This is a genomic window from Janthinobacterium sp. GW458P (assembly GCF_002127585.1).
Taxonomy (GTDB): domain Bacteria; phylum Pseudomonadota; class Gammaproteobacteria; order Burkholderiales; family Burkholderiaceae_D; genus Janthinobacterium.
The window spans coordinates 1-47155 of the sequence record NZ_NEGZ01000048.1 but is presented as its reverse complement, the minus strand read 5'-3'; the positions used below and the strand labels follow the sequence as shown (position 1 = coordinate 47155).

Annotated in this window: 46 protein-coding genes, 1 tRNA gene and 1 pseudogene; 20 read left to right on the top strand and 28 right to left on the bottom strand. The window is 64.0% G+C overall.

The genetic code is table 11. From position 1 onward, the window contains the following. The first annotated feature begins 498 nt into the window (after nt 1–498). A complete protein-coding gene (locus CBW50_RS21660; RefSeq protein ID WP_086147466.1) occupies nt 499–795 on the top strand; it encodes a DUF493 family protein in 297 nt (98 codons plus the stop codon). Here the strand turns inward: CBW50_RS21660 and CBW50_RS21655 are convergent. Beyond that, nucleotides 788–1993, bottom strand: a complete 1206-nt coding sequence (locus CBW50_RS21655) for a multidrug effflux MFS transporter (RefSeq protein WP_086147465.1) — start codon at nt 1991–1993, stop codon at nt 788–790. The two genes, CBW50_RS21660 and CBW50_RS21655, sit on opposite strands and share 8 nt — an antisense overlap. Nucleotides 1994–2067: 74 nt before the next feature. Here CBW50_RS21655 and CBW50_RS30355 point away from each other — a divergent pair. From CBW50_RS30355 to ung, 7 genes and pseudogenes are all read left to right on the top strand, one after another. Continuing rightward, nucleotides 2068–2376, top strand: a pseudogene (locus tag CBW50_RS30355) (GntR family transcriptional regulator); the annotation flags it as partial. A 220-nt stretch (nt 2377–2596) separates the two neighbouring features. Further along, nucleotides 2597–3745 (top strand): PLP-dependent aminotransferase family protein, encoded by a 1149-nt coding sequence (locus CBW50_RS21645; RefSeq protein ID WP_253251971.1) that lies wholly within the window; start codon nt 2597–2599, stop codon nt 3743–3745. Nucleotides 3746–3820: 75 nt separating this feature from the next. Beyond that, a complete protein-coding gene (gene lipB, locus CBW50_RS21640; RefSeq protein ID WP_076564619.1) occupies nt 3821–4525 on the top strand; it encodes a lipoyl(octanoyl) transferase LipB in 705 nt (234 codons plus the stop codon). A gap of 37 nt (nt 4526–4562) precedes the next feature. Continuing rightward, nucleotides 4563–5570, top strand: a complete 1008-nt coding sequence (gene lipA, locus CBW50_RS21635) for a lipoyl synthase (protein WP_086147462.1) — start codon at nt 4563–4565, stop codon at nt 5568–5570. A 123-nt stretch (nt 5571–5693) separates the two neighbouring features. Continuing rightward, nucleotides 5694–5963 carry a type II toxin-antitoxin system Phd/YefM family antitoxin gene (locus CBW50_RS21630; RefSeq protein ID WP_070223351.1) on the top strand — a complete coding sequence of 90 codons (270 nt, stop codon included), beginning with the start codon at nt 5694–5696 and terminating at the stop codon, nt 5961–5963. Further along, nucleotides 5944–6249, top strand: coding sequence for a Txe/YoeB family addiction module toxin (locus CBW50_RS21625; RefSeq protein ID WP_086147461.1), 306 nt, complete (start codon nt 5944–5946; stop codon nt 6247–6249). The genes CBW50_RS21630 and CBW50_RS21625 overlap by 20 nt, the downstream gene beginning before the upstream one ends. Nucleotides 6250–6339: 90 nt before the next feature. Then, on the top strand, nt 6340–7008 hold the full coding sequence (ung, locus tag CBW50_RS21620) for a uracil-DNA glycosylase (protein ID WP_086147460.1): 669 nt from the start codon (nt 6340–6342) through the stop codon (nt 7006–7008). A gap of 180 nt (nt 7009–7188) precedes the next feature. Here ung and CBW50_RS21615 read toward each other — a convergent pair whose 3' ends face one another. From CBW50_RS21615 to CBW50_RS21600, 4 genes are all read right to left on the bottom strand, one after another. Next, nucleotides 7189–9345, bottom strand: coding sequence for a TonB-dependent receptor (locus tag CBW50_RS21615; RefSeq protein WP_086147459.1), 2157 nt, complete (start codon nt 9343–9345; stop codon nt 7189–7191). Between the two features lie 92 nt (nt 9346–9437). Further along, the gene (locus tag CBW50_RS21610) at nt 9438–9776 is read right to left on the bottom strand and encodes a hypothetical protein (protein ID WP_086147458.1); all 339 of its coding nucleotides are present in this window, start codon (nt 9774–9776) and stop codon (nt 9438–9440) included. 67 nt (nt 9777–9843) lie between these two features. Further along, on the bottom strand, nt 9844–10665 hold the full coding sequence (locus CBW50_RS21605) for a helix-turn-helix transcriptional regulator (RefSeq protein WP_216356391.1): 822 nt from the start codon (nt 10663–10665) through the stop codon (nt 9844–9846). Beyond that, entirely contained in the window at nt 10655–11200 is a 546-nt protein-coding gene (locus CBW50_RS21600) for a YbhB/YbcL family Raf kinase inhibitor-like protein (protein ID WP_086147456.1), read from the bottom strand. Before CBW50_RS21600 ends, CBW50_RS21605 begins: the two co-directional genes overlap by 11 nt. A gap of 216 nt (nt 11201–11416) precedes the next feature. On the opposite strand from CBW50_RS21600, the gene CBW50_RS21595 reads away from it, so the two are divergent. Both CBW50_RS21595 and CBW50_RS21590 read left to right on the top strand, forming a co-directional pair. Beyond that, nucleotides 11417–12574 carry a PepSY domain-containing protein gene (locus CBW50_RS21595; RefSeq protein ID WP_086147470.1) on the top strand — a complete coding sequence of 386 codons (1158 nt, stop codon included), beginning with the start codon at nt 11417–11419 and terminating at the stop codon, nt 12572–12574. A gap of 103 nt (nt 12575–12677) precedes the next feature. Beyond that, complete coding sequence (locus CBW50_RS21590) at nt 12678–13100, top strand: PaaI family thioesterase (RefSeq protein WP_086147455.1); 423 nt, start codon at nt 12678–12680, stop codon at nt 13098–13100. Between the two features lie 2 nt (nt 13101–13102). Here CBW50_RS21590 and CBW50_RS21585 read toward each other — a convergent pair whose 3' ends face one another. The 7 genes from CBW50_RS21585 to CBW50_RS21555 form a co-directional block, all read right to left on the bottom strand. Next, the gene (locus CBW50_RS21585) at nt 13103–13798 is read right to left on the bottom strand and encodes an anti-sigma factor (protein WP_086147469.1); all 696 of its coding nucleotides are present in this window, start codon (nt 13796–13798) and stop codon (nt 13103–13105) included. Beyond that, on the bottom strand, nt 13795–14385 hold the full coding sequence (locus CBW50_RS21580; protein WP_086147454.1) for a sigma-70 family RNA polymerase sigma factor: 591 nt from the start codon (nt 14383–14385) through the stop codon (nt 13795–13797). The genes CBW50_RS21585 and CBW50_RS21580 overlap by 4 nt, the downstream gene beginning before the upstream one ends. A 217-nt stretch (nt 14386–14602) precedes the next feature. Continuing rightward, nucleotides 14603–15124, bottom strand: coding sequence for a peroxiredoxin (locus tag CBW50_RS21575; RefSeq protein WP_086147468.1), 522 nt, complete (start codon nt 15122–15124; stop codon nt 14603–14605). A 94-nt stretch (nt 15125–15218) separates the two neighbouring features. Beyond that, complete coding sequence (locus CBW50_RS21570) at nt 15219–15905, bottom strand: BON domain-containing protein (RefSeq protein ID WP_086147453.1); 687 nt, start codon at nt 15903–15905, stop codon at nt 15219–15221. Continuing rightward, entirely contained in the window at nt 15898–16494 is a 597-nt protein-coding gene (locus CBW50_RS21565; protein ID WP_034752465.1) for a phosphoheptose isomerase, read from the bottom strand. Before CBW50_RS21565 ends, CBW50_RS21570 begins: the two co-directional genes overlap by 8 nt. Before the next feature lie 57 nt (nt 16495–16551). Then, complete coding sequence (locus tag CBW50_RS21560) at nt 16552–16905, bottom strand: YraN family protein (protein WP_086147452.1); 354 nt, start codon at nt 16903–16905, stop codon at nt 16552–16554. Between the two features lie 11 nt (nt 16906–16916). Beyond that, nucleotides 16917–18089, bottom strand: coding sequence for a penicillin-binding protein activator (locus CBW50_RS21555; protein WP_253251970.1), 1173 nt, complete (start codon nt 18087–18089; stop codon nt 16917–16919). Between the two features lie 195 nt (nt 18090–18284). Between CBW50_RS21555 and rsmI the strand changes: the two genes are divergently transcribed. After that, on the top strand, nt 18285–19193 hold the full coding sequence (rsmI, locus tag CBW50_RS21550) for a 16S rRNA (cytidine(1402)-2'-O)-methyltransferase (RefSeq protein ID WP_086147451.1): 909 nt from the start codon (nt 18285–18287) through the stop codon (nt 19191–19193). Nucleotides 19194–19254: 61 nt separating this feature from the next. Here rsmI and CBW50_RS21545 read toward each other — a convergent pair whose 3' ends face one another. Beyond that, the gene (locus CBW50_RS21545; RefSeq protein ID WP_086147450.1) at nt 19255–19839 is read right to left on the bottom strand and encodes a hypothetical protein; all 585 of its coding nucleotides are present in this window, start codon (nt 19837–19839) and stop codon (nt 19255–19257) included. Between the two features lie 204 nt (nt 19840–20043). Between CBW50_RS21545 and CBW50_RS21540 the strand changes: the two genes are divergently transcribed. After that, nucleotides 20044–20120, top strand: a tRNA-Pro gene (locus CBW50_RS21540). A gap of 102 nt (nt 20121–20222) precedes the next feature. Here the strand turns inward: CBW50_RS21540 and CBW50_RS21535 are convergent. From CBW50_RS21535 to CBW50_RS21480, 12 genes are all read right to left on the bottom strand, one after another. Next, complete coding sequence (locus CBW50_RS21535; protein ID WP_086147449.1) at nt 20223–21143, bottom strand: hydroxymethylglutaryl-CoA lyase; 921 nt, start codon at nt 21141–21143, stop codon at nt 20223–20225. 1 nt (nt 21144) lies between these two features. Next, nucleotides 21145–22077, bottom strand: coding sequence for a glyoxylate/hydroxypyruvate reductase A (locus CBW50_RS21530; protein ID WP_086147448.1), 933 nt, complete (start codon nt 22075–22077; stop codon nt 21145–21147). Nucleotides 22078–22098: 21 nt separating this feature from the next. After that, nucleotides 22099–24126 (bottom strand): acetyl/propionyl/methylcrotonyl-CoA carboxylase subunit alpha, encoded by a 2028-nt coding sequence (locus CBW50_RS21525; protein ID WP_086147447.1) that lies wholly within the window; start codon nt 24124–24126, stop codon nt 22099–22101. A gap of 94 nt (nt 24127–24220) precedes the next feature. After that, a complete protein-coding gene (bioB, locus tag CBW50_RS21520) occupies nt 24221–25267 on the bottom strand; it encodes a biotin synthase BioB (protein WP_086147446.1) in 1047 nt (348 codons plus the stop codon). 31 nt (nt 25268–25298) lie between these two features. Beyond that, nucleotides 25299–26090, bottom strand: coding sequence for a dethiobiotin synthase (bioD, locus tag CBW50_RS21515; protein WP_086147445.1), 792 nt, complete (start codon nt 26088–26090; stop codon nt 25299–25301). Further along, nucleotides 26080–27276: an 8-amino-7-oxononanoate synthase gene (gene bioF / locus CBW50_RS21510; protein ID WP_086147444.1), complete on the bottom strand. Its 1197-nt coding sequence runs from the start codon at nt 27274–27276 to the stop codon at nt 26080–26082. The genes bioD and bioF overlap by 11 nt, the downstream gene beginning before the upstream one ends. Before the next feature lies 1 nt (nt 27277). Continuing rightward, nucleotides 27278–28618 (bottom strand): adenosylmethionine--8-amino-7-oxononanoate transaminase, encoded by a 1341-nt coding sequence (bioA, locus tag CBW50_RS21505; RefSeq protein WP_086147443.1) that lies wholly within the window; start codon nt 28616–28618, stop codon nt 27278–27280. A gap of 31 nt (nt 28619–28649) precedes the next feature. Next, nucleotides 28650–29438 carry an enoyl-CoA hydratase/isomerase family protein gene (locus CBW50_RS21500; protein ID WP_086147442.1) on the bottom strand — a complete coding sequence of 263 codons (789 nt, stop codon included), beginning with the start codon at nt 29436–29438 and terminating at the stop codon, nt 28650–28652. 21 nt (nt 29439–29459) lie between these two features. Beyond that, a complete protein-coding gene (locus tag CBW50_RS21495) occupies nt 29460–31082 on the bottom strand; it encodes a carboxyl transferase domain-containing protein (protein WP_086147441.1) in 1623 nt (540 codons plus the stop codon). 40 nt (nt 31083–31122) lie between these two features. Beyond that, nucleotides 31123–31572 (bottom strand): YchJ family metal-binding protein, encoded by a 450-nt coding sequence (locus CBW50_RS21490; RefSeq protein ID WP_086147440.1) that lies wholly within the window; start codon nt 31570–31572, stop codon nt 31123–31125. Between the two features lie 83 nt (nt 31573–31655). Continuing rightward, nucleotides 31656–32942: a D-amino acid dehydrogenase gene (locus CBW50_RS21485; protein WP_086147439.1), complete on the bottom strand. Its 1287-nt coding sequence runs from the start codon at nt 32940–32942 to the stop codon at nt 31656–31658. An 89-nt stretch (nt 32943–33031) separates the two neighbouring features. Beyond that, a complete protein-coding gene (locus CBW50_RS21480; RefSeq protein ID WP_253251968.1) occupies nt 33032–34357 on the bottom strand; it encodes a serine hydrolase in 1326 nt (441 codons plus the stop codon). Nucleotides 34358–34596: 239 nt separating this feature from the next. Between CBW50_RS21480 and CBW50_RS21475 the strand changes: the two genes are divergently transcribed. Further along, nucleotides 34597–35337 carry a GntR family transcriptional regulator gene (locus tag CBW50_RS21475; RefSeq protein ID WP_086147437.1) on the top strand — a complete coding sequence of 247 codons (741 nt, stop codon included), beginning with the start codon at nt 34597–34599 and terminating at the stop codon, nt 35335–35337. Nucleotides 35338–35351: 14 nt separating this feature from the next. Here CBW50_RS21475 and CBW50_RS21470 read toward each other — a convergent pair whose 3' ends face one another. Both CBW50_RS21470 and CBW50_RS21465 read right to left on the bottom strand, forming a co-directional pair. Continuing rightward, a complete protein-coding gene (locus CBW50_RS21470; RefSeq protein WP_086147436.1) occupies nt 35352–36485 on the bottom strand; it encodes a nuclear transport factor 2 family protein in 1134 nt (377 codons plus the stop codon). Nucleotides 36486–36627: 142 nt separating this feature from the next. Continuing rightward, the gene (locus CBW50_RS21465) at nt 36628–37686 is read right to left on the bottom strand and encodes a helix-turn-helix transcriptional regulator (RefSeq protein ID WP_172404848.1); all 1059 of its coding nucleotides are present in this window, start codon (nt 37684–37686) and stop codon (nt 36628–36630) included. 187 nt (nt 37687–37873) lie between these two features. Here CBW50_RS21465 and CBW50_RS21460 point away from each other — a divergent pair, with 187 nt between their 5' ends. The 7 genes from CBW50_RS21460 to CBW50_RS21430 all read left to right on the top strand — a co-directional run bounded on the left by CBW50_RS21460 (nt 37874) and on the right by CBW50_RS21430 (nt 45323). Next, on the top strand, nt 37874–38755 hold the full coding sequence (locus CBW50_RS21460; protein ID WP_086147434.1) for an N-acetylmuramic acid 6-phosphate etherase: 882 nt from the start codon (nt 37874–37876) through the stop codon (nt 38753–38755). A gap of 45 nt (nt 38756–38800) precedes the next feature. Beyond that, a complete protein-coding gene (locus CBW50_RS21455) occupies nt 38801–40099 on the top strand; it encodes an MFS transporter (protein ID WP_086147433.1) in 1299 nt (432 codons plus the stop codon). Nucleotides 40100–40189: 90 nt separating this feature from the next. Continuing rightward, on the top strand, nt 40190–41851 hold the full coding sequence (locus CBW50_RS21450) for a family 10 glycosylhydrolase (RefSeq protein WP_086147432.1): 1662 nt from the start codon (nt 40190–40192) through the stop codon (nt 41849–41851). Nucleotides 41852–41944: 93 nt separating this feature from the next. Beyond that, nucleotides 41945–42892 carry a BadF/BadG/BcrA/BcrD ATPase family protein gene (locus tag CBW50_RS21445; RefSeq protein ID WP_226936158.1) on the top strand — a complete coding sequence of 316 codons (948 nt, stop codon included), beginning with the start codon at nt 41945–41947 and terminating at the stop codon, nt 42890–42892. Between the two features lie 30 nt (nt 42893–42922). Then, nucleotides 42923–43723, top strand: coding sequence for an N-acetylmuramoyl-L-alanine amidase (locus CBW50_RS21440; RefSeq protein WP_086147430.1), 801 nt, complete (start codon nt 42923–42925; stop codon nt 43721–43723). Nucleotides 43724–43806: 83 nt separating this feature from the next. After that, on the top strand, nt 43807–44709 hold the full coding sequence (locus CBW50_RS21435; protein WP_086147429.1) for a LysR substrate-binding domain-containing protein: 903 nt from the start codon (nt 43807–43809) through the stop codon (nt 44707–44709). Next, complete coding sequence (locus CBW50_RS21430) at nt 44709–45323, top strand: M15 family metallopeptidase (protein ID WP_086147428.1); 615 nt, start codon at nt 44709–44711, stop codon at nt 45321–45323. Before CBW50_RS21435 ends, CBW50_RS21430 begins: the two co-directional genes overlap by 1 nt. On the opposite strand, the gene CBW50_RS21425 is transcribed toward CBW50_RS21430, so the two are convergent. Next, the gene (locus tag CBW50_RS21425) at nt 45324–46703 is read right to left on the bottom strand and encodes a sodium-dependent transporter (RefSeq protein WP_086147427.1); all 1380 of its coding nucleotides are present in this window, start codon (nt 46701–46703) and stop codon (nt 45324–45326) included. It lies immediately after the preceding gene. Nucleotides 46704–47155: the final 452 nt, after the last annotated feature.

The window sequence follows — 47155 nt, the reverse complement described above, 5'->3', positions numbered from 1 at the left end:
CGCCCGTGGCCGCTCCGCGCCCTGCGCCGCCGCCAATGCCGGCCGCTGCCGCGCGTCCGCCCCAGGAGGCGCGCAGTGCCGAGCGACCCAATCCGCCCCGTGAACGCGGCAATGAGCGGGGCAACGAGCGCGGCGGTCCGGGCCGCAACGGCCGGATGCAGGAAGTGGAGCGCTGACGGCCACGCCGTCTGTCGCGCCGTATCGACGTTCAAGCCGCGAAATGTGCAGTTCGTCACATGCCGGAGGTAAAGCCGCCGTATTGTGCTTACAGTACGACCACTGCTTATCCTCCAAGTGACAGCATCGACTTTTCCGGCTATTTTGTCCAAACGAAATAGTTTTTCGCCAGCTTACCCAGCTGGCTTTTTTTTTTCCGCCACGCCGGCGCCATGGCGGCGGGCGCAGCCGCCCGCAAAGTTGGCTACAATACGTCTTTATGCAGCCGCCGCGCGATGTATGCTGCGCCGCCTGTTCTGACCGGCATTGATTGGATAGACTATGCACACCACCCCACCCACCGAAGTGACGATTCCTCCCAGCGAATCGCTGATCGAATACCCGAGCGACTTTCCCATCAAGATCATGGGTCCGACGCATGTCGACTTCGCGCCGACCATGCTGGAGCTGGTCATCAGCCACGATCCGACCTTCCACGCGGGCCGCATGGAAGAGCGCCCATCGGGCAAGGGCAATTACACGGGCCTGACCGTTACCGTGCGCGCCATCAGCCGCGAGCAGCTCGACGCCCTGTACATGGCGCTGTCGGGCCACCCGATGGTCAAGATCGTCATGTAAGGCTGGCTGCCGCCACGCTGGCGCGGCTCTTCGTGAGCAGCCAGACGGCGGCAAAGGCGCCGCTGGCCGCCGCCGTCACCCACAGCAGCGGTTTTTCGCTGCCATCGGTGATGGCGGCGATGACGGCGCCGCAGACGGCCGTGATCGCCATCTGCACGAAGAAGAACAGGCCCGAGGCGCTGCCCGCCCGGGCGCCGTACGGCTGCAGCACGGCCAGCTGGCAGGCGGGAATCGCCATGCCCACCGACACCATCACCAGCAGCATGGGCGCCACCAGCGACGCCACGTGCTGTGGCGCCAAAGTACCGGCCAGCAACAGGCTGGCCGCCCCCGCCACATTGAGCAGCACCGCCACGCCCAGCATGTGATCGGCGCCCAGGCGCGGTCCCAGCGCGCGAAACAGGCTCGACCCCGCGATATAGCCGCTCACCGTCAGCCCGAACACCAGTGCATACGCGCCGGGCGACAGGTGCATGCCCCTTTGCAGCAGCACGGACGATTCCGCGATGAAGGGGAAATACGTGCAATACACGCAGCCGATGGCCAGCGCATAGCGCAGGAAATACGCGTCGCCCAGCAGGCGGCGGTATAGCGCCAGGGTATTGCCTGGCGGCGCGGCGTCGGCTGGCTTCGTTTCCGGCACGTAGACGATGATCAGCCACAGCGACAGCGCGCCCAGCAGGCACAGCGCGCCGAACGCGGCGCGCCAGCCGAAGGCCGCGTCGAGCACGCTGCCGGCCAGCGGCGCCAGGATGGGCGACAAGCCCATCACCATCGAAATCCGTCCCAGCATGCGCGCCTGCGTGGCGGGATCGAAGCGGTCGCGCACCATGACCCGGCCGATGATGGTGCCGCTGCAGCCGCCGAACGCCTGCAGCACGCGCGCGGCGATCAGCACGTGCACGTCGGAAGTCACGCTGCAGGCGATGCTGGCGAGCACAAAAATGCCCGTGCCGGCCAGCAGCACGGGGCGGCGTCCCCAGCGGTCGGCCAGCGGCCCGCAAGCGAGCATCGAGGCGGCCGAGCCGGCCATGAACAGGCTCAGGGTCAGCTGTAACTGGGCATCGCTGGCATGCAGGGCGTCGGCCATGGCCGGCAGCGAGGGTAAATAGATATCGATGCTGATGCGCGACAGGCAGACCAGCAGCAGCACGATGCCGCCCCAGGCCCACAGCGGCAGAGATGTATTTTTGATCATTTTTCCAGACGTAAGATTGCACGTTGCGCCACGCTGACGCAGCGGTACGCCGAGAGTAGAATGTTTGTGGTGTAATGCGAAGTGCCGGTCAGCACTCATTTCATTGGACCACTTGGACGATCATCACCATGCCGCGAGGAAAATCACCGCACACCCTGGACTTGCCCCGCCCCACCAGCTGGCTCGGCAAGGCCGGTGTCAACAAGCAGGACGGCGCCTATGAAGCGCTGCGTTCGGCCATCCTGGCGAAGATGCTGCCGGCCGGCAGCCGGCTGCCATCGAGCCGCACCCTGGCCGAACGGTGGGAATTGTCGCGCGGCACCATCGAAACCGTGTTCGACCGCCTGCATGCGGAAGCGTACGTGACGCGCGTGCCCGGTTCCGGCACCCGCGTGTGCGCCGTCGTGCCGGAGCGCTTCCTGATGGCCGGCTATGGCGAGCAGAGCCCCGCCGTGCCGGCCGCCGTGCCCGCGCCCGCCCCGGACACGGGCGTGCGCGACGGCTTGCNCGGCCGTGGCGCGCGGCCCCGGTTCGGGCCCCCGCGTGTGCCCCGGCGTGCGGGGGCGCTTCCTGTGGGCCGGCTAGGGCGGGCGGGGCCCCGCCGTGCCGGCCGCCGTGCCCGCGCCCGCCCCGGACACGGGCGTGCGCGACGGCTTGCCCTTCGTGGCCCGGCGCGCCGACGCCAGCCTGTTTCCCATGGCCGCCTGGTCCAAGTGCGCCACGCGGGCGCTGGCCGCCGCCACGCCGGAGCAGCTGTGCAGCGCCGATCCGGCTGGCCTGCCCCAGCTGCGCCAGCAGATCGCCGATTTCCTCGCCAGGTACCGCGGCATCCGCTGCGATCCGCACGACATCGTTGTCACCACCGGCATCCGCCACGCGATCGACTTGCTGGCGCGCAACGTCGTGCACGATGGTGACAAGGTGTGCCTGGAAGAACCCGGCTACCCGGCCGCCCGCGCCCTGTTCGCCCTCGCCGGCGCCGTGCCCGTGGACATCGCCGTCGACGCCGAAGGCATCGATGACGCCGCCCTGCGCCTGCATCCCGACGCGCGCCTGGCCTACGTGACGCCGGCGCACCAGTCGCCGCTGGGCGTGACCATGTCCGTCACGCGCCGCCTGGCCCTGCTGGAGTGGGCGAATGACAGCGGCGCCTGGGTGCTGGAAGACGATTACGACAGCGAATTCAATTACCACAGCGCCCCGCTGGCGGCCCTGAAGGCGCTGGATCAATATCAGCGCGTGATTTATTGTGGTAGTTTTAACAAGACCCTGTTTGCCGGCCTGCGCGTGGGCTTCATGGTGCTGCCGCCCGCCTTGCGCCCGCAGCTGCTGCGCACCCTGCAATTGACGGGCTGTTCCGTGGGGATCACGGAACAGCTGGCGCTGGCCGCCTGGATGGCGGACGGCGCCTTCGTGCGGCATCTGCGCCAGGCGCGGCTGGCCTACAAGGAGCGGCGCGACCTGCTGCTGGCCTGCCTGGAACAGACGGCGCCAGGGCGCTACACTATTTCCGGCCAGCAAGCGGGTTTTCATTGCGTGCTGTGGTTGCCGCCGGATGCCGACGAGCGGGCGTTTTGCGCGCGCGCCGCGCAGGACGGGCTGGCGCTGCAGCCCCTGAGCGACTTTTGCCACAGCGCCAGACTGGCGCCGGCCGTGCTGCTCGGCTACACGGCCCTGAGCCAGGCCCAGGTGCGCCACGCTGCGCAAAAATTGGGCAGCTTGCTGCTGTTGCCGGCGCCCGCGGCTCAATGAAACGGCCGCCTGGCTTATAATCACGGCTTCGCCGCAGCGTCCGCAGGGCGCCGGCAGCTGACTACAGAATCTGTCATGACCACCACCCGCACCGAAACGGCGCTGATCCGCGAGCTGGGCCGCGTCGATTACGAGCCGACCTTTGCCGCCATGCGCGCGTTTACCGACGCGCGCACGACGGACACGCGCGACGAACTGTGGATCGTCGAGCATCCGCCCGTGTTCACCCTGGGGCTGGCGGCCGACCGCGGCCATCTGCTGGCCGGCGCCGAGAATGTGCCCGTGGTGCAGACGGACCGGGGCGGCGAAGTCACCTTCCACGGCCCCGGCCAGGTGGTGATTTATCTGCTGATGGACTTGCGCCGCAACAAGCCGGGCGGCAAGCTGTATGCGCGCCAGTTCGTGCATAAAATCGAGCAAGCCATCATCAACGTGCTGGCGGCGTATAATCTCGCTGGCGAGCGCATCGATGGCGCGCCTGGCATCTATATCGCCGGCGGACCAAGCAAGGGTGCGAAGATCGCCGCGCTGGGATTGAAAGTGCGCGGCAACGGCTGCACCTACCATGGCGTGTCGCTCAACGTGGCGATGGACCTGGCGCCGTTTTCCTGGATTAACCCTTGCGGCTATTCCGGCCTGAAGACGGTGGACATGCGCAGCATGGGCGTGGTGGCGCCGCTGGCCGAGGTGCAGCGGGCCCTGGCCCAGGAACTGACCGTATTACTCGATGTAAGCGAAGTAAACAGCGCCGCAGGCGCGCCTCAGGCAGCGGATGCCTGAGCAAACAAACCAACATGCCCGTCAAGGGCTTGCAGCCATGACTTCTGAGACCATTTCCAGCACCGCCCCCGCCGCTCCCGCCTACAACCCGAGCGAAAAGCAAAAAGGCGCCAGCAAGACGTCGCGCATCCCGATCAAGATCATTCCGATCGAGCAAGTCGAGCGCCTGAAAAAGCCGGACTGGATCCGCGTCAAGGCCGCTTCGGCTTCGACCCGTTTCTATGAAATCAAGGATGTGTTGCGCGAAAATAAACTCGTGACCGTGTGCGAGGAAGCCAGCTGCCCGAACATCGGCGAGTGTTTCGGCAAGGGCACGGCCACCTTCATGATCATGGGCGACAAGTGCACGCGCCGCTGCCCGTTCTGCGACGTCGGCCATGGCCGCCCTGACCCGCTGGACAAGGACGAGCCTGCCAACCTGTCGAAAACCATCGCCAAGCTGCGCCTGAACTACGTCGTCATCACCTCCGTCGACCGCGATGACTTGCGCGACGGCGGCGCCGGCCATTTCGTCGAGTGCATCCAGCAAACGCGCGCCCTGTCGCCGAACACCCGCATCGAAGTGCTGGTGCCCGACTTCCGTGGCCGCCTGGAAAAAGCGTTGAATTTGTTCAAGGACGGCTTGCCTGACGTCATGAACCACAACCTGGAAACGGCGCCGCGCCTGTACAAGGAAGCCCGTCCCGGCTCCGATTACATGCACTCGCTGAAACTGCTGAAGGATTTCAAGGCCATGTACCCGGACGTGAAGACCAAGTCCGGCATCATGGTGGGCCTGGGCGAGACGGACGAGGAAATCCTGCAAGTCATGCGCGACATGCGCGAGCACGACATCGACATGCTGACCATCGGCCAGTACCTGGCGCCATCGAACAGCCACCTGCCCGTGCGCCGCTACGTGCACCCTGACGTGTTTAAAATGTTCGAGGAAGAAGCCTATAAAATGGGCTTCACCCACGCCGCCGTGGGCGCCATGGTGCGCAGCTCGTACCACGCGGATGAACAGGCGCACAGCGCCGGCGTGGAATCGGCGCTGAATTTCTAAGCACCTTGCGCCAGATCAAAGCCGCCCGCGATCGCGCTGGCGGCTTTTTTTTGCCTGATTGAAGTGATGTACAACATCCTGTACAATTATTGGCATGTACTTTCAATGGGACGGTGGCACGGCATGAATATCCTGACTTTCAGCGAGGCGCGCGCGGGCCTGAAAAGCGTGATGGACGACGTCTGCAACGACCATACGCCCACCGTAATCACGCGCGTGAATGGCGAACACGTGGTGATGCTGTCCTTGTCGGACTACAACAGCATCGAGGAAACCCTGTATTTGCTGGGCACGGCCAAGAATGCCAGCCGGCTGATGGCGTCCGTGGCGCAGATCAAGGCGGGCAAGGCGCAGCCACGAGCATTGGCGCGGCATGAAAAACCGGAAGACTGAAAACAAGCAGCAGGCGCGCGCCGCCGTGCTGGCCTGGACCGATCATGCCTGGGAAGATTATTTGTTCTGGCAAGAGAGCGACCTGAAAATCCTGCAAAAAATCAATGACTTGCTCGATGAATGCCTGGCCGATCCATTCAAGGGCACGGGTAAGCCGGAACCGCTGAAAGGCGATCTGACGGGTTTTTGGTCACGCCGCATCGACCGCCAGCACCGGCTCGTGTATTTGCCCGACGCGGGCTGCATCTACGTGGCGGCCTGCCGTTATCACTATGACGACAAATAGGCATTGCCCGGCCGTACCGTAACGCGGTAGCGGACGTGACGCGGCTATACTGATCAATGATGTTTTAAAAACATGCTTGACGGGGGAGCCATGGACGTACGCATCGACGCATCGTGGAAGGCGCGGCTGGAGGGGGAGTTTGCCCAGCCCTACTGGGAACGCCTGGCCGCTTTCGTGAAGGAAGAGTACGCGGAGGGGCCGTGTTTTCCTCCGGGTAAATACATCTTCCGCGCCTTCGACCTGACGCCGTTCGGGCAAGTCAAAGTCGTGATCCTGGGGCAAGACCCGTATCACACGCCGGGCGCCGCCATGGGGCTGTGCTTTTCGATTCCCGACGGCACGCCGCCGCAGCCCAGCCTGCAGAATATCTTCAAGGAATTACACAGCGACGTGGGCGTGGCGCGCACGCGCACGGATTTGTCCGATTGGGCCGAGCAAGGCGTGTTCTTGCTCAACAGCGTGCTGACGGTGCGCGCGGGCGCGGCCGGTTCGCACGCGGCCAAGGGATGGGAAAAGCTGACGGACAGCGCCATCGGCCATCTGTCCGCCGAGCGCGAACACCTCGTGTTCATCCTGTGGGGCGGCTACGCGCAAGCCAAGCGCAGCCTGATCGACCCCGGCAAGCACCTGGTGCTGGCGGCGCCGCATCCATCTCCCTTGTCGGCCAGTAAAGGTTTCTTTGGCAGCAAGCCGTTCAGCTTGACGAATGCTTATCTGCAGGCGCATGGCCAGGCGCCTGTCGCCTGGGGTGATGGCTGATTCCTGACGGCAACCGACAGCGGCAGGCGTTGCTCCCTGCCGCTGTCTTCGCGCGACTTACAACACCTGGACAGAACCTTAGCGAGCGGATGTGCGGCGTGGCCGAGAAGCGCAGCTGTGCTTTAGCACAGTGAGCATCGGAGGCCGCGCCCCACGCCGCGCAGTAGGTACTGTCAGGTGTTAAAAACTGGTGGACAGGCCTGCGTAGATGCTGCGGCGGGCACCGTGTTGTGGCGCGCCCACGCCCACGCCGGAACCGTCGCGCAGCAAATACGACTTGTCGAACAGGTTGATCAGGGCCAGCCGTCCCTCGACCTTGCCCACCGGCGTGTTCTTCCACGTGTGCGTGAGCGCCGTGTTGACGGTGAAGTAACTCGGCAGATGGCCGGAATTCGGTGCGCCGCCGTCCGGCGTCATGCGCAGGCCGCTGCCGTAGAGGAAGTCAGCGCTCACTTGCGAATCGCCGAAGTGATAGTGGCCGCCGCCCGACAGCGTGTATTTCTGGTCATGATCGAGGTAGACATAGTGGCTGCTGATGTAGTTCAACTCATCGGCGCCAAACAGGGCTTGCCCCGAATTGATGTTGCGGCCTTGCGCCTTTTGCGTGCTGGCGTTGAGGAACAGGCCCCAGTTTTTCTCGCTGTAGATGGCGGACAGCTCCAGACCCCTGGCATAGCCATCCGCATAGTTGAACGGCGTCAAAATCAATGCCTGTCCGAACTGGCCTTCGTCGAGCAGGTTGTTGATTTTTTTATAATATACATCGGCCGTCACGGTCAGTTTCGCATTCACCTGGTGGCTGATGCCCACGTCATAGTAGTGCGTGCGCTCGGCCTTGACGTTGTCGGACTGGCCGATTTCCGGTGCATTCGTCGTGTTCGCGTACAGGTCGATGCTGCCCTGCGCGGCCAGCTCCTGCGGCGGCGGCGTGAAGTAGCGCGAGTAGCCCGCGTGCAGGGCCGTGCCCGGCGCGATCTGGTAGGCCAGATTCACGCGCGGGCTCCATTGCTGCTCGTTCGTGTAGGCCGAGACCTTGTCGAAGCGGGCGCCGTAGTTCAGGGTCAATGGCTTGCTGATATGCCATTCGTCCTGCAGGTAGACACTGGCCAGGGTGCCCGTCTTGCCGCTGTTGTCCAGAATGCTGACCGGCGTGGTGGAGGTTTGCGCCCCGTCAATGGCGGGGAAGACGGCCACCGTGTTGTCGCTCGTCGTCTTCTGGCGCGTGTAGGCCAGGCCGGCGCGCACGGTGTGGTCCTGGTGCAACTTGTAGCTGATGTCGAACTGGGCACCGGAAGCGCTGTTGGCGCGGCGCGCATCCGAGGCCACGCCGTTGTAGATCAGGTCGCCGATGGAATCGGGCGTGAAGTGCAGTTCCGAGTACTGGTGGAAGGCCGACACCTGGTAATTGACGTCGCCCAGGCTTTTTTGCAGCGACAGCACGAGAAAGCGGTTCACTTCGCGCTGGTTTTCATTCAGCTGCGACGACGGCAAGGTGGACGTGCCCGCCTGCGCGTCGCTGTGGCCGGCCAGCGAGAAGCCCGGCGCCTGGTCCGGGTTGTTCGGGATCTGGAAGCGGCCGTTATAGGTGCCGAACATGGCGCCCAGGCGCGTGTTGTCATCGAGAAAATACGACAGGCTGCCGAACGATTTGTTCTGGCGCGTCTTGTCGTGCAGGGCGCTGCGCGTGTCCTGCGGGTTTTCCACGCCCAGGGCATTGCCCAGGTAGCTGCCGGACAGGTAGTAATTGAACTTGCCCACGCTGCCGAAAAATTCGGCACTCGGCTCCACGTGGTCGTGGCTGCCGACCATGATGCCGATGCGCCCGCCGGGCGTCATGCCGCCTTCCTTCGTTTCAATATCGACGATGCCGGCCGTGCGCAGGCCGAACTGGGCCGGCAAGGCGCCCGTCATGAAATCCGTCTTGTCGATCAAGCGCGTGTCGATGGACTGGCCGAAGCCGCTGATGCTTTCGGGCAATTGCACGCCATTGATGCGGTATTGCACGTTGGCATGGTCGTCGCGCACGTGCAAAGCACCTGATCCCTTTGAATCCTGCGACACGCCCGGCAGGCGCAGCAGCACTTCATTGAACGGCGTGTTGTCGCCCTGGCCCAGCATGTCGACCATATGGCTGTCGATGCTGTAGATGGTGGTGCCGACCTTCGGCGACAGTTCGATGCGCGCGCTTTTCAGATGGGCGGACGTGACTTCCACCTTTTGCATTTCCGGCGGGGCGGCATCGCTAGTGGCGTCGGCAGGCTCGGCCGCATGGGCGGAAACGGTAAACAGGCTGGCAAGGGCGAGCGACAGCGCGCTCAGGCGTGGAGTGTGTTGCATGGTAAACCTCGAAAATAGTCAACGCCAGGCGGCCCGGCGCGCATCAAAGCGCGGCAAAGGGCAGCCTGAAAAGGATGAAAACGGCGTGGGAACTACAGCGAGGCGGCAGGCGGGCCGCGCACGGGCGGCAGGACGAGGATGGCGACGGGCGCCAGGGTAGCGGGCGCGAGGGCCAGCAGGCGGTACGGCAGTAACTGGGCGGGCGGCTCGCTGATGGCCGGCGGCACGGCGATGTCGGCCACCTTGTCGATGACCGTGGCGCACAGCGCGCACTCTTCCGCGTCGAGCGTCGTCTTGTGCAGGTGCGAGGCGGCCGTCGACAGCAGGAACACGAGGGCCAGCGCACTGAACAGCGCCACGCACAGCTGCCACGGCGTGCGCGCGAGGGCGGACGCCGGGGAAGGCTTGCGGGATGGCTGGCGGGTAGACATGGGGGCATAGTAGCAAGAAAATCGCTCTGCTGTCAGCGCTTGCTGCGTGATTTGCCCCAGCGCGAACCTACAAGGTGGCGCGCAGGTCGCGCGGCGACAGGCCGTAATGCTGGCGGAAACGGGCCGCGAAGCGCGAGGGCGAGGCGTAGCCGCAGGCGGCGGCGATGTCGCCGATGGGTAAAATACCAGCTTGCAATTCCTGCAAGGCCAGTCCCAGCCGCACGTCTTCCAGGATGGCGCGGAAATGGCGCTGTTCCAGGGCCAGCTGGCGGCGCAGGGTGGAGGCGCCCAGGTGCAGCTGGCTGGCGACCTTGGCCACGCTCCAGTCGGCGCCCGGGTCCAGCAGCAGCACTTGCTGCACGCGCGCGGCCAGCGGGTCGCGGCGGTCCAGCAACAGCGGGCCGCAATGGCCGCCCAGTGCCAGGGCCAGCAGCAAGCCTTCCGCCTGGTGCGCCAGCAGCGCGGGCGGTGTGCTGCCCGCCAGGCTGGCCGTCAGCTGGTCCCAGGCCAGCGCCGCGTGGGCATCGAGCGGCACGCACAGGCTGGCCGTGGCCGCCTGGCGCAGCTGGTTGTCGACGAGACCGCCATGGCGCGCGCGGAAGCGGGCGATCAGGGCCGGCGAAAAACTCAGCACCTCGGCCCGGTAGCCCTGCGCGCCGGGCAGGTTGGCCACGCCCAGTTCCTGGCCCGCCGGCATCAGCACCACGTCGCGCGTGCCGGCGCGGGTCTGGCGCGCGCCCCATTCCAGCAATTTCGTTCCCTGCCGCACGCGGCACAGGGCGCTCTGGAAGACGGGCACGCGGCGCAGCGTTTGCGCGCGGCGCGCCTCGATGGTGCCGTGGGCGATGCGCAGCTCGCTCAGGGCCACCGCCTCCATGTCATCTGCCATACAGTCCCGTCAGCTGCGCCTTGCCCAGCGCGTTGGCGTTGAGCATGTAGCCGAGCATGGCGCCGCTAGTCTGTTGATCCAATGGCAATTTTTCCGTTTTCAGCGCCCAGACGGTGAGCTGGTAGCGGTGCGGCTGGTCGCCCGGTGGCGGGCACGCGCCGCCGTAGGCGCTGTCGCCGTAATCGTTGCGTCCCTGTACGGCGCCCGCCGGCAGGGTGCTGGCCGTGGCGCCGCCCGGCAAGGAGGTGGTGCTGGCGGGCACATTGAACACGCTCCAGTGCCACCAGCCGCTGCCCGTGGGCGCGTCCGGGTCGTACAGGGTGATCGCGTAGCTTTTCGTGCCGGCCGGGGCATTGCTCCACGACAATTGCGGTGACAGGTTGCCGCCCGTGCAGCCGAAGCCCCGGAATACTTGCGCGGAAGCCAGGCGCTGGCCGGGGGCGATGTCGGTGCTGGCGACCGGGAAATCGGCCGCATGGGCGCCCAGGTGAAGAGCGAGGCCCAAGGTGGCGGCGAGGAGGCGGGAGGCGGTCATAGTTTTCCTTTCGATAAGTATAGGGGAAAGTGTATGCCGCGCAACATAACCGCGCGATGCCGATGCGCTCGCTGATGGTGCCGAAACGCTCGTTTTTATGCGAATCCGCCGTTGCCATGAGCGTGTTGTTCGATTCCTTCCTTTCTTGCTGCGCGTGATTTTCCCCGCGGGGCTTTCATGCTATCGTTCCGCAGCCAAAAATTTCCCAAAGATTCCATGTCCCGACGCCCGCTCAAGTGGTTGCTCAGCAAACTGCACCTGTACGTGGGGCTGTGGTTCGGCGCCCTGTTCGTCCTGCTGGGCTTGACGGGTTCCGCCATCGCCTGGATGCCGGAACTCGACGCGTATCTGAATCCGACCTTGTTGCAGGCGAGCACGCCCGCGCCGGGCCAGGTGTTCCAGGTGACGCCGCGCACGCTGCAGGCGGTGGTGGATGGACTCGCGGCCGACCCCGCCTACGGCAAGCCGAGCCAGCTCAATCCGCCCGCCGACGCGCGCGACGTGTACGTGGCTTCGTACCGCCAGGCCGGCAAGCCGTCCCCGTTCAGCCAGGCCGTCGTGCGCCAGGTGATGGTCGACCCCTACACCTTGCAGGTGAAAGGCGAGCGCGACTGGGGCCGCTTCGGCCTCACGCGCCCATTGCTGATGTCGGGCATGTTTCATTTGCACCGCTATGTATTGTCCGGCGACGCGGGCAAGACCATCACGGGGATCTCGGGCGTGGCCCTGCTGCTGATGGCCGTCAGCGGCATCTGCCTGTGGTGGCCGCGCCTGCAGTGGACGGCGATCCGGCGTGCCTTGACGGTGTCGCATGGCGGCTCCTGGCCCCGGTTTAACTACACGTTGCACAAGGCGGCGGGCTTCTTTGCCGCGCCCGTGCTGGCCGTGCTCGCCTTTTCCGGCATCTATTTCAATTTGCCGCAATTGATCGTGCCCGTGGTGGGGCTGGTGTCGGCGGCGCCGGACACGGCAAAACTCAAGAATGTGCAGCAGGAGGGCGCCGTGCTTGACGCGGGCCAGGCCATGGCCGCCGCGCAGCAGCTGTATCCGCAGGCGCGCGTGTCGCGCATCGTGCTGCCGGCGAAACAGGACCAGCCCTATGAGATCCGCGTGCGCCAGCCCGGCGAGATCGCCGACGGCGACGGCGCCACGCGCATCACCCTGGACGCGCGCAGCGGCTTGCCCCTGCGCATACGCGATCCCTTGCAGGCGCCGGCCGGCGATGTCTTCCTGGGCTGGCAATTCCCCCTGCATACGGGCCAGGCGTTTGGCGTGGCCGGGCGCGCCTTCATTACGGTATTTGGCCTGATGCCCTTGCTGTTCCTGCTGACAGGCACCCTGGTGTGGTGGAAACGGCGGCGCGGCCGGAAATAAGCGGCGGCCAAACCGTTGCCGGAAAAATTGCTATCATCATAGTATTTTCCGGCAGCCTTGCCGCTGTCCGGCATCACCACGACAACAAGGAAAAGCAGAGACCATGAGCAATCCCGAGATCACCGTAGCAATGTTGAATGAACGCGGCACGGGCCGCCTGCCCGGCCACCTGGGCATCGTCATCACGGCCGTGGGCGACGGCCAGCTGACGGCGGAATTGCCCGTGCTGCCGCACTTGCTGGCGCCGAATGGCTATTTGCACGCGGGCAGCGTGGTGACCCTGGCCGACACGGCATCCGGCTATGGCTGCATCGCCAACCTGCCCGAGGGCGCGATCAATTTCACCACCATCGAGCTCAAATCGAACCACCTGGGCACGGCCCGCGAAGGCACGCTGACCTGCACGGCCAAGGTCGAGCACAAGGGCCGCAACACGCAGGTGTGGGATGCCGTGGTGAAAAGCAAGGAAACGGGCAAGACCATCGCCCTGTTCCGCTGCACGCAGATGATCCTGTATCCTAAATAAGCTTACATTTTCACCCAGTTACCTTTATACAAGACTGGTCCCGTCGGTCCGTCCGGATTCGGCGAACCGCCTTTCGGCTCCAGGGTAACGGCCAGCAAGGCCACGTCGCTGCCGATGGCGCGCTGCGACAACGCCAGTTTCACGTTGCCCTTGTCGGCCAGTAAACCCAGGGAGCGCGGGTTGCCGCTCTTCGGCACGGCCCACAGTTCCAGGTCGCGGTCGGCGGGCACGGGCGCGTTGGCCACCATGCGCACCTCGAGCGCGCCGTGGCGGCTGTCGGCCGTCAGTAGCAATGCCGTTTGCGCCTTCTCGTCCGTCAGGCTGGCCACATAGCTGATCTGCGGCGCCTCCATCACGCGCGTGGCCAAGACGATCACCAGCAAGGCGGCGATGGCGCTCGACGCCATGCCCAGGCCGCGCCAGAACGACAGCGCATCGCGGAACAGGAACCAGCGGCCCTGCGGCTTCAGGTGCAGGCGCTGCTCGATCTGCCGCCACACGCGCCCGGGCGGCGCCACGGGTGTGGCAAATTCCGCCATCGGTTCCAGGCGCTGGCGCCATTGCGCCGTGATATGGCGCAAATCGGCGTCGTTGTGCAGCCAGCCTTCGAAACGCCGCCGCGCGCCCCCTTTCAGGGTGCCCAGCACGTATTCGGCCGCCAGTTTCTGGCGCAGCGGGTCATTGCCGCGGATATTCATGAGGCCTCCCGTTTCGCCAGGCATGTGCGCAGCCGTTCCAGGCTGCGGCGTATCCACGTCTTGACGGTGCCGACCGGCAGCGACATCTGCTGCGCCACTTCGCTGTGCGACAGGTCGTGATAAAACGCCAGCGCCACCACCTGCCGGTGCAGCCCTTCCAGGGCTGACATGCAAAATGCGAGCGCCTTGGCGTCACCGCTCAGCTGCAGCGCTTCGATCGGCGTGGCCTGGGGGTCCCGGAGTGCGTTCATGACTTCGCTATCAAACTGGTCGGCATCGATTTCCACGGTATCGTCGCTGCGCCGCAGCACATCGAACGCCTTGTTGCGCACGATGGTGGCCATCCAGGTCATCGGCGCGGCCAGATGGCTCTGGTAAGCGGCGGCGTTGTTCCAGATGGCGACGAACCCCTCTTGCAAGGCTTCTTCAGCGAGCTCTTGCTTATGCAATATACGCAGCGCGAAGCCAAACAGTTTCGATGCAGTGGAGTTATACAGCTGGCGGAACGCCGTGGCGTCCTTGTTGCCGGCGGCAAGCAGCCAGGTTTTCAGTTGCTGCGGGTCGGGCTGATGGGCGGCGAGGGACACGGCTGGCCTTCACGAGGTGAATGGGATCACGCCTGGGAAGGTTATAACAGATTGGCAACCTTTAGCAACAAGGTTTTGTGCGGTGTTCTCCCGCCTTTAACGTCTCACAGAAGCGTAGCGAGCGGAAGCGAGTTGCGGCAGAGAAGCGGAACTGTGCTTGAGCACAGTGAGCATCGCAGGCTGCAAATCGCGACGCGCAGCAGCTTATGTGAGACGTTTAGCCGGCGATGGCCGTTTCCAGCAGCTTGTGCAGTTCGGCAAATTCCGGCTTGCCCACGTAGCGCTTGAGGATCTTGCCCTGCTTGTCGAGCACGAAGGTGGTGGGCGTGAGGGCCACGTCGCCGTAGGCCTTGGCCGCCTCGCCCGTCACGTCGAGCGCCACCTTGAACGGCAGCTGGCGCGTTTCGGCGAAGTTCAGCACGTAGTTGGCCGGATCGTATTTCATGGCCACGGCCACGAATTCCAGTCCCTGCCCCTTGTACTTGTTGTAGGTGTCGATCATTTCCGGCATTTCCGCCACGCAAGTCGTGCACGACGTGGCCCAGAAATTGACCATCACCACCTTGCCGCGCAGGCTGTCGGAGGTGATTTTCTCGCCATGGATGCCGTGGAACGTCACGTCCGGCGCGCTTTGCTTGTCGTTCAGCGACAGATAGCCGGCTGCCGCCACGCCCGCCACGAAGACGGCGATGAGGGCTGGCTTGATCCAGGACTTGCTTGCGGATGGCGAAGTGGACATGGCGAAGTTGAAATAAGTCACTAGAGTAGCGCGACGATGCGGTCATTATAGCTGCATCGTCGCGCCATTGCCGTAGGTCAAACGGCGGAGGCGCTTACTGCTGCACCGTATCGCTGACCGTGTTCGTCGTGCGCTGCTGCGGCGGATCGGGCTGCAATTGCTTCAGTTCCGCTTCCGAGATGTAGTCGAACAGCTTGATCACCTTCTGCACGCCGCTCACGCCGCGCGCCACGTCGGAGGCGACCGTGCCTTCACGCTGGGTGACTCTGCCCATCAGGAAGACGGTGCCGTTTTCCGTGACGACCTTGAAGGAGGCGGCCGAGATGGTTTTCATGTCCACCAGGCTGGCCTTGACCTTGGCCGTGATCAGCGCGTCGTTCGAGCGCGAGGTGTAGCTGGCGGGGCCGGCGATGATCAGCTCATTGGCCACCGATTCCACGCCTTCGATATTGCGCACTTCGCGCTCGACGGCGTTTTTCATCGCCTCGTCGCGCACTTCGCCCGTCAGCAGGACGCGGCGGTTGAAGCTGGTGACGTTCACGTGGCCGGCGTCGCCGACGATGGAGGGGACGCGCGACTCGCCCTTCAGGGCGATCGACTTGTCTTCGGTCTGGGCGCCCAAGGTGCGGCGGTCCGCCGCGGCAACGCCGCCCATCACCGCGCCGCCGACCATCAGTTCGATGCAGCCGGTGAGCGAAGTGAGCATGGCGCCGCACAGCAGTGCGGTGGCCAGCGGGCGCTGTACGCGTTTCCAGCCTGGGCCAGTACCGAATTTAGTCATTCACGTCTCCTCCGAATAGGGCGACGTCGATGCCGTCGCAGATGCAGTGTATGGTGGTCAGGTGGACTTCCTGGATGCGCGCCGTGCGCTCGGCCGGCACGCAGATGTGCACGTCGGCGTCCGTCAGCATCTTGCCGATGGCGCCGCCGTCCTTGCCCGTCAGCGCCACGACGCGCATTTCGCGCTCGAGCGCCGCTTCCACGGCCGCCATCACGTTGGCCGAATTGCCCGACGTGGAAATGGCCAGCAGGATGTCGCCGGCCTGGCCGAAGGCCTGCACCTGCTTCGAGAAGATTTCGCGGTAGCTGTAGTCGTTGGCCACGGCCGTCAGGATGGATGTATCCGTCGTCAGCGCCAGGGCCGGCAGCGGAAAGCGTTCGCGCTCGAAGCGCCCGACCAGCTCGGCCGCGAAATGCTGGCAGTCGGCGGCGGAACCGCCGTTGCCGCAGGCGAGGATCTTGTTGCCGTTGGACAATGCATAAAACATCAGGTCGATCGCCTGCGCAATGGGTTGCGCCAGTACGGTGGCGGCCTGGATCTTGAGTTCGGCACTTTCGTGGAAGTGCGAGAGGATGCGTTGATTATTCATAGTCTGCCGATTATAGTGCAGCCGCGCGGCATGGCGGACAAGCACTGTTAAAAATGCTTACATATCCAGAATGTTTTTCAGCCAGCTGATGCGCCCGGCGTCGATGCACAGGGCGTCGAAGCGGCACGGCGGCAGTGTCTGTTGTCCTTGCAGCCAGGTTTGCGCGGCCACCACCATGCGCCGCTGCTTGGCCGGCGTGATGCTGGCCAGGGCGCCGCCGTAGGCCGCGCCCGAGCGTTGCCGCACTTCCACGAAGACGATGGCGGTGCCGTCGCGCATGATCAGGTCCAACTCGCCGCCCCGGCACAGATAGTTGCGTTGCAATAGCACCAGTCCTTGCAGCAGCAGATACGCGAGCGCATCGTCTTCCGCCTGCCGTCCCTGTTCCCGTTTGGTCCAGAAGGGCGGCATGGCGCCAGTCCTTATTGTACCGGCGGCGCGGCCGGCGGGGCCGGTGGCCAGGTGCCCAGCACGCCCTGCTGGTAGCTGGCGGCCTGCTCCGTCCGTTCGAACACGCTTTGATCCTTCTCAAAGCGCACGGCCAGGCGGCCCGTTACGCCGTCGAGCGTGAAAGGCGCATTGGGCCGCAGCGCCAGTTCGCGCGCCACGCGGAAGGCATCGATGCCCAGTGCGTACAGGCGTTCCATGTCGGCCGTCAGGCGGCGTTCGCCCGGCTGCGGCGGTTGCGGATACACCATCACCTGCGGATGGTCGCGCTGCACCTGCCATGGCAGGTCCAGCAGGCGCGCGCCGTCGAGTTCGGGCCCGCTGGCGCCGCGCCCGGCGCCGGGATTGAGCGACGAGGTGCCGTACAGGGGCAGGTCGCTGCCGATGGCCACGCGCAGCTGGCGCGCCTGGTCGGCGTCCAGCGCGGCAAACAGCAGGCCCGGCGGCGTGGCGGCCAGGCGTGCGCGCAGCTGCACCAGTTCCGCATCGCTCAGGTAGCCGTTCGTGGCCGTCAAGTCCATGGTTTCGATCTTGCCGCCCTGGCGCAGCCATTCCTGCTTGAAGGCGGCGCTGGTGCGGCGCTGCGACGGCGAACCGGCCGACAGGATCAGCGCGCTGGCGCCCGGCTGTTCGCTGGCGGCCCAGGCGGCCACCTGGCGCGCTTCCGCCTCGATCGACAGGCCCATCACCAGCAGCTTGGCCGGCAGGCGCGCCTCGCCGCGGTTGTCCGGGTGGTTCAGGGCGACCGTGGGCTTGCGTACCAGGTCGCTGTTCGCGACGGCCGTCACGGCCGGGCGCGACAAGGGACCGACGACGATGTCCTGTTCTTCCTGCGCCTGTGCAAACTTGTTCAGCACGTCGGTGCTGCCGTCGCCCGTGTCGATCACCGTCACTTCAAAGCCGCTGCGGTCGCGCTCATACGCGGCCATGAAGCCGGCGCGCAGCAATTCGGCGGCCGGGCCCAGGGTGTCCGAGCGCAGCGGCAGCAGCAGGCCGATGTGGTGGACCTTGCCGTCGGCCGGCGCCGGCGCCGTGGCGGCCGGCATGTCCTGCGGCGTGCCGGTGGCCGGCTTGCTGGTGATGGGCGCCAGCGGCGCGCCGTTGCCGTCATACGCGGTAATATCGGGCACGGCCACGGCGAATGTCACGGGTTCGGGCGCGGGCGGCTTGGGCGGAACGGGGGGCGGCAGCGGCTTCGGTGGCGGGAGCGGCCTTGTGTTAGATTCAATAGGCGCGCACAATTGCCCGGGCGCGTCGCAAGGCGTGCTGCAAGCGCTCAGCATGCCGGTCGCGGCACAAACAAGCAGTAACTTCACACTATTAGCAAGCATTCAACCTCCAAAATGACCGTACAAGAAATCAGTTCCATCGCCAGCCTGCCCATCATGACAGAGGCGGCGCACCAGGTCTATCCTATCGCAACATTGTATGTAGTGGCCACGCCGATCGGCAATGTGACCGATATCAGCCTGCGCGCGCTGCATTTGCTGAGCCTTGCCGACGCCGTCGCCTGTGAAGATACGCGCAATACGGCGCACCTGCTGACGCGCTTTGGCCTGAACAAGCCATTGATTGCGGCACATCAACATAACGAACGCGAAGTGGCGCAGACGTTGATTGCGCGCCTGCACGCGGGCGAGCGCATCGCCCTCGTTTCCGACGCGGGCACGCCGGCCGTCTCCGACCCCGGCGCGCGCATCGTCGACGCCGTGCGCGCGGCCGGCTTGCGCGTGCTGCCCCTGCCCGGCCCGTCGGCGGCCATCACCGCCATTTCCGCCAGCGGCCTGCTCAATGACCAGTTCTACTTTGTCGGCTTCCTCCCGGCCAAGGCCAAGCAGCGCGAAAACATGCTGCACGGCTTGCGCGGCGTGACGGCGACGATGGTGTTCTACGAGGCGCCGCACCGCATCCTCGATTGCGCCACGGCCCTGGCCGAAGCGTTCGAGCCGACGCGCCAGGTGGTGTTTGCGCGCGAGCTGACGAAACTGTTCGAGGAAATCCACCGCTGCCCCCTGTCCGAAGCGGAAAGCTGGATCCGTGCCGACGCGCACCGCGAAAAAGGAGAATTCGTCATCCTGCTCGAAGGCGCGACCGAGGCGCAGGACGCGGAAGACGTGGAAGCGGAACGCATCCTCAACATCCTGCTGGCCGAATGCAGCGTCAAGCAGGCGGCGAACCTGACGGCGCAGATCACGGGGCGCAAGAAAAACGCCCTGTATGAGCGGGCGTTGCAGTTGAAGGGGCAGGAATAGCTTGATTCCAGCATACCCATATTGTGTAGGATCCTGCCCAAGTGAGTATGTTATTAAATAATCACCACTTGCAACCGCTATCCTTCTTGTCGAGCAACATCAGCACGGGCGCCAGCAAGCCTGCGCCGGAATAGGCGCTGCGGCAGTCGCCGCGCTTGCCTTGGGCGATGTCGCGCGCCAGCTGGCTTTCCGTTTGCAGCGGTTTGTCGGGGATTTGCCCCACGGCCGTGCCCACCTTGGACGGGTCGCGCTCGCCCGCCATCGTGCGCGCCGTGCGTTTGGCCGCTTCCATGTCGAATTTCGGCGTTGCCGGGCTTTCTTGCCTGAAGGTATCGGGACTGGCCGCCGGCGTGGCCGGTGATGCCGGGACGACCGTGATGGCTTGCGGGCTGGACGCTGGCGCTTCGCGGGCAGCGGCGGGTTTCGGCTTGCTGACGGGCTTGGCTTCCCGCTTCGGCTTGACCACCTCGACGGGCGGCGGCGGAGGCTTGGCGGCCAGCGGGCGTATCCATACGGCGATCGATTCCACGCGCGGCGCGGTGTCCGGCGGCGCAGGCGGCTGCACATGACGCCAAAGATAGATCAAGGCGCCATGCAGCAGCAAGGATACGCCGACGCCCAGCGCGATGCCGCGGCGATACGGCATGGGCTGGCCGCCGCCGCTTCTTTCTATTCTGAACTCCATTGCCGTCGTCGCCTTCATGTCTGTCGGGAGAACTTGCCAAGCCAGTGTCGCATACTTCAATCGTTTTGAAAAATACATGAGTCGCAGTGCCGCGCGTAAATAATTTACACAGAGTTTCACCTGACCCTTGACCGAAGTCGATACGGCCTGTATTATCTTGGTCTTCGGAGTGTGGCGCAGCCCGGTAGCGCACCTGGTTTGGGACCAGGGGGTCCAAGGTTCGAATCCTTGTACTCCGACCAAATTTGTAGAAAAAAACCCAAGAGTTTCGGCTCTTGGGTTTTTTTTCGTCTGTCTTTCGTACATGCGGCATGCAGTAAAAAGGGGCCGTCGGCCCCTTTCGTTTAAGCTGCGCGTTTCGCCGCAATCGCGTTGCCGGCGCGGCTGGAGCCCTTGCGCCCCAGCTGCTGCGAGATGAACTGGCCCGCGTCGACCACCAGGTCCAGGTCGATGCCGGTGTCTATCCCCAGTCCCTGCATCATGTACAGCACGTCCTCGGTGGCCACGTTGCCGGTGGCGCCCTTGGCGTAGGGGCAGCCGCCCAGGCCCGACACGGACGAATGATAAATCGCAATGCCCGTTTCCAGGCTGGCGTAGATGTTCGCCAGCGCCTGGCCGTAGGTGTCGTGGAAGTGGCCGGACAGGCCGCCCACGTGGAAAGCCGCGATGGCGCGTTCCATTACCGCCTGCGTCTTTCTCGGCGTGGCTACGCCGATGGTGTCGGCGATGTCGATCTCGTCGCAACCGAGGTCGCGCATGCGGCCCACCACGTCGGCCACGGCGTCGAGCGGCACGTCGCCCTGGTAGGGGCAGCCGAAGGCGCAGCTGATGCTGCCGCGCAGGCGCAGGCCGTGTTTCTTGGCCGCCTTCGCCACGCCTTCGAAGCGGGCGATCGATTCGGCGATCGAGCAATTGATGTTCTTTTGCGAGAATGCCTCCGAGGCGGAGCCGAAGATCACCACTTCATCGGCCTTTGCCGCCAGCGCCGCCTCAAAACCCTGCATGTTCGGCGTCAGCGCCGAATAAATGGTGCCCGGGCGGCGCGCGATCTTTTCCATCACTTCCGCGCTGGTGGCCATCTGCGGCACCCATTTCGGCGAGACGAACGACGCCGCCTCGATATTGGCGAAGCCGGCCAGGGTCAGGCGGTCGACCAGCTCGATCTTGACGGCGGCGCTGATGGTGTCCTTCTCGTTTTGCAGCCCGTCGCGCGGGCCCACTTCGACGATCTTGACCTGCTTGGGCAAACTGGTAGTTGGGTTCATCTCAATATCCTTGCAAACGGTTGACGATGCCGGCCACAAGCTCTCCGGCGTGCAGGCGGCGCATCTTGGCGGCGATCTGCGCCACGCTTTCGCGGCGCAGGGTGGCGGCCGAAATATGCGGCGTGATGGTGATGCGCGGTTCTTGCCAGAACGGGTGCTGCTGCGGCAGCGGCTCGTTGCGGAACACGTCCAGGGTCGCCCCGGCGATATGCCCGGAGCGGATCAGGGTCAATAAGTCCGGTTCGGCCAGATGCGCGCCGCGCGCCACGTTGATGACGTAGGCGCCCGGCAGCAGCATCGACAGGCGGGCGCGGTCGAGCAGGTTGTGCGTCTCCGGCGTGAGCGGCAGCATGCACACCAGCAGGCGCGTGCCGCGCAAGAAGGCTTCGAGCTCCTCTTCGCCCGCAAAACACTGCACGCCGCCGATGTGCTTCCGGCTGCGGCTCCAGCCGCGCAAGGGGAACTCGAACTGCGCCAGCGCCTGCAGCACGCGCGCGCCCAGCACGCCCATGCCCAGCACGCCGACGGGGAAATCCATCTTGTCGAAGGCGGGCAGCGGCTGCCAGATGCCGGCGCGGCCCTGCGCCTCGTAGTCGTCGAAGCGGCGGAAGTGGCGCAGCACGGCGTGGCTCACATACTCGGCCATCTGCACGCCCATGCCCGCGTCATCGAGGCGCACCAGCGGCACCTGGGCGGGCAGCGCCTCGCCGAACTTCAACAGCGCGTCGACGCCGGCGCCCGTGTTGAAGATGGCTTTGACTTCGCGCAAGGCCGGCAGCATGGCGGCGGGCGGCTGCCACACGACGGCGTAGTCGCATGGCGCGAACGTGTCGCCTTCGCGCCAGAAGACAATCTCGGCTTCGGGCAGCAAGTCTTTAAAGTCGGCGATCCACGCCGCCTCCTTGCCGTCCGACCGTTGTAGAAGAATGCGCATGGACGTTTCCAAGGGCGCCCCTTACGCGGCGGCCTTGAAGGCCAGCAGCGGCGCTCCATCGGCCACCTGGTCGCCCACCGCGTACAGCACGTCTTCCACCAGGCCGTCGTGCGGCGCGGCGATCGTGTGCTCCATCTTCATCGCTTCCATGATGACCAGCGGCTCGCCCTTCTTGACGTCCTGCCCTTTGTTCACCAGCACGGCGACGACCTTGCCGGGCATGGGCGCCGTCAGGCGGCCGCCCTCTGCTTCCGTTTCGCCCGCATGGGCCATCGGGTCGCTGTAGTGCAGCGTGTAATGCAAGCCGCCGGTGAATACGTGGAACTGCTCGCCGTCGCGCAGCACCGTGCCGTGCACGGCACGTTCACCGAGCTTGATGTGCAGCTCGTTGCCTTTGCGCGCCGTCAAGGTGAGGGGCTCGCCGTTGAACAGCCAGCCATCGGTTTTGTAGGCGATGCGCGCGGCATAGGCCTTGCTGTCGCCAGCCAGCGCGAATTCGTCGGCAAACGCCAGGCTGCGGCCCAGGGTGCTGTTCAGGCGCCAGCCCAGGGCATTGCCCCACGGGTCGGCGGGGTTGCCCGACTGCGCTTCGGACGCCGCTTTTTCTTCTGTCAGCAGGCTGACTGCCGCCAGCGCCAGGGCCGTGTCGGGCGCCGCCTGCAGGGCGGGGAACAGCGAGGCCTGATTGCGTTCGATCAAACCCGTATCGAGGTCGGCGCTGGCAAAGGCCTGGCCTTCGACCAAACGCTTCAAAAAGGCGATATTGCTGGCCAGGCCCACGATCTGGTAGTCGGCCAGCGCCTGCGCCATGCGCGCCAGCGCTACGCGGCGGTCCGCGCCCCAGACGATCAGCTTGGCGATCATCGGGTCGTAGAACGGCGAGATGGCGTCGCCTTCGCGCACGCCCGAATCGATGCGCACGGACGCCGGCACCACGGTGCCGCCCAGTTCGAACGTCACGGCCGATGGCGACTGCATGTGGCGCAGGGTGCCGATCGACGGCAAAAAGCCCTTTTCCGGGTTTTCCGCATAGATGCGCGCCTCGATGGCGTGGCCGTGGATGGTCAGTTCGCTCTGTTTTTTCGGCAGCGGCTCGCCAAAGGCGACGCGCAGCTGCCATTCCACCAGGTCGGTGCCGGTGATCATTTCCGTCACCGGGTGTTCCACCTGCAGGCGCGTGTTCATCTCCATGAAGTAGAACGAGCCATCCTGGTTGGCGATGAATTCCACCGTGCCCGCACCGACATAGCCGACGGCCTTGGCGGCGGCGACGGCCGCCTCGCCCATGGCGGCGCGGCGGTCAGGCGACATGCCCGGCGCCGGCGCCTCTTCCAGCACCTTCTGGTGGCGGCGCTGCACCGAGCAATCGCGCTCGAACAGGTAGATGCAGTTGCCCAGCGTGTCGGCGAACACCTGGATTTCGATATGCCGCGGACGCGACAGGTATTTTTCGGCCAGCACCTTGTCGTCGCCGAAAGAGCTGATCGCTTCGCGCTTGCACGAGGCCAGCGCCGCCTTGAAGTCGGCGCTGTTCTCGATGACGCGCATGCCCTTGCCGCCGCCGCCGGCCGAAGCCTTCAGCAGCACGGGGTAGCCGATCTTGTCGGCCTGGCCGTGCAAAAAGTCCGCATCCTGATTCTCGCCGTGGTAGCCGGGCACCAGCGGCACATTGGCTTTTTCCATCAGCGACTTGGCCGCCGATTTCGAGCCCATGGCGCGCATGGCGGAAGCCGGCGGGCCGATGAAGACGAGGCCCGCCGCGTGGCAGGCGTCGGCGAAGTCGGCGTTCTCGGACAAAAAGCCGTAGCCGGGGTGGATCGCCTGGGCGCCAGTGGCCAGCGCCACGGCGATGATCTTCTCGCCGCACAGATAGCTTTCCTTGGCCGGCGCGGGGCCGATCAGCACGGCTTCGTCGCAGACGGCGACGTGCTTGGCGTTGGCGTCCGCTTCCGAATACACGGCGACGGTCTGGATGCCCATGCGGCGCGCGGTGGCGGCGACGCGGCAGGCGATTTCGCCGCGGTTGGCGATCAGGATTTTAGTGAACATGGTCTCTCTCTTTGCAGCTCGTGGCTGGAAGTTTTTTATCTGAGGTGTCGCTGGGAGGGGACGCGCCCGGGCGGGGCGCATCCCATGGGCTGGATCAGCAGCCGCACTTCTCTTTCTGTACCGAGTCCAGCATGGCGCCGCGCGTCTGCAGGCCCAGTTTGTTCAGCAAGACGCGGTCGTCTTCCGCTTCCGGGTTGTCGGTGGTGAGCAGCTTGTCGCCGTAGAAGATGGAATTGGCGCCAGCCAGGAAACACATGGCCTGCACGGCTTCGCCCATCTGGCGCCGGCCCGCCGACAGGCGCACGCGCGCCTTCGGCATGGTGATGCGGGCCACGGCGATCGTGCGCACGAATTCGAACGGGTCCAGCGCTTCCAGGCCATACAAAGGCGTGCCTTCCACCTGCACCAGGTGGTTCACGGGCACCGATTCCGGGTACGGATTCAGGTTCGCCAGCTGGGCGATCAGGCCCGCGCGCTGCAGACGCGTCTCGCCCATGCCGACGATGCCGCCGCAGCACACTTTCAAGCCCGCTTCGCGCACGCGGCCCAACGTGTCCAGACGGTCCTGGTATTCGCGCGTGGAGATGACGTTGTCGTAGAACTCGGGCGCCGTGTCCAGGTTATGGTTGTAGAAGTCCAGGCCCGCGTTTTTCAGGCGGTCCGCTTGTCCCTCTTCCAGCATGCCCAAAGTAGCGCACGTTTCCAGGCCCAGCGCCTTGACCTTGCTCACCATCTCTTCGACTTTTTCCATGTCGCGCTCTTTCGGGCTGCGCCAGGCTGCGCCCATGCAGAAGCGCGTGGCGCCGTTGGCTTTCGCCTGGCGGGCCGCGTCGAGCACGGTGTCGATGTCGAGGATTTTTTTCGCTTCCACGCCCGTGTCGTAGCGGGCCGCCTGCGGGCAGTAGCCGCAGTCTTCCTCGCAGCCGCCCGTCTTGATCGACAACAGGGTTGCCAGTTCCACGTCGCCATCGGGGAAGTTGGCGCGGTGGGTTTGCTGGGCCTGGAACATCAGCTCATTGAATGGCAGGTCGAACAGGGCCAGCACATCGGCGACGGGCCAGGTGGCCGCTTCCGGCACGGTGATGCGCGCCGCTGGGCGGTGCAGTTCGACGGTTTTTGCTGCTTCTTGGACGTGAGACATGTGATTCCTTCGCTTCTATTTTTTAAATACGTTAAATGTTTGACTGTTGCGCCGGCCAGTTCGGCAAGCCGGTGAAATCGAGATACGCGGCCGCCGCTTCCGCGCTCGGCTGCGCCAGGCGCGGCACCCTGCCCAGCAGCGGCGCCGGGATGCGCTCGATCAGCGCATCGATATTTTCATCGAGGAAGCGCATTTCCACTTCAAGCGTGTTGGCGACCCAGCCGATGACCTTCAGGCCGCGCGCTTCGATGGCTTCCACCGTCAGCAAGGCCTGGCTGATGCAGCCCAAACGCATGCCGACCACGAGGATGACGGGCAAATCGAGCTGCTGCGCCAGGTCGGCCGAGTCGAAACCGGGCGACAGGGGCACGCGGAATCCGCCCACGCCTTCGACCACGACGGCGTCCGAGGCGGCGGCGATTTCCAGGTAGGCGGCCAGGATCGGCACCGATTCGATGCTCACGCCTTCGAGGGCGGCGGCGATGTGCGGCGCGGCCGCTTCTTTGAGCATGTAGGGCGTGGTGATATTGCGCAGCATGCTGACGTTGCCGGCGGCGATCAGGCTGTCGGCGTCTTCATTATGCAGTTCGCCGTCGCGCATCTCGGCGCCGGCGGCGACAGGCTTCATGCCGCAGGCGCGCACGCCGCGCGCTACCAGCGCGTGCAGCAGGGCCGACGAGGTCAATGTCTTGCCGATTTCCGTGTCCGTGCCGGTGACGAAACAGGCAAAGCGCGAGGGCAAGCCGGCAGTGGCGGGGGCTGGCTGCACGGCCGGCGCCAGGTCCGCCAGCACTTCGGCCACGATGGGGTCATCAAGGCTCATGGCGAGTCCTTTCCAGGGTGTTGACTGCGTTGATCAATTGCGCCACTTCCTGCGCCGTGTGGCCGGCCGACAGGGTCACGCGCAGGCGCGCCGTGCCCGCTGGCACGGTGGGCGGGCGGATGGCGCCGACCCACAGGCCCTGCTGGTACAGGGTGGCGGCGATATCGAGCATGTCCGCATTCTCGCCGATGATGACGGGCTGGATGGCGGACAGCGACGGCAAGGCTTGCCAGCGCCGCAGCTGCAAGCCGTCATTCCATTGCGCCACCAGCGCGGCCAGGTGGGCGCGGCGCTGCCGGCCTTCCTCGCCGGCGATGATGTCCAGGCTGGCCAGCAGCGCGTGCGCGAGCGCGGGCGCGGCCGCCGTCGTGAAGATGTAGGGGCGCGCCTTCTGGATCAGCGTTTCGATCACGGCGTCGTGCGCGCAAACAAAGGCGCCGCCCACGCCGGCCGACTTGCCCAGCGTGCCCACGTAGACCAGGTAGGGCGAATGCAGGCCGAAGTGTTCCAGCGCGCCGCGGCCATTGGCTCCCAGCGCGCCGAAGCCGTGCGCGTCGTCGACCACCAGCCAGGCGCCATATTGTTCGCACAGGGCCAGCAGCGCGGGCAGCGGCGCCAGGTCGCCATCCATGCTGAAGACGCTGTCGGTGACGACGATTTTCGTTTGTGCCGTGCTGGCCGCCAGCAGGAGCGCCAGGGCATCGAGGTCCGCGTGCGGATACACGCGCGTCTTGACGCGGGACAAACGCGTGCCGTCGATCAGCGAGGCGTGGTTCAGCGCTTCCGAGAAGATCTCGGCTTCGGCATCACCGGCCGCCAGGGCCGTCAGCACGGCCAGGTTGGCCATGTAGCCGGTGCAGAAATACAGCGCGCGGGCGTTTTCCAGGTTGGGGCCCACGAAATCGGCCAGGCGCTCTTCCAGCTGCGCGTGGGCGCGGCTGTGGCCGCTGATCAGGTGGGAAGCGCCGCTGCCGGCGCCATACAGGTCGGCGCCCTCCTTCAGCGCGGCGACGATGCGCGGATGCGACGCCAGGCCAAGGTAGTCATTGCTGCAAAAGGCCAGCATGGCGCGGCCATCGACCGTCAGGCGCGGCGCGCACGGCGTGTCGACGGTGCGGCGGCGGCGGATCAGGCTACGCTCTTCCAGTCCCTGCAATTGCTGCTTCAAGCGCGTGAGCAGTTCCATTTCAGGCTCCGATCACTTTGTTGAAGACGGCCAGCGTCTGCTGGCCCAGGCCCGCGATTTCTGCGTCGTCGAGGATGTACGGCGGCATCAGGTAGACGGTGGCGCCGATGGGGCGCATCAGCAGTTCGTGTTGCAGCGCCGTGCTGAAGAAGCGGCGCGAAAAGTCGGGCGCCGCATCGACGGCGTCAAAGGCCCAGATCATGCCCTGCTGGCGGAAATTCTTGACTTTTTCATGCTGCGCCAGCGGCGCCAGGGCGCGCGTGATCCTGGCGGCGCGTTCCCGGTTGGCCGCCAGTACGTCGTCTTCCTCGAAAATCGACAGGGTCGCCAGCGCCGCGCGGCAGGCCAGCGGATTGCCCGTGTACGAGTGCGAATGCAAAAAGCCGCGGCGCACGTCGGTGCTGTAGAACGCCTGGTAGATGTCTTCGCGCGTCATCACGAGGGACAGCGGCAAATAGCCGCCGCTGATGCCCTTCGACAGGCAGACGAAGTCGGGCCAGATGCCGGCCTGTTCGCAGGCAAAGAACGTGCCCGTGCGGCCGCAGCCGACGGCGATTTCGTCGAGGATCAGATGGACTTGATAGCGGTCGCACAGGGCGCGCACGAGCGACAGGTACAGCGGGTCGTGCATGGCCATGCCGGTGGCGCACTGCACCAGCGGCTCGATGATGATGGCGGCGATTTTGTCCGCTTTTTCCTGGAACAGCCGTTCCACGTCGGCCGCGGCGCGGCGCGCCACGTCCTGCGCCGTTTCGCCCTCGGCCGCCTGGCGGAAGTCGGGCGACATCACCGTCTGCGAGGCACGCAGCAGGGGGCCGTAGGCATCCTTGAACAGGGCGACATCGGTGACGGCCAGGGCGCCGATGGTTTCGCCGTGGTAGCTGCCTTTCAGGCAGACGAATTCCTGTTTTTCACCTTTGCCGCTGTTGCGCCACGCATGAAAACTCATTTTCAGGGCGATTTCCACGGCCGACGCCCCGTCGGACGCGTAAAAGCTGTGGCCAAGCACGCCGCCCGTCAAGGCGGAGAGCTTTTCCGACAGCTCGATCACCGGTTCATGCGTAAAACCGGCCAGCATTGCGTGTTCCAGGCGGTCCAGCTGGTCCTTCAGTTCCGCATTGATGCGCGGATTGGCATGGCCGAACAGGTTCACCCACCAGGAGCTGATGGCGTCCAGGTAGCGTCGTCCTTCGTGATCATACAGCCAGGCGCCGCGGCCATGGCTGACGGGGATCAAGGGGACTGCGTCGTGAGCCGATGCGTGGTGCTGCATTTGTGTGCAAGGGTGCCACACGCTGCGCAGACTGCGTTCGACCCAGCCCGATTGTTTTTCTGCTTTCAAAACTGCTCCAATGATTTTCTTAATCCATGCGCTAGCCCATGAGCCAACCCGGCTTGCGCTTGTCGAGGAACGATTGCACGCCTTCGCGTCCCTGTTCCGAGGCGCGGATCTGCGCGATGCGTTCGGCGGTGTCCGCCAGCAGCGCGTCGTCGACGGGCAGGCCGACGATCTCGCGCACCAGCGTTTTCGCTTGCGCCACGGCGTGCGGGCTGTTGCCCGTCAGCGCTTTGAGTACCTCGGCCGTTTTTGCGTCCAGCGCGCTTGCTTCGACTACCTCGTGGGCAAAGCCGATGCGCAGCGCTTCCTGGGCGGAGAATCGCTCCGCCGTCAGGAAATAGCGGCGTGCCGCGTTTTCGCCCATGGCCTTGATGACATACGGTGAAATAGTGGCCGGGATCAGTCCCAGCCGCACTTCGCTCAGGCAGAAATGCACGTCTTCCGCAGCCAGAATGATATCGCATGCGGCGACGAGGCCCATGCCGCCCGCATAGCAGTCGCCCTGGATCTTCGCCACCACGGGCTTGGGACACAGGTAAATCGTGCGCAGCATCTGCGCCAGCTGCAGCGCGTCGGCCTGGTTTTCGGCATGCGTGTAGCTTGCCATCTTCTTCATCCAGTTCAGGTCCGCGCCGGCGCAGAAGGCCGCGCCATTGGCCGCCAGCACGATGGCGCGCACCATCTCGCTGCGCCCCAGGCCCTCGAAGGCGCGCGCCAGTTCGGCGATCGTCGTCTCGTTGAAGGCGTTGCGCACGTCGGGGCGGTTCAGGGTCACGGTGGCGACATTGCCCTCGATGACCAGCTTTAAGGTTTCAAATTCCATGCTCTTCTCCCTGAATGCCGCTTACATGCGGAATACGCCGAACTTCGTGTCCGGGATTTCCGCGTTGAGCGCGGCCGACAGGCCCAGGCCCAGCACCATGCGGGTGTCGGCCGGGTCGATCACGCCGTCGTCCCACAGGCGCGCGGTGGCGTAATACGGGTGGCCCTGGTGCTCGTACTGCTCCTTGATCGGCTGCTTGAAGGCCGCTTCCTCGTCTGCGCTCCACTGCCCGCCCTTGCCTTCGATGCCGTCGCGCTTGACGGTCGCCAGCACGGAGGCCGCCTGGTCGCCGCCCATGACGGAAATGCGCGCATTCGGCCACATCCACATGAAACGGGGAGAGAACGCGCGGCCGCACATGCCGTAGTTGCCGGCGCCGAAGCTGCCGCCGATGATGACGGTGAACTTCGGCACGGCCGCCGTGGCGACGGCGGTGACCATCTTGGCGCCATTGCGGGCGATGCCCTCGTTTTCGTATTTGCGGCCCACCATGAAGCCCGTGATATTTTGCAAAAACACCAGGGGGATCTTGCGCTGGCAGCACAATTCGATGAAATGCGTGCCTTTCAGGGCCGATTCGGAGAACAGGATGCCGTTATTGGCGATGATGCCGACTTTGACGCCATAGATGTGGGCGAAGCCGCAGATCAGGGTGGTGCCGTAGCGGGCCTTAAATTCGTCGAAATCGCTGCCGTCGACGATGCGCGCGATCACCTCCCTCACGTCGAACGGTTTGCGCGTGTCGACGGGGATCACGCCATACAGCTCCTGCGTCGGATATTTCGGCTCGACCGACTCGCGCAGGGCCATCTGCTGCGGTTTTTTGCGGTTCAGGTTAGAGACGATGGTGCGCGCCAGCGACAGCGCATGCAAATCGTTCTGCGCCAGGTGGTCGACCACGCCGGACAGGCGCGTGTGCACGTCGCCGCCGCCCAGGTCTTCGGCCGTCACCACTTCGCCCGTCGCCGCTTTGACCAGCGGCGGGCCGCCGAGGAAAATCGTGCCCTGCTCCTTGACGATGATCGACTCGTCGCTCATGGCCGGCACATAGGCGCCGCCGGCCGTGCAAGAGCCCATCACGACGGCGATTTGCGGGATGCCCTTGGCCGACAGGTTCGCCTGGTTATAAAAAATGCGGCCGAAATGGTCGCGGTCGGGGAAGACGTCGTCCTGGTTCGGCAGGTTGGCGCCGCCCGAGTCGACCAGGTAGATGCAGGGCAGGTTGTTCTGGTCGGCGATTTCCTGGGCGCGCAAATGCTTTTTGACCGTCATCGGGTAGTAGGTGCCGCCCTTGACGGTGGCGTCGTTGCAGACGATGACGCATTCCTGGCCCGAGACCCTGCCGATGCCGGTGATGATACCGGCGGCGGGCGCCGCATCGACGCCCTTGGCGTCCTGGTACATGGCGTAGGCCGCCATCTGGGAAAACTCGAGGAAGGGCGTGCCGGGATCGAGCAGCATCTGCACGCGGTCGCGCGGCAGCAGTTTTCCGCGCGCGACATGCTTGGCGCAGGCAGCTTCGCCGCCGCCGGCCGCGATTTTTTCCACCTTGTCGCGCAAATCGTCGACGATGGCTTGCATGGCCGCGGCATTGGCCTTGAAATCTTCACTGCGCGGATTGAGTTTGCTTTCGATGTGCGGCATTGCGGTTCCTTTTTATTATCGCCCGGTCTCTCGGGTCGCGCTATTCGGGAAAACTGCCGTCGAGATAAAACCAGCGCAGGGCGCCACCGCCCTCGCCCGCCTCGCGCACGAAGCGGCTCACCTCATGCAGGCGGTGCGCGCGGCCGTTGACCTTGTAGCGGGCCACGAATTCCACGGTGTCGCGATGTATCTCTTCGGCTTGATCTGCTGATACTGCTTTACGTTGACGTAAACGTAAAGCAGATTTTACCTCAAGTCCCAGCCAGTGGACTTTTTCTTCGTCGGCAAACAAGGCGTCGGCGGGACGGGTGCTGGCGTGCCAGGTGGCGCGCAGGTAGGGCTCGTCGCGCAAGGTGAACGCCGTGTAGCGCGAACGCATCAGGGCTTCGGCCGTGGGCGGCAGGGCGTCGCCCGCGAGATACGGGCCGCAGCAGCTGGCGTAGGAGGCGCCGCCGCAGGGGCAGGCGGACAATTTCGAGGGTGTGGGCATGCGCTGACGATATGGAACAGAAAAGAGGGAACAGGAAAGTTCCGCAATTATCCGCCATAACGGCGGCGCCGGCCGCCGGCGCGCTATCTTTTTGGACTGAGGAAGTCCAGCGCGAACGGCGGCGCCTTGTTCTGCATCAAGTCGGCCAGGATGCGCGCCGTGCCGGCGGCAAAGGTAAAGCCCAGCGGGCCATGGCCCACGTTGAGCCACAGGTTGCCGACTTTGCTGGCGCCCACCAGCGGCGCGCTGTTCGGCGTGGCGGGGCGCAGGCCGGCCCAGGCCGTGGCCTGGTCGTAATCGGCGCCGTGCGGCATGGCTTCGCGCGCCAGCCGCGTCAGGCCGGCGATGCGGTTCCAGTCGATGCTGTTGTCGGCGCCCACCATGTCGACCATGGCGGCCACGCGCAGGTCGCCGCCTATGCGCGCATACAGCACCTTGCGCTCGAAATCCGTGATGCTGATCTCGGGCGCCCGGTCCTGCGCGCGGATGGGCGCCGTCAGGCTGTAGCCCTTCAGCGGATACAGGGGCAGGTAGATGCCGGCCGTGGCGGCCAGGTCGCGGCTCTGGATGCCGGCCGCCAGCACGTAGTGGTCCGCTTGCAGCAGGCCCAGGCTGGTGTCGACGCCCGTGATCGTGCCCTTGTGCGTGAGGAGGCGGCGCGCCTCGCCTTTCAGGATGAGCGAGCAGTTCGGGTGCTGCAGCAAGCGCGCTTCCAGCGCCAGGCAAAAGGCGTGGCAATCGGCCACCGCCTCGCCTTCCGTAAAAATGCCGCCCGCCAGCGCGCCCTGCAAGGCGGCCAGCGCCGGTTCGCGCTGCACGGCCTCAGCGGGAGACAGCACGATGCGCGCCTCTTCCGATTCGGGCCGCGCCACGGCCCGCTGGAAGATGGCGGGCGAGCGGTAGACGATGAGTTTGCCCGCATCGCGCCAGGCATACGCTTCGGGCGGCACCGTCAGTTCCAGCTGCGCCATGCCGGCGCGGCTCAGTTCTCCCAGTTGCAGCAGCTTGGCCGTCGTGCGGGCATTGCTGGCGGCATTGCAATTGCGCAGGAAGCTGGCCAGCCAGCGCCATTGGCGCCAGTCCGCTTCGGGACGGAAGCGCAGCGGACCGTCTTTCTGCAGCAGCCATTGCAAAGCTTTCAAGGGCACGCCCGCGTCGGCCAGCGGTGCCACATAGCGATAGCTGAGCTGGCCGCCGTTGCGGTAGCTGGCGGCAATCGCCACCTGTTCATTGCGTTCCAGTAAAGTGACCCTGTAGCCGGCCTCGGCCAGCCACCAGGCCGAAGTCAGACCGACGACGCCGCCGCCGATGATGATGACGTGTTGCTGCATGTTGCCTCGCTGCGTTGCGCTCCCATGGTGCGGAAGCATTCGATGAGAGCTTAGAGGCTGGTCATCCCGGCAGCCAATGAAACATCATGGTGCAGCCATAACTTTCAGGAATGCACCATCTTGTCGCACTATTGATTATTATCAATCGCACCGCGGTACAAGGTGGTGAGTATCAATTCCTCGCTGCGGCCCATGGCGGAATAGCTGCCCGGATAGCCTTCCGGATCGCTGCCAGTACCGCCCACCAGCATCACCATGCCATGCTTGTGCTTGAAATCGAGCACGAAGGCGGAGACGAGGCCATACGCGTCGCCCAGGTGGCCCACGGCCGAAAAGCTGCCTCCCTCGACCAGGCCGTTGCCCTGTCCTTCCACCGCATCGAACTGCTGGTTGCCCAGGCCCCAGGCACGGTACAAGCCCCGTTCGCTGTTGCCATTGCTGCCATCGGGTGCCAGCTGCCATTGGCGGTCAAACATCAAGGCGATGCTGGCCGGCTGCAATAGCTGCTGATTCCGGTAGCGCCCGCCGTCGAGCAGCATCTGCATGACCTTGCCCAGTCCCGCGGCGGAAATGCGCAAGCCGCCCGTGGGACTGAAGACGGTGGCGTTGCTGCCGATCACGTAGTTGGCCAGGCCGGCCGGGGGATGCTGGTCAAAATCGTCGGCCTGGGCGATCCAGGGGCCGGCTGGCCGCCACGCTTCCGTGTCCGGCGCGCGCTTGCGGTACAGGGTGGCCGTATTCGCCACGTCTTCCGTAGAAAATGCCGCCGGGTGGTAGCCGCCGCGCAACTGCAGGGGATCGAGCAGCAGGCGCCGCATCAGCAGGTCGAAGCGCTCGCCCGTGACTTGCTCCATCACCGTGCCGATCACGCCCCAGTTCAGGTTGGAATAGCTAAAGTAACTGCCGGGCGCGGCGCTGGAATCCCACATCGCGTCGCCGCCGGCCGTCAACACGTCGCGCAGGCTGCATTCGGGTCCCCAGGCATAGCCGCCCGCGTCGCGCAGCGAGGACGTGTGGCTGAGCAGGCTGCGCAGGGTCACGGGCCGCTGGGGGAAATGCGGGTTGCGCAGCGAAAAGCCTAAATAGATGCCCACGTCCTGGTCCAGGCTCAGCTTGCCCTGTTCGACCAGCCGCATCAGGCCCAGGGTCGTCATCATCTTCGATACGGAAGCGATGCGGAACAGGGTGGCCGGCGTCACGGGCAGGTTTTCCGCCGGCGTGGCGCCGATGTGCCGGTAGCCAAATTGTTGCTGATACGATACTTTTCCCCGGCGAATGGCCAGCACGGACAGGCTGGCCAGCGGATGCGCGCGATCATCGACGATGGCGGCCAGGGCCGCATCGAGGGCGCGCTGCTGTTCGTGTTGCAGCAACTGCTCAGTGCCGCTGCCGGACGGGGCGGCCAGCGCCGTCCAGGTGGTGCCCAGCAGTAGCAAGCCCAATAAACCCGTCATTTTGTTATGCATGTTTCCCTGTGTCGCGCTGTGGTGGAGGCGCCGCCAGCATAGAGCGCGATGGTTTCCATGGCTAATGAAAATTGCTTATTTATCTATAATGCAAAGCTATACGTACGGTAAAACATCGTTTTTTTAAGTGTATAACCGTTATTTATGCCCATTTTCCATTTATTCATGGGTGGACGGGCTACGCGCAAGCGTCATCGCTATTACACTAGGAGGACAAGGAGAACTGTATGAGCCAGACCAGCGTAGAACTCAAGGTCGATTTAAATGACAATTCGCCTTTATATATGCAGATCGCCCGCAAGCTGAGCGATGACGTGCGCAACGGCCGCTACCAGGTAGACCAGGCCCTGCCATCCGAACGTACCCTGTCCGAACTGCTCGACGTATCGCGCGTGACTGCCCGCAAGGCCATCGATCAATTGGTCGAGCAAGGCCTCGTCGTGCGCCGCCGCGGTTCGGGCAACTATATTGCCCCGCGCATCGAACAGCCGCTGTCGAACCTGTCGAGCTTTTCCGAGCAGCTGCAGCAGCGCGGCTACCGTCCCGGCTCGCGCTGGCTCAAGCGCGATGTCGTCATCGCCAGCAGCGACGAGCAGCTGAGCCTGGGCCTGGCGCAGAACACGAAAGTGGCGCGCCTGGAGCGCTTGCGCCTGGCCGACGACGTGGTGATGGCGTATGAAGTGAGCGTGCTGCCGTTCAGCGTGGTGCCGGATCCGGCCGCCGTGGGCGATTCGCTGTATGAATATTTGAGCAGCATCAAGAAGGCCCCCGTGCGCGCCTTGCAGCACATCCGCGCCATGAATGCGACGGACGTGCTGGCCGAGCAACTGGGCATCCCCGATGGCCAGGCCGTGCTGTTCATCACGCGTATCGCCTACCTGGAAACGGGCGAAGCGGTGGAACTGACGCATTCGTATTGCCGCAGCGACCATTACGACTTCGTGGCGGAAATGCGCCGTTCTCCGTAATTCCGCTGCCTGAATTACTGTCCGAACAGGCGGATCATCGATTCGGCCACGCCGACGGACGACTCCCAGCTCATGCCGGTCACCAGCCGGCCATCGACCTCGACGTGACTCTTGCCGTTGGCGCCGTGCCGGAAGATGCCGCCATGGCGCTTGATGCTCGCTTCCGCCGAAAACGGATAGGCCTTGTATATCGGCGACTCCTTGTTGAGATACGCATCGGGGAACGAGGTGAGCACCTTGCCCTGGATTAGGAAAGTACCGTCGCTGAGCTTCAGGTTCTTGATGCCCTCGGTGCCATGGCAGATGGCCGCAATCACCCCGCCTTGTTGTTCGTAGATGCGCATAGCGATGTCCTGCAGCGGCTTGTTGTCCGGGATGCCGACGATGGCCGCGCCGCCGCCGACGAAAGCCATGCCCGCATACTCGTCGGCCCTGACCTCGGAAACGGGCTTGGTATGGGCTAGTGCCCACATGAAATCACTGTCGTACAGATGCTTTTTGAGCAATTCGTCCGACGTGACGATCATTTCCAGGGGAATGGCGCCCCCCTCGGGACTGACGAAGTCGACCGCGTACCCTGCTTTGCGAAAGGCATCATAGGTATAGGCCAGTTCGGGAAAGTTATTGCCTGCGTTAATTTTTGTGCCGGGATATTGATGCACATTTGATACGACCAGCAGCACCTTGCGTGTCTGGCGCGGGGCTGCCGGCTCGCGATCGGCCGACTTGCTGATGATCTTCCAGTTGCCGGCGATCTTTTTCAAAAGAAATACGTCCACATAGCGCACCCCTTGCTGGGGAATGTGGATCTCGGCCTTGGCGGTGGCCACCTTGCCGCTCGCCTCCACCTTGATCAGTCGCCCGTGGCGCCCATTGAATTGCCCTATTTTCTCTGGGGAAAAGAGTTTGGCGTATTCCGGACCGCTGAGCTCCCATTCCGTATCGTTTTTGCCGTCCAGGTAAAGACGGGCGGTGGCATGGAAGGCCTGGTTGATCTCGTCCGGTACGTTGAAGCTGGTGCCGTGCAGATACAAGCGCACGGTCTCCCGGATGGCATTGTCGTCCTGGTCGGCGGTTGCGGCGGTGCCGGCGGCGGCGCTGCCGAGCAAGCAACAGGCGAGCACCGTTCGCAATAAAAACTGAATCATGACTTTACCCTCAATGAATAACTGCGTTTATCGGAGCAACGACTATTTCAGGTCGTTGCTGGTCGATAAGTTATCGAAATGCAGGGGAATTGATGTCGCCAAACAGGATTGCAGACTCCGGAATGGCGATTCCGGAGCGGTTTTAGGGGGAAACGGCCCTGGCCGCTGGGCTGGATTGGGCGCGGAAGCTGGCGGGTGTCTGCCCAGCAACCTTCTTGAAGGTCGAGTAGAAGGTGGAACTGGAGTTGAAACCGCAGCGCTCGGCAACGGTATCCATGTTCAGTTGCGGCTCGTCGGCCAAGACCTGTTTCGCTTCGGCGATACGGAATTCGTTGACGTAGGTAGTGAAGCTCTTGCTCAGCTTGTCATTCAGCACCTGCGACACCTGCGCCTGCGTACATCCTGCCCGTTTGGCCAGTTGCGCCAGGGTGAGGTTCGGATTCAGATAGGATTTCTGCCCGCTCATCTGTTGTTCCAGCGCGGCGAGCACGGCAAGCGCCTCGTCGTGCGTCAGGCGGCTGTTCTGGTATTTCGGCTTCGGCTCGGCAGGCGTCGAGGTTTCCTTTCTTAGCAGAAAGACCATGACGGCGACATGCAGCGAGAAGGTGAACGACAAGGCGCCGACTATGTACGACGTGAACGGCGTGCTCGCGTAGGCCGCCAGCATCACACAGCTGCCTGCAAAAACGCTCAGCATCAGCATGCTGCTGGTGGCCATCCGCTGTCCCTCGTTCAGCCATGCATGGCGGCTTTGCCAGAGCAACTTGGCAGTTGCCAGCAGGTAGCATAGCCAGAACAGGTGAATGGCATGACTCGAACGGTCCCATACAGGACGATACGCGGAATAGGGAAAGGCAACGCCTATGCCTATCAGCAGGAAGGACAGGCCGAGATGCCAGCGCCATTGTTGTCCGGCAGGCTGTTGCGCGAGTCCGGCCAGGAAAGAGCGCACATAGAGATAGGTCAAGGGACCGATCAGCAGGCATGCCGACAGGCCCAGCTGGCGGAATTCGAGTGCGATCGCCGGGTTGAAGTAGAGAAACGCGGATTTGGCGGTGCGCCCCCCTACGGCAAGCAGTAATGCACCGAGCATGCAGTCGGCCAGGCAGCGAGGCCGGCGGCTGAAAAAATAGACGGCCAGGAAAATGCCGTTGATGGCGCCCAGGGCGCTAAACAGGAACAGCAATTGGCGAGCGATCATGGGGCGTGTCGTGGATTGTGGCGTCGAAGCGAAGTATAGACACAAACGGGAGCGTATCGAAGTACAAGTAGTACACCATCTTCCTGCACTAGCCATAAACTCCCGTTATGCCCGCCCGCCATCCTTTCATGGCTGATCTTGCACATCGGTATTAAACTGGTTTCACCTTCAACCATGTTCTGAAATCATGTTGAAAACTGAAACCCCGAGCCGGCGGCATCCGGATCTGGACCTGTATCCGGTAGAGCAACTGGTGGCGGCGCTGGTCGATGACCAGTTCTGGGCCGTCGAAGCCGTGCGGCTGGCCTCGCCGCAGATAGCGGCCGCCATCACGGCCGCCCTGCCCCGCATCGCCGCCGGCGGACGCCTGCTGTACGTGGGCGCGGGCACGTCGGGGCGCCTGGGCGTGCTCGACAGCGTTGAATTGACTCCCACGTTTTCCTGGCCGCCCGAGCGGGCCGTCGCCATCCTGGCTGGCGGCGCGGGCGCCATGTTTACGGCCGTCGAAGGCGCGGAAGATGATTTACAGCAAGGCGAGCGCGATGTGCTGGCCCTGTTGCCGCAGGAAAACGATGTAGTGATCCTGCTGGCCGCCTCCGGCGCCACGCCGTACGTGCTGGGCGCCCTGCTGGCCGCGCGCAAGGCGGGCGCCTTGACCATCGGCATCGCCAACAACGTGGACGCCCCCGTGGCGCACGAGGCGCAATGCGGCATCGTCCTCGACACGGGCACGGAAGTCATTTCCGGCAGCACGCGGCTGAAAGCGGGCACGGCGCAAAAAATCACCCTGAACACGATTTCCAGCGCCCTGATGGTCGGTTTGCACAAAACGTACGGAAACTTGATGGTAGACTTGAAGCCGACCAACGCCAAGCTGATCTGGCGGGCCGTGCGTCTGACCATGCATGCCACCGGCGCCAGCGAGGCGCAGGCCAGGGCCGTGCTGGAGCAATGCCACTATCACGTCAAGGTGGCGATTGTTGCCTTGATCAAAAAAATTAACACCAACCAGGCACAGGCATTGTTGGCCAGAGCGGACGGCAGTGTGCGGGCGGCACTGGCGGACTGATCCGATGGCGCGGCATTCTTCTGTCTGGGAGACCAAGAAGGATGTATGGAGCTAGTGAAACAACCCGCTGCGGCGCGCGCCAACAAACCGTGGCTGTGGATCCCTTCCCTGTATTTCGGCCAGGGCATACCCTATGTCGTGGTCATGACCTTGTCCGTGATCATGTACAAGAATTACGGCTTTTCCAATACGGATATCGCCCTGTATACGAGCTGGCTGTACTTGCCGTGGGTTATCAAGCCCCTGTGGTCGCCCTTCATCGATATGTACCGCACCAAGCGCTTCTGGATTGTCGGCCTGCAGCTGGTGATCGGCGCCGCGCTGGCGCTGGTGGCCCTGACGACCTCCTTGCCCCATTTTTTCCAGATCAGTCTGGCCATTTTCTGGCTGATGGCTTTCAGTTCCGCCACGCATGATATCGCCGCCGACGGCTTTTATATGCTGGGCCTGGAAGAACACCAGCAGGCGGCCTTCGTCGGCGTGCGCAGCACGTTTTACCGCCTGGCGATGATCGCGGGCCAGGGCGGGCTCGTGTTCCTGGCCGGCTATCTGACGCATGCGACGGGCAATGTGCAGCTGGCCTGGTCCGTCGTGTTTGCGATTCTGGCGGGCCTGTTCATCACCCTCTTCCTCTACCACTACTTCGTCTTGCCGAAACCGAAGGATGACCGCCCCAGCATCCAGGACGCTGGTATTTCTCCGCTGCAAGAGTTCGTCGCCACCTTTGCCGCGTTTTTCAGGAAGAAGGATATTGTCGTCATCCTCGGCTTCTTGCTGCTGTTCCGCCTCGGCGAAGCGCAACTGTTGAAGCTGGCTGCACCCTTCCTGCTCGACCCCGTCGCCAAGGGCGGCCTGGGCCTCAGTACGGAACAGGTGGGCCTCGTCTACGGCACCATCGGCGTGATCGCCCTGACCCTGGGCGGCTTGCTGGGCGGATTCATCATTTCCCGCTTCGGCTTGAAACGTTGCCTGTGGATCATGGTGCTGTCCGTCCATCTGCCCGACCTGGTGTTTGTGTACCTGGCCTGCGCCTTGCCCAGCAATATCTATGTGATCGCGGGGGGCATTGCGTTGGAGCAATTCGGTTACGGCTTTGGTTTCGCCTCGTACATGCTGTACATGATCATGGTGTCCGATGGCGCCCATAAAACGGCCCATTACGCCATTTGCACGGGCTTCATGGCCCTGGGCATGATGTTGCCGGGCATGGCCAGCGGCTGGATACAGCAAATGCTCGGCTACCAGCACTTCTTCATCTGGGTCTGCATCGCCACCATTCCCGCCTTCATCATGGCCGCGCTGGTCAAGATCGATCCGGAATTCGGCAAGAAGGCCGAGGCCTGATTCTTTTGAACCGTGCGCCCGCAAGGATGGCGGGCGCACAGTAAAATGCTCCACCGATCGACCTGCGCTTCACCACTGCAAGGAATTGTTTTGTTGTCTACTTTTAAAAAACGCCTGGGCGCCACGACCGGCGTACTGGCCGCGCTGGCCACCGCCACATTGCTCAGCAGCTGTACCAGCACCAAAATGCCTTCCGCAGTGACGCCAGGCGAAGCAGGCTTGCCGGCCGTGCCGCCCGTGCAGCACATCACGGGCGAAGTGCCGCCGCCGGCGCCGCGCGAGTTCCGCGCCGCCTGGGTCTCGACGGTCGCCAATATCGACTGGCCCAGCCGCAATAACTTGCCGGTCGCCAAGCAGCAAGCCGAGGCGATCGCCATCCTCGACCGCGCCAAGTCCTTGAATCTGAACGCGATTGTGCTGCAGGTGCGTCCCAGCGCGGACACGATTTACCCGTCGCAGCTGGAACCGTGGTCGGAATACCTGACGGGCAAGCAAGGCCAGCCGCCATTGCCCCTGTATGACCCGCTGGCCTTCTGGGTGGCGCAGGCGCATGCGCGCGGCCTGGAATTGCACGCCTGGTTCAACCCCTATCGTGCCCGTCACGCGACGGCCAAGTCGCCGCTGGCGCGCGACAGTTTCGCGTCCACCAATCCGGCGTCCGTCAAGCAATACGGCCGCTACCTGTGGATGGACCCGGGCGACGCCGCCGCCTCGAAGCACACGACGGACGTGGTGCTCGACGTGGTGCGCCGCTACGATATCGATGGCGTGCACATCGACGACTACTTTTATCCGTATCCGATCGACGCGCCCGGCGCCGGCGCCGGTGCGGAAACGGCCGCGCTGGACGCGGGCAATGGCGGCGCCAAGCGCGAATTGCCCTTCCCCGATGAGCCTTCCTGGCAGCAATATCTGCTGGCCGGCGGCCAGCTGGACCGCGCTTCCTGGCGCCGCCAGAACGTCAACCAGCTGATCGAAGCTTTATATACGGGCATCCACCGCGAAAAGAACTGGGTGCGTTTCGGCATCAGCCCGTTCGGCATCGGCCGTCCCGACCGCCGCCCTGCCGGCATCGTCGGCTTCAGCCAGTACGATAAATTGTATGCGGATGCGGAATTGTGGCTGGCCAAGGGCTGGCTCGATTATCTGTCGCCGCAGCTGTACTGGCCCGTGGCGCAGGCGCCGCAGGCGTTTGGCGTGCTGCTCGACTACTGGCTGGCGCAAAATCCGTATGGCCGCCACGTGTGGCCCGGTTTATATACGAGCCGTATCGACAATTCCGCCAAGTCCTTCACGCCGCAAGAGATCATCAAGCAGATCGAGGTGACGCGCACGCGCCCCGGGGCGAATGGGCAAGTGCATTTCAGCATGGTGCCCCTGATGCAGAACCGTAAGGGTGTCAGCGAGCAACTCAAGGCAACTGTCTATCAAAGCCCTGCCCTGATCCCCGCCACGCCGTGGCTGGGCAAGGAAGCACCGGGCACGCCCGCGCTGGCCTTGCGCCGCGATTCCACCAGCCTGAATATGAAACTGACGGCGGGCGGCGGCAAACCTGTGGCGCAATATGCGATCTGGGCCCGCTATGGCGAAGACTGGCGCTTCACCGTAGTCACGGGCGTGCAGGGCGAACTGACCCTGGTCGATGATGCCACCGGCAAAGTCAACGCGGTGGTGGTCAGCGCCGTGGACCGCCTCGGCAATGAAAGCCCCCGCGTCACCGTGCGCGAACCGTTTGCGGCCGCCGCCAAGTAACTTTGCCGGATTACCGGCAGTCCATAACCTGCAGGCATGAAACATGCGCAAGCTTTCATGCCTGCAAGCTTCGCTTGGCTTTACACTCATGCCATGATTTCCTTCTCTGCAAGCAATACTGACTCTGCCGTGCTCGGGCTGGGCATCGACGCGGGCGGCACGCAGACGCGCTGGGCCCTGGCTACCGCCGACGGCATCATCGTGGCCGACGGCGCCGTGGAAGGCTTGTCTGCCTTGCAAATGAGCAGCGAGGCGGGCCGCGCCGCCGTGCATGCCACGTTTGCAACGTTGTGCAAGCAAGTGCTGGCCATCGGCCAGCCGCGCGCCGTGGTGGCGGGCTTGACGGGCTTTGGCGGCGATGATGTTGTGCTGGCGCAAACCTTGGCCGCGCTGCTGGCGCTGGACGCCGCCGACGTCAGCTTGGGCAACGACATTGAAATCGCCTATCGCGACAGTTTTGAACCAGGCGAAGGTTATCTGGTCTACGCAGGCACGGGCTCGATCGCCGCCTGGATCGATGCGGAGGGCGTGTTTCACCGCGCGGGCGGGCGCGGCGTGCTGCTCGACGATGGCGGCGGCGGCTACTGGATCGCGCGCGAAGCCTTGCGCCACATCTGGCGCCGTGAAGACGAGGCGCCCGGCAGCTGGCAAGGCTCGCCCATGGCCGGGGCCGTGTTTGCGCAACTGGGCGGCAGCGACTGGTCGCTGTCGCGCGCCTTCATGTATGGCCAGGACCGGGGCGCCATCGGCCGGCTGGCGCTGGCCGTGGCCGCCAGCGCGGACGCCGACCCGCTGGCGCTGGACATCTTGCAGCGCGCGGGACAGGAACTGGCGCGTTTGGCCCTGGCCCTGACGGCGCGCCATGGTCCCCGTCCCGTGGTGTTGGCGGGCCGCGCGGCGCAGTTGCACCCGGCCATCGCGGCTGCCATGCGGGCCGTTTTGCCCGTATCGTTGCAGATGGAGCAAAAAGTTGCCCGTTCGCATGAGGCTGCGGCCAAGGTGGCGGCCAGGGCAGCAGGCCAGCGTACTGGCAAGAACTGAACATTTTATTAACCCGAACACGGATCTTTCATGAAAAAAATCGCCCTCGCCCTGCTGGTGGCCCTGCTTTCCGCCTGTAGCACGCCCGCGCCGCACCTCGACCATAGCTTGACGGCGCGCAGCCAGAGCCCGCGCGTGAAATTCATCGTCATCCATTACACGGTGAGCGACCTGCCCCGCTCGATCAAGATCCTGACGGAACAAGTGGTCAGCAGCCATTATTTGCTGACCGACACGGACAAGCCGAAGTTTTACGTGCTGGTCGACGAATCGCGCCAGGCCAATCACGCGGGTGTGAGTAACTGGAAGACTTATACACAGTTAAATGTCAGCTCGATCGGCATCGAGATCGTCAACCCCGGCTACAAGGACACGCCGGAAGGCCGCCTCTGGTATCCATTCCCGCAGGCACAGATTGATGAGCTGATTCCGCTGTTGAAAGATATCCAGGCGCGCTACAACATCGCGCCGGAAAATATCCTGGGCCACAACGAAATCGCCCCGCAGCGCAAGCAGGACCCGGGACCGCTGTTTCCATGGCGCCAGCTGGCCGATGCGGGCCTGATCGTCTGGCCCGATGTCAACCGCGTGGCCGCGCAACGCCTCGTTTTTGAGCAGCAAGTACCTGATGCCGTCTGGTTCCAGAAAAAGCTGGCCCAGCACGGCTATGCGACGCCGCAGACGGGCGTGTTCGATGAAGCGACGCGCAATGTCCTGATCGCCTTCCAGATGAAATACCGCAATACGCGGTTTGACGGCATGCCGGACGGCGAGACGGCGGCCCTGCTGGAAGTGCTGACGACGCCGGCCACAGCTGTTGCAACAAAGTAGCACGGCCGTTCCAGCCCATGACTTTTTCTTATATGCTGAACATTGACGGCCCACGGGGCCACGGCAAGGTAAAGGAATAGCCCATGCGGCTGCGTCATATCGAAGTGTTTCACGCCATCATGCAAGTTGGCACCATCAGCGGCGCGGCCCAGGTGCTGCATATCTCGCAGCCGGCCGTGACCAAGGTCTTGCAGCATTGCGAATTGCAACTGGGCATGCCGCTGTTCGAGCGTGTGCGGGGCAAGCTGTACCCGAAGCCCGAGGCGCACCGTTTGTTTGTCGAAACGGAAAAGCTCAACCGCGATCTATTGGGCATCCGCCGCCTGGCGGCCAGCCTGAAGGGCCATGCGGTGGAAACCATCCGCCTGGTGTCCACGCCGACGCTCGCCATCAGCGTCTTGCCGTTTGCCATGACGGAGTGGCGGCGCGATTTTCCCCACACGCGATGCCAGCTGGCCACCCATCACACGGGCGAGATCGTCAATACCCTGCGCCTCGGTGAAGCGGACCTGGCCGTGTCGCTGCAAGACCCGCGCCACCCGGGCATCGTGGCCGAACCGCTGGCGCACGGTGTCATGACGGTGATCGCCCCGGCCGGCACCTGGCATGCGGCCGATTGCGGCACGCCGTTGACGGCGCATGGCCTGAATGGCGAGCTGATCGGTCATGCCGACAACGATCCGCTGGGCGAACTGGTGGTGGCCGCCTGCGAGGCACAGGACATCCACCCCGTGTTTTCCACCGTGGTGCAAACCTATCAAATCGCCCGTTCCCTGGTGGAAGCGGGCGCCGGCATGGCCGTGGTCGACCCGTTTACGGCCGCCTCCGGCTCGCCCGAGCGCCTGCAGCGCCGTCCCTGGGCGCCCACGATACCGATCCAACTGTATTTATTGACGGCGAGCCACTCGCCGCTGTCGCATGGCGCGCGGCGCCTGGCCGACAGCATCGGCGTGGCGGCGCGCAACTGCCTGGAAAGAGAAGTCTGATGTCTGTTGCAAGTTTGCAATTGGAAGCGGTCGGCAGCGATCCGCAATTTCGCCACCTGAGCAGTATTGCCGGCATTGCCGTCGACTTGCGCTATGCCACGCCCGACAATTTCGTCGGCCGCGACTTATACAGTCCCATCGATTGCGCCTGGCTGCACCGCGATGCGGCCGCCGCGCTGGAACGGGCCGTGGCCTGGCTGGCCGCGCAGCGCCCCGATCATCATCTCTTGGTGCTCGACGCCCTGCGCCCGCAGCGGGTGCAGCAGCAACTGTGGGATGCATTGCAGGGAACGGAGTTGCTCGGTTACATCGCCGAGCCCTCGCGCGGCTCGATTCACTCGTTCGGCATGGCGCTCGACATCACCATCGTCGGGCCGGACGGGCAGGAGCTGGACATGGGCACGGGTTTTGATGACCTGAGTGAGCGCTCGCATCCGGCACTGGAGTTGGTTTTGCTGGAAAAGGGAGAAATTGCCGAGGAGCAGGTGGCACACCGCCGTTTGTTGCGCGACGCCATGTTCCAGGCGGGTTTCTTCGGCATCAACAGCGAATGGTGGCATTTCGATTGCGGCGACCGGGTGCTGGTGCGCCAGACCTACACCCGGGTACTCTGATTAGAAGACCTTTAAACCTTTCAGCATCACGATCAGGATCAGCACGGGCGAGACAAAGCGCAGCAGGAACAGCAGCACATGCGCCAGGGTTTGATTTTGCAGCTGGCCATGATTGCTGATCGCCTCGATGAAATGCTGCTTGCCCCAGGCCCAGCCTGTAAACAAGGCAATCGCGATGCCGCCCACGGGCAGGAAGATATTCGACGAGACGAAGTCGAACAGATCAAACATATTCAAGTTAAACAGCTTGAAGTCCGCCAGGGTGCTGTTACTGAGCGCGCACACGGAACCGAGCACGGCCAGCAGTAGCATGGTCACGATGGTGGACTTGGTGCGCGTCCAGCCGAAGCGTTCATGGAAAATCACCACGGGCACTTCCATCAGCGACAGCATCGCCCCTGTGGCGGCCACGGCGGCGAGGATGAAGAACACCACCATCAGGGCTTGGCCCATGGGAATTTGCGAAAACACGGCGGGAATCGTGATGAACACCAGCGACGGTCCCGCGCTGGGGGCAAAGCCAAACGTGAACACGGCGGGGAAGATGGCGATGCCGGCCAGCATCGATACACCGAGGTCGGCTGCCATCACGCGCAAGGTGGTAACGGGAATATTCTGATCGTCGCGGAAATAGCTGCCGTAAGTCATCATCGTGCCCATGCCGACGGACAATTTAAAGAAGGCCAGGCCCATGGCCGTCAGCACGACGGAAGCCGTCAGCTTGGAAAAGTCAGGACGGAACAGGAACGCCAGGCCTTCGCCCGCTTTATCGAGCGACAGACTGACCGCGCATAGCAGGAGCAGCAGCAGGAACAGCAGCGGCATCAGTTTCTTGGCGATCGCCTCGATACCCTTGGTCACGCCCAGCATCAAGATACCGCCGATAAACAGCAGCACGCCCCATTGCCAGAACAGCGATTGCAAAGGATTGCTGATCAGGGTAGCGAAAGCCGCTTCCGTCACCAGCTTGTCGCTGCTGAGGATGGAGCCATCGATGGCCTTGGCGATATAGGCAAATACCCAGCCCACCACTTCCGAATAAAACGCGACGATCAGGAAGGCGGCGACCATGCCGATGAGGCCGACCAGCCACCAGGGCTTGCCCTTCGGTGCCAGCCGTTCCATGGTGGAGATGGGATTGACCTTGGCGCGGCGCCCCAGGGTGATTTCCGCGATCATCACGGGCAACCCCACTAACAAGGTAGCGAGCAGATAGATGAGCAGGAAGCCGGCGCCGCCATTGGCGCCCGTCAGGTAGGGGAACTTCCAGATGTTGCCGAGACCGACTGCGGAACCGAGGGTGGCGGCGAGCACGCCGAAGCCAGTGGTAAAGCCAGCTCGTTTCAGGGTCAGGCCTGATCCTTGAGCTTGTTGTTTCATGGTGAATCTTCTATGGTTCTATATATAGACAAGCGCCGTTTGGCGCGGAGGGGGCGAAATTGTAGCAGTTGGCCGCAAAAGCCCCGGAAAAGCCTTGCTTCCGCTGGGGCGCTTTGCTATAGTTCGCCTCCCCAATGAGACGCAGTCAAATGCGGCACTTGAGGATCACCGGAAACGGCGATGAGCAAGAAAAGAAGGAGTTGACGGATGTAGCGAAATGCTTCATACTCTTCCTTCTTCGCAGCTGACAAACACAACGCTTTGTCGATAGCGCGAAAGCAGTAACCGAATACAGTTCTTTAAAAATTAACAGTCGATAAGTGTGGACATTTGATGTAGTGCAGCGCCGATCTTCGGATTGGCGTCATACTTAAAATATCAAATGTTCACGAAGAAATAAATGAAATAGGACGCTTCGCAAGAAGTGGCCTGTCAGTTGTTTTTGAGTGAGC

Coding starts and splice junctions, on each gene's coding strand:
- CBW50_RS21660 (WP_086147466.1), top strand. CDS start 499: ATGCACACCACCCCACCCACCGAAGTGACGATTCCTCCCAGCGAATCG.
- CBW50_RS21655 (WP_086147465.1), bottom strand. CDS start 1,993: ATGATCAAAAATACATCTCTGCCGCTGTGGGCCTGGGGCGGCATCGTG.
- lipB (WP_076564619.1), top strand. CDS start 3,821: ATGACCACCACCCGCACCGAAACGGCGCTGATCCGCGAGCTGGGCCGC.
- lipA (WP_086147462.1), top strand. CDS start 4,563: ATGACTTCTGAGACCATTTCCAGCACCGCCCCCGCCGCTCCCGCCTAC.
- CBW50_RS21630 (WP_070223351.1), top strand. CDS start 5,694: ATGAATATCCTGACTTTCAGCGAGGCGCGCGCGGGCCTGAAAAGCGTG.
- CBW50_RS21625 (WP_086147461.1), top strand. CDS start 5,944: ATGAAAAACCGGAAGACTGAAAACAAGCAGCAGGCGCGCGCCGCCGTG.
- ung (WP_086147460.1), top strand. CDS start 6,340: ATGGACGTACGCATCGACGCATCGTGGAAGGCGCGGCTGGAGGGGGAG.
- CBW50_RS21615 (WP_086147459.1), bottom strand. CDS start 9,345: ATGCAACACACTCCACGCCTGAGCGCGCTGTCGCTCGCCCTTGCCAGC.
- CBW50_RS21610 (WP_086147458.1), bottom strand. CDS start 9,776: ATGTCTACCCGCCAGCCATCCCGCAAGCCTTCCCCGGCGTCCGCCCTC.
- CBW50_RS21605 (WP_216356391.1), bottom strand. CDS start 10,665: ATGGCAGATGACATGGAGGCGGTGGCCCTGAGCGAGCTGCGCATCGCC.
- CBW50_RS21600 (WP_086147456.1), bottom strand. CDS start 11,200: ATGACCGCCTCCCGCCTCCTCGCCGCCACCTTGGGCCTCGCTCTTCAC.
- CBW50_RS21595 (WP_086147470.1), top strand. CDS start 11,417: ATGTCCCGACGCCCGCTCAAGTGGTTGCTCAGCAAACTGCACCTGTAC.
- CBW50_RS21590 (WP_086147455.1), top strand. CDS start 12,678: ATGAGCAATCCCGAGATCACCGTAGCAATGTTGAATGAACGCGGCACG.
- CBW50_RS21585 (WP_086147469.1), bottom strand. CDS start 13,798: ATGAATATCCGCGGCAATGACCCGCTGCGCCAGAAACTGGCGGCCGAA.
- CBW50_RS21575 (WP_086147468.1), bottom strand. CDS start 15,124: ATGTCCACTTCGCCATCCGCAAGCAAGTCCTGGATCAAGCCAGCCCTC.
- CBW50_RS21570 (WP_086147453.1), bottom strand. CDS start 15,905: ATGACTAAATTCGGTACTGGCCCAGGCTGGAAACGCGTACAGCGCCCG.
- CBW50_RS21565 (WP_034752465.1), bottom strand. CDS start 16,494: ATGAATAATCAACGCATCCTCTCGCACTTCCACGAAAGTGCCGAACTC.
- CBW50_RS21560 (WP_086147452.1), bottom strand. CDS start 16,905: ATGCCGCCCTTCTGGACCAAACGGGAACAGGGACGGCAGGCGGAAGAC.
- rsmI (WP_086147451.1), top strand. CDS start 18,285: ATGACCGTACAAGAAATCAGTTCCATCGCCAGCCTGCCCATCATGACA.
- CBW50_RS21545 (WP_086147450.1), bottom strand. CDS start 19,839: ATGCCGTATCGCCGCGGCATCGCGCTGGGCGTCGGCGTATCCTTGCTG.
- CBW50_RS21535 (WP_086147449.1), bottom strand. CDS start 21,143: ATGAACCCAACTACCAGTTTGCCCAAGCAGGTCAAGATCGTCGAAGTG.
- CBW50_RS21530 (WP_086147448.1), bottom strand. CDS start 22,077: ATGCGCATTCTTCTACAACGGTCGGACGGCAAGGAGGCGGCGTGGATC.
- CBW50_RS21525 (WP_086147447.1), bottom strand. CDS start 24,126: ATGTTCACTAAAATCCTGATCGCCAACCGCGGCGAAATCGCCTGCCGC.
- bioB (WP_086147446.1), bottom strand. CDS start 25,267: ATGTCTCACGTCCAAGAAGCAGCAAAAACCGTCGAACTGCACCGCCCA.
- bioD (WP_086147445.1), bottom strand. CDS start 26,090: ATGAGCCTTGATGACCCCATCGTGGCCGAAGTGCTGGCGGACCTGGCG.
- bioF (WP_086147444.1), bottom strand. CDS start 27,276: ATGGAACTGCTCACGCGCTTGAAGCAGCAATTGCAGGGACTGGAAGAG.
- CBW50_RS21500 (WP_086147442.1), bottom strand. CDS start 29,438: ATGGAATTTGAAACCTTAAAGCTGGTCATCGAGGGCAATGTCGCCACC.
- CBW50_RS21495 (WP_086147441.1), bottom strand. CDS start 31,082: ATGCCGCACATCGAAAGCAAACTCAATCCGCGCAGTGAAGATTTCAAG.
- CBW50_RS21490 (WP_086147440.1), bottom strand. CDS start 31,572: ATGCCCACACCCTCGAAATTGTCCGCCTGCCCCTGCGGCGGCGCCTCC.
- CBW50_RS21485 (WP_086147439.1), bottom strand. CDS start 32,942: ATGCTTCCGCACCATGGGAGCGCAACGCAGCGAGGCAACATGCAGCAA.
- CBW50_RS21480 (WP_253251968.1), bottom strand. CDS start 34,357: ATGACGGGTTTATTGGGCTTGCTACTGCTGGGCACCACCTGGACGGCG.
- CBW50_RS21475 (WP_086147437.1), top strand. CDS start 34,597: ATGAGCCAGACCAGCGTAGAACTCAAGGTCGATTTAAATGACAATTCG.
- CBW50_RS21470 (WP_086147436.1), bottom strand. CDS start 36,485: ATGATTCAGTTTTTATTGCGAACGGTGCTCGCCTGTTGCTTGCTCGGC.
- CBW50_RS21465 (WP_172404848.1), bottom strand. CDS start 37,686: ATGATCGCTCGCCAATTGCTGTTCCTGTTTAGCGCCCTGGGCGCCATC.
- CBW50_RS21460 (WP_086147434.1), top strand. CDS start 37,874: ATGTTGAAAACTGAAACCCCGAGCCGGCGGCATCCGGATCTGGACCTG.
- CBW50_RS21455 (WP_086147433.1), top strand. CDS start 38,801: ATGGAGCTAGTGAAACAACCCGCTGCGGCGCGCGCCAACAAACCGTGG.
- CBW50_RS21445 (WP_226936158.1), top strand. CDS start 41,945: ATGATTTCCTTCTCTGCAAGCAATACTGACTCTGCCGTGCTCGGGCTG.
- CBW50_RS21440 (WP_086147430.1), top strand. CDS start 42,923: ATGAAAAAAATCGCCCTCGCCCTGCTGGTGGCCCTGCTTTCCGCCTGT.
- CBW50_RS21435 (WP_086147429.1), top strand. CDS start 43,807: ATGCGGCTGCGTCATATCGAAGTGTTTCACGCCATCATGCAAGTTGGC.
- CBW50_RS21430 (WP_086147428.1), top strand. CDS start 44,709: ATGTCTGTTGCAAGTTTGCAATTGGAAGCGGTCGGCAGCGATCCGCAA.
- CBW50_RS21425 (WP_086147427.1), bottom strand. CDS start 46,703: ATGAAACAACAAGCTCAAGGATCAGGCCTGACCCTGAAACGAGCTGGC.